Source organism: Gimesia sp. (assembly GCF_040219335.1).
GTDB lineage: Bacteria > Planctomycetota > Planctomycetia > Planctomycetales > Planctomycetaceae > Gimesia.
In genome coordinates, this window is the sequence record NZ_JAVJSQ010000020.1 from 1 (window position 1) to 57,671 (window position 57,671).

Here is a 57,671-nt window from a genome sequence, read left to right on the forward strand (position 1 = left end):
TTCATGCCGCCGTACTGATTCCGCCAGCGCAGGTAGGTCGATTCACTGACTTCCAGGGTCTGTAGCACGGATGCCAGATCTTTACCGGCATTCAGCATCGCATCTGCATCACGCAGCTTGCGGACAATCTGCTCGGGGTTGTGACGTTTTCTTCGCTTGTTCATCAAAAGTTCTCCTCGTCAAAGGGACGCTAAGAACCTTCATAACAATTGGATCAGTTTTTGAAAAGCAGACCAGTTATATGTGAAGATGAGTGTTTTCTTCTATTTCCTCAGACATAAAGAGCATGCTGTTGATGACAGATATAAATAGGGTGACCTTGCCCCCAACTCTGTACCAGTTGGAATGAGAGTGAACAAGTTTTTTTCAGACCAGGCATGCCTGGTTTGAAAACTTCGCAAACTCCTGAGGCGTCCTGTTGCCGATTGCACTGTGGGGACGCCGCTCGTTGTAATCCTTCCGCTAGGTCAATTGGTACAAAAGAATTCAGTGCACCATAGAAACGCAATTAAGGTTTACAAAACGCTTTCTGAAGAGAACCGCCTCCATACCTTCATTGCGTAATATTACAGTAAGCCCTTATTTTTCAGCTGCTTACGGGAACACTAATCGGCGGATAATATTGTGAAAAGACTTTTATTTTACGAATCAGAACTATTAATTGGATAGCCTAGGTAGCGTTACTTAATTCGAATTGGTCTTTATAAACGAAAAAACATCAGCTACATCCTCGTTGTCAAAAACAGCAACAAGGCTACAAGGAGGCAGCTGATGTCGCGACATGATCTCACAATTACCAAGTGGAATGCAATACGGAATTACCTTCGTTTAGAGTTACTGTCCTGCATTCTATGAGTAAGACGAACAAAATACGGCGCATTTCTCGTGTGTTTATTTCTGGATCTATTTTGCTGTCGAATTGCCCAATCTTCTCAGCTTAATCTGGGCGAAAGTGAAATGAGTGGTATTAAGTCACATACCGGAAAACGTACGAGTTTGTGGAAAATATTTCAGCCGAGAACAGAGAATCAGTTCAGCTGAGTTTTTTGACCAATCGGGTTCTGCACATAAAAGTCTGCTGATTTTTCTACCTTAAGGGCGTGGACCTTGAAGCAGTTCATTGGATCATTCAATGCAAATGCTGGAATCCAAAACGCAAGGTGTCTCCATCGGTAGTTCGGGAACTCGCCGGAACGCTCACGCGCTATCCTAGCGGTACTCGCGGGATGATCGTTACAACAAGCGGATTCACTGCTGGAGCGGTTCAGGAAGCCAACGACCACGAAATACGTTTAATGGACGGAGAGGAGTTTTCACAACGAGTCCTGAGAAATCAAGAGAAGATCGAAGAAAATAGTTAGCCTGTAGGCTGTAGGGTAAAATAACGATCTTTGCGAGGTTGATACAAACTACTCATTGCCAGGCTACTTTCTGAAAGATATCGGCCATCCATACCAAGGCCGTGGTTTCCTAGGAGCAGTGACCTGGTCCATGTAAATCGTCTGCGAAATCTGCGAACTAGTCGATCGCTTTATAAACTCCTCATATCTCTCGCGTAATCGATTCCGCACCTCCGGTGGAATGGAATCTAGTTTGGCTTCAGCTTTTTGAACAGCTTCCTTGAACCGTTCCAGGGACAACTGAAATTCAGGAGACCATGTCATTTCAAACGCCGCCTTAATTTACGCTTACGCATCATCCAGTGAAAATGCAACCGAGGATAAAAGTGAACTTGAGTTTTAATCCGCCTTTGACCAACCCGTCTCTCATCAGCGTTTAGGTTAAAATCGATTCCACATTCAATTACACCTTGGATCACTTGGCCATCGATAGAGGTCGGAAATTTCATTCTGAATGATCCTGGTGATACTTGTTACCCGGTCATTTTAGTGTGCTTCACCACCAAGCGGTGGGCGATCTGGGTATGACTCTCGATATTGCTTTGAGAGTGAAGAAAACCAGTTTTCAAACTCACAAAAAACGTTGCTATCTTCTGGACTAACAACGCTGCTGTTACCCATTGTTGAAAGTCGAAACCTCAACACTTCTTGTTCGACTCTGGTCATAAGATCTGCTATTGCAGGGTCCGTTAAATCAAAATGAAGTTTCTTTTCCGGATGAACTTGGAACATTTCAACAACTTTTGATACGCCCCCCAACGAAGGGACACAGGCTTCGGTGATGTTTTTTTCGTATTTAATGAAAAGCTCCGAATACTCTTTTGGAAACACAACATCTATCAGATTGAATTCTTCCATTGAACTTTTCACTTTCATGATTTTATTGAAATTTATGAAAACTCAGTCATTCTTAGCTTAAGTCGACGTTCTCACCAAAACACCTGCGGTTTCGACGTCCTATTTTCTGAAACACTACCGTACCCTTTGTTGGTCACTAATTCGCAGATTGGTAATTTCCCATCCCAAATTTTCAATTTCTTGGATGAATTCGTCGTATATGTTTAACGGATTGTCTCTGTCTGGGTCATTGTCACGTATAGTGATCAGCAGGTAAACTTGATGCTCACCATTTACAATTTTCAAAGCAGCTCTACGAAGTAATTTTAAACGAAGCTCCCAACTCATGCCTCCTAGTTTATTTTTTCTAGAGGCAGAGAAAGAACGACGGTAAAGTTTCAATGGGGACCATTTGAAACCATGCTTTATTAGTTGGTCTTCCCAACCTTCTTCTTTCATTTTTGGGTAAGGATGAATTTGAGTCTTAAAATTATTTGATATTGGATCAACAGTTCCTAATAAAGCATCAACATTAGTTTGACACAATTCAAATCCTGCTTCAGGATCCATTGGTGGTGAGTATGCAAGAGTCATAAGGAACTCCCCTCCAACTGAACCATCTTTTATGAGACATGGTGGAATTGGAAAATGTTTTTTCACGACAATGGGGTCTCTTCCTAGATCAGCTCGCAAAACAACAGTTGCTGAGTCATGAAAACAGTGTAATATTTCATCTAAATCTCCGGGACGACCGGCTCCTAAATGATTGAATTGAGATGGGTCTATCACACTATTTCTCAGAAATGCATTATGTACGAGCATAGCTCTACCCAAAGTCGCTGGATCATCCTCATGCGAAACCGAGTCTGTAATATTTGCGACCAACGTCGAAATAATAGGTGTTGCGAAGCTTGTCCCAATGTCTTCAGCCAAATTTCCATTTCCGTCTATTGAGACAACACCGGTTTGAGTATAAGTCAGGTCTTCTTTGCAATTACCTCCATAGTGCATTAAATGAGGAGCCATCAAGTACGCTGATCCTGGTCCTCTTCGGCTAAATGATGATGGTTCTTCAGACTTCACACATGTTGAAGCATTATCCGAATGAGCTAATGAACCAACAACCAAACAGGTAGGAGAATCTGCAGGAGCACAAATTCGGTCTTGATCATTAGATAAAGTTTCTCTAGGCCATCCAGGAGACGGAGTATCAAGTCTATTTCCTGCGGACACCACAAAAGTTTTACCATATTTATGTGCAAGTTCAGCAAGAACACAACCAAACAGAGAAAACTCTTCGTCCTTACAAAAATGATCTGTGATTGCAAATGACAAATTCCAAACGTCAACCATTGGATACTTTATAACAGCCTCTCGTGTTATCCGAATAAGATCTTGTTCATTAACTGTGCCTTCATTTCCAAATGCTACTACATCAACAATTTTTGAAACAGCTGAAGGAAATCTAACATCATTATGATTTAGGATTCGGCCACCACAGATCATACCTGCTACAAAACTACCATGATCATTATCCTGCAGTTCTCGCGGAACGACATCCCACCGATCTTGAATCCACTTTTGTAATGATTTATTCAGTGGATCAGTCCCTGAGTCGATAATCCCAACCAATGGATATTTTATATCTTCTCGAGGACTAGGTAGTAAATGACTTGGAAGTGACTGCATTACTCTTGAAGCAGTCCGAGCGATACCAAATTCGGGAAAGCCAGAAATTGTGTGCGTACCAGGAAAACTAGCTAGCAAAGCGATGCCATTTACATCTCGCACTTTCACTTCAAGTACACTTAATCCATCCGTGTAATGAAGCGGCTTGACATTTAATAGATCTAGTGAATTCAGTTCTTTCTGGATAGAGATATTTTGAGCGTGTCTAAAATGTTGGAATAATCGAATTCTGAGTGGGAGACCCTCATCTACAACTTTCGATAATTCCTGAAAAGTTTTTCCTCCCATTGCATCATCAATGCTATATGGTTCAATCGATTCGATAGTAGAAATGTGTGATATTTCAGGATCTTTATCACCATACCCAATTTTTTTTTCCAAAGCATCTAGAGACTCTGGGGTGATGCTTATGTGAAACTGTCCAAGACCAGCTCCTCCTATTATCGGGCAGGTCTTTGTATTAAACACTCTAAAAGGACGTTTGGATTTAGAACAAGCTTTTTCTCTTAGTGTCACCTTTGCCACAGCAGGAACACCGGTCCATTTTTTAAACGGCGCCGAAAAATATGACCTAACGTTACCTACCTGGTTTACTAAAGTACGTCGTAACTCAGATGTCACCTTAACTAACGGGTCAAAACCTGTACTCTTTGGAATTGGATTTGGATGATAATCTCTATCAAGTGCAACAAATAGTTTTATCGGCAGCAAAGGCTTATCGTTCATATTTTCACTCCGCGCATCTTAATATCCGAGATACTTGTGATTGTGACAACTCAAACATTTCACCGAGTCTTGCTTGCGTAATTGACTTTCCTAAAGCATCTCGAACTGCTCGAAGTGCATCTGAAGTAGTTAATGCCCCACCATCAGTTATTCTCTCAGCAGCAACGCGAAAAGCTGTGGAAGGCATGACGTGGCTACCACCTGACAAAATTGTTTCACGAATGGCATCTTGTGCTAGATCTTTGAGTTGAGCTCCACTCATCCCCTCTGTTAAATCAGCTAGTGTAAATATCACTTCCTCGTCAACAAGACCACAAAAATAATTTACTAGCATTGACTTTCTTACTTGAACTGAAGGAAGAGGTATCTGAATGGTAGTTGAAAATCTTCGCCATACTGCTGGATCTAAGAGATGCTCATGGTTTGTCGCAGCGAGAAGTATCGTGTTGCCAGCTAGAGTATCGATATTTTGAAGCAAGCTTATAACGACTCTCTTTAACTCTCCCATTTCACGTTGATCATCACGCATCTTCGCAATTGCATCAAACTCATCTAAGAAAAGTATGCACGGCCTATTTTGAACGTGATCAAATAACGACCGTACATTTTTGGATGTACTTCCCAAAAAAGAAGATATCAATGCATCTGATCTGGCAGTCAAAAGTGGTAAATCCAACTCAGCAGCGAGATAACGAGCCAATAAAGACTTTCCGCAACCGGGTGGCCCGTGCATTAACAAAGTACTCGGAACCTCAATACCATGCTCCAATAATCGATCCGCCTGACGAATTGAATCGATCCAACGGTTAATCGTAAATTGAATATTCTCTGGAAATACTATACCAACGGGGCTGGTTATTATTTCTTCATCAGCTAAAGGAAATCGGGAGTCATGATCGACGGGAATGGGTTTAGGAACTGACTGAATTGCTCTCGATATAGAAGCCTTCGACGCTCGGTTCCCGTTAACAGAAGAACGGATCCGCGAGGCTGCTTCTGCCTCTCCCAATTCATCCAGATAATCAACGAGTTGCCGAGCGTACGCCTTAACCTTTTTAGGATTTCCGGTTAGAGCTGAATCAATGATATTTCCAAGAGAAAGAAAAAGTGTAGTATCCATCTTTTATTATATCCGCCTGCTAGGGTTAATAACTCTCACATGAGGGTATTATCGAAATATCAGTGCATCATCCAAGCACAAATATGAATATTTTAATCTTTTTCTGAATATCTCGCTCGATTACATGAATATTTTGGCAATATAAGGAGATTTGCAGAAGTATTCGCTAAGTATTTTGCTCTTCTGTTTTTTAGATTATTTGTCGGAAGGCAATTAACAGTAACTAACATCCAAGAAACAACATACAAACATGATCAGTTTATATCCCCCCCAATTCATAGCTGTTTACTTAACAGCCCATATCCGTTCAGCACACAAACAAAGACCGGGTAAATGATGTTACCCGGTCTTTGTTTGATATCCAGATCATAGAATGCTCAGGAAACTGATGTAACTCATCCCAAATGAAGTCGGAGAATCAAAACAAGATGACCGAAACAGAAAAGGCCTGGGCAAGTATTCGTACTTGGTACGAAGCCAATGTCAAAGAGCCCCCCTATGCAGACTTCTTTGATTGGGGATCTCCTGCTAGTGATGAAGCCTTCGAAACGGTGGAGGATGCAATCATGTACAGGCTACCCAGCGATCTTCGTGATACCTATCTGATGTACAACGGTGACAACAAGATGTGGGTATTGCCAGGAGGTTACCTCATGGATCTAGATGAAGTACTCACGACTTGGAATATGTTCAAGGAACCAGTCGACAATGGTCTGTTCGACGACTCAGATGCCAGTCCGGATGGACCGATCAAACAGATATGGTGGAATCCATTTTGGATTCCAGTTCTTCATAACGGCGGTGGTGACTACCATTGCGTAGACATGGACCCAGCTGTCGACGGTGTAGTAGGACAATTTATCAAGTTCCAGCATGAGACAGGGCCATCACACGTTCTTGCTCCGAGTTTTGGGGACTTTGTAATCACGTTTGCCAATGACCTGGCGAGTGGCAAATATGAATTTGATTTGGAGGAGGGGGCAGTACGGTCAGTTGCAAAATGAAGGAGTTTGTTTCGGGGAACCTTTCTGATGTCTCAGAATGTCCGGGTAATCACCATTACCCAGACATACTTAATCCAAATGAACTAACTCCCTTCCTTCAGCCGGCATGTTTTGTGATATTCGAACAAAGCACCATCGGCCAGATTCTTGTCTAATCGCCAGCTGGGGAACTCATGATTCGTTCCGAGCAATTCAACCTCGTGACCAGTGATCAAGGTCACTTTTTCTCCGACTTTGCAATCACCTAGCGTTCTTGGTTCCTGCACCTCAACTCCCTTCAAACGTAAGTGAATTCAATCCGAGTGACCGGCGTCGCCGGGACGACTTTTCAACTTCTTGCAGAAACAGTTCACAAACTCAGTCCCGGATAGTTGCGGTCATCCCTCGAGCTCCACTTCCCGTCGGCCGTAATCGGGATCGTGTTCCATTTTGCTCAAAAGCCTCCCGGCGAACTGAGACGACGCGAATCACCCGGGTTGTAACGCCCAGGTCGCCCTGGATCCGGACGGCCGCCTTCATGAGCGCACCAGGCTGCACATCCCGATGACCGAAAGTACGTCGCACGTGATTCGTGATCTCTTTCCCTGGAAGAACTGAAACCGTGTAATGGATCCCGATCATGGGGAGCTTCCAGGATTTCTCAATGGATTCGACGCCAGCTTCGTCCAGGAACATCGCCCCTTCGGCGATCGCAGGGGCGCGTTGCCGTTGATTCAACAGGTAATGCGGGATCGTGATTCCCTTGACCTTGTACACAGATCCGGGCAGACCAATCTCCGTCGTGAATTCGTGTAGGTCATCGCGCGAGGTTTCGGGATCACCAACATGCCAACAACGCTCCCCGTATGTTCCAACTGCTTACAGAGATTATCCGAAGGGACATAAAGTGGCTTAAAGAGCTAAATCCAACCGCAAAATGTGGCATATAAGGTGAGTCCTCTGGCATAACCATCGGAGCTCTGTTTTTTCCTCTCTCCAGCCCGCTATTGACCAATGATTTCCGGTCCTCAGCGGGCTGTTTTCGTATCAGGCCCCAGCCTGTATTTCTTTTTTCCTTACCTCATCTACAAAGGAGATCAGCGTGTCACACATCGTACAGATTCAAACAGAAATCAGAGATCCGACTGCGATTAGTGCTGCCTGCCAGCGACTGAAACTGCCACCGCCTGTCCAGGGAAAGACCCGACTCTTCAGCAGCACGGCGACAGGCTGGGCAGTCCAATTACACAACTGGCGGTATCCGGTCGTCTGCGACGTCAAAACGGCCCAGCTGAGCTTTGACAATTTCGAAGGCCGCTGGGGAGATCGCCGGGAGCTGGACCATTTTCTCCAGGGGTATGCCGTAGAGAAAGCTAAACTCGAGGCCAGAAAGCAGGGGCACACGGTCCGCGAGCAACCACTGGAAGATGGCTCAATCAAGCTCACGGTTCAGGTTGGAGGTGCGGCATGAGCCAAACGATCGAAATCATCATTGCCCCGGACGGTCAGTCCCGCATCGAAACACAGGGTTTCACTGGAACCGGCTGTCGCACCGCCAGTCGGTTTCTGGAACAGGCCCTAGGAAAAGCAACATCAGAACAACTTAAACCGGAATTCCATCAGCATGCTTCGGAAGATGAACACCTGCAGGAAGGCCGTTGAACTGGTTCTTATTTACCGATTCTTTATGACTGGAGACCGCTTATGACACTGAAAACAACATTTAGCGAATATGTCCGTGCCTGCTTCACCGGCATCTGGATCGAAAGCCACGAACAGCAGGAAGCCCTGGCCGAACTGGCCCAGCTCTGCCGGGAGGAAGCCTGGCAACTGGCCATCTGGGACATCGACCAGGGACTGCAGGGTACCGACGACACGAGTATCGTGGGGAGTACCGATCCCCTGTCCGCCATTAAGGCGATCAACGCGTTTGCCACACCTGACGGTACCGCGGTCCTGGTGCTGCAGAACTTCCACCGCTTCATCCAGTCCGCCGAAATCGTGCAGGCCCTGGCGCAGCAGATCCTGACCGGCAAACAAAACCGGACCTTCATTGTGATCCTGGCTCCGGTTGTTTCGCTAACTGCCGAACTGGAAAAACTGTTCGTGGTTCTGGAACATGCCCTCCCGGACCGGGAGCAGCTGTTGGAAATCGCCCGGGAGATCGCGACCGAGCCGGGTGAACTTCCCGAGGGCCAGGAACTGGAGTCCGTCTTGGATGCGGCCAGCGGGCTCAGTCGGTTTGAAGCAGAAGGGGCCTTTTCTCTCTCCCTGGTACGGGAGGGACGCATCAGTCCCGTAGCGATCTGGGAACTCAAAACCCAGACTCTCAAAAAATCAGGACTGTTGACACTGCATCGGGGGAAGGAACGATTCGACAGTCTGGGCGGCCTGGAATCCCTCAAGGAATTCACCCGCTCTGCACTACTCTCACCTCAACGCCAAAACCAGCACTTGCGACCGCGGGGCGTGCTACTCCTTTCTCCTCCCGGCTGTGGAAAATCTGCCTTCTGCAAAAGCCTGGGAAAAGAAGTTGGCCGCCCGGTGCTTATGCTGGACGTGGGTGCCCTGCTAGGTTCCCTGGTCGGAGAATCAGAGAAACGAACGCGTCAGGCACTGCAGATTGTCGATGCCATTGCACCGTGCGTGCTGATGATCGATGAGATTGAAAAAGCATTTGCCGGTGCCGGTAAGTCGGGTCAGACCGACAGCGGCGTTGCGTCCCGCCTGTTCGGCCAGTTTCTGACCTGGCTGAATGACCATACTTCGGATGTATTCGTCGTGGCCACCAGCAACGACATCTCCAGACTGCCACCCGAATTCGGCCGTTCGGAACGCTTCGACGGTCTGTTCTTTGTCGATCTGCCGAGACGGGAACAGAAAGACCGGATCTGGGCTCAGTACATCCATTTGTTTGACCTCGAGCCGAAACAGCCTCGCCCCGACGATACTGACTGGACCGGGGCAGAGATCCGCAGCTGCTGTCGACTGGCAGGACTGCTGCAGATTTCTCTGGTCGAGGCCCAGCAGAATGTGGTTCCAGTCGCGGTCACGGCTGCTGAGTCCATCCATCGTTTGCGTGAATGGGCCAGCGGCCGCTGTCTGGATGCCGATCGTCCGGGCATTTATCATGCACAGGATCTGAGAAAACCGTCCCGTCGGAACCTAAAACACCTGGCTTCAGTCAACTGAATCGAATGTCCCGGAAAGGAGCAATATGCTGAACCAAGCAGATATTACGCTCATCATCGCGGCATTGCAGTTCTGGGCAGAAGAAATGGATCCTGAGGACGAACAGTGTTTGAGGATCTATGCTGAGGCTACAGAGGCTGGGCAGGCCTGGACAACAGCGGAGATCCAGCAACTGCGATCGCGTCTGAAAACGGCCCACCTTAAGTACGTTGTTTCCAACGAATCGAGAACCGCGTTGCGAGACAGAGAATTACACTCCACATTCCAGAGAGCTTTCGAGGCCTGCAACAATCCTACCGATCTGGTCGGCACACTGCTGTTGCCAGAGGCCCCGCCCGAGATCTGATCAGACCCCGTCCATCAGCTCAGCCACGCTGATTCCCAGCGTATCGGCAATCCGCTCAATGTTCCGCAGGGCGACGTTCCGTTCGCCCCGCTCAATCCCACCCACGTAGGTCCGGTCCAGCTCGCAGGCATAGGCAAAATTCTCCTGGGAATAGCCCTGTTCCTTGCGGAGTTCCCGCACCCGTTCGCCGAATCGCTTCAAAATGTCTTTGCGTTTTGCCATGCAGACATTTAACACTTGACAGCGACGATAAAACCACGGACTATAAGTATCATTCAGGTAGTCCACAATTGACTATGACAGCTGCGTTTTGGATACAGAACTGCAGCCCAGACAGGAGACAAATATGGAAAAAGTCACTCTGAGTGCGATCATTTTCCTGGTGATTCTGATCGCCATACTGTTTATTGCTCCCGAGGACGAGCCAGGCGTCGGTCCCCAGGGGAGTTCCGTTGAGATCAAACGCCATGCGTCTGACCTGCAGAACGTACACGATGTGAAAATCACTCCGGAAGGGGTGTTGCAGATGTCCTACCTTGATGAGACAGGTTTTCTGACCTCTCACCATTTCATCAACCTCAAGTCCGGTAACGTGATTCTCGTGGAAGACGAAGAATTCACACCAGAGCGGGTCATGCTGACTGACACCCTGCATGGGGGCTTGAAAGTCACGGTGGCCAAGTCATTGAACCTGAACCTGCCCCCGTCCACAGCGAAAACCCCGCTCAGCCCTCCCCCACGCTGACATTCGATCATTTAAAGAGACTCTGCTTCTCCTGTTGATGCCGTTCAGTCCTTTGGGGCTGGGCGGCATTTTTCATTTCCCACTTTCAAAAAAGGAGCATTATGAATCACTCTATTCTCGATGAACCACAGCCTGCCGCCTCCAGCGGCAGACCAGCCGAGCGACTTCGTACCACGATGGCGGCGGCCCGACTCAGTTTTACCTGGCTGGGCGTACGTAAGTCCCTCACGGCCGTCCAGAAAAACCAGGTCGCGGATTCCTTCGGTGCCGAGGGGAAATTTCTCTCGGCCGGAAAAAAACTACTGGATACGACGCATCCCGCCTTCAAAGCTGTCACGGCAGTCCGGGGACGGGCGGTCGCCTATTGGAAAGGAGTTTCGCTGCCTTATCCTGAAGCGGGTATTCGCCTGATCAGACAGTCAGAGATCACTGACTTTGATCAGCGGATGAGCGAATTCCAGGTGGAACTGGAAACAGCGGTACGCGAACTGGACCGGCATTTCGAAGAGCTCAGGTCGGCCGCCCGCATCCGCCTGGGTGATCTGTATGATCCCGCCGACTATCCCCACTCGCTGTCAGGCCTGTTTGCCATCGAGCATGATTTTCCGGCAGTGGAGCCGCCGAACTATCTCAAACAGCTGAACCCGGAAGTCTATGCCCAGGAATGCCAGCGGGTGCAGCAGCGATTTGATGAGGCCGTGCAACTGGCCGAACAGGCCTTCTTGGAAGAATTGGGACGCCTGGTCGAACATTTGACCGAGCGTTTGAGTGGTCAATCCGATGGCAAACCCAAGGTGTTCCGCGATACCGCGGTTTCCAACCTGACCGACTTCTTTGAACGCTTTCAGCAACTCAATGTCCGCTCCAATGCTCAGCTCGACGCACTCGTGGAACGCGCGCAGCAGATTGTGACTGGCGTTGCTCCACAGCAGTTGCGGGATAACGGGAATCTGCGGCAGCAGGTCGCCTCGCAACTCTCGGGAGTGCAGTCTTCCCTGGAGGGGCTGCTGCTGGATCGCCCCCGCCGCAATATCCTGCGGCGTGCGCAGTGAGGTGACCGCATGGAGCTGCTGATTACCCCGGAAGCAACCATCCGTTGCCTCTATGACGAGACACTGGAACTGACCGCGCTGGGGCAACTACAAATCCAACGGGGCTCCCACGTGGAGCCAACGGCAGACGGAAACTGGACGGCTGACCTTAGTCCGGTGAGTGGTCCCTCGCTGGGGCCTTTTCCCCGGAGATCAGAGGCCCTGGCAGCCGAGGTCGCCTGGCTTGAGCAGCACTGGCTGCTCAAGCACACGTAAACCGTACTGCCCTGTGAGCGCGGGGTGGTTGTGTAATTTCCCACGACCACCCGCGTGCGGTGGTCGTATTCTCTTTTCTTAAGGAGTGAACGATGACTCAACAGGACCTGGACCAGGCGGTGGCCGCAGCCACCGGTGAAGATGTGCGATCCATTCGGCAGCGGGGCTTCAGCCTCGCCAATCCGTTCAAGGTGAACTTTGATCCCGAGCCAGACCTGCGGCCGCCTCAGTCCGTGGACTGGGATGAGCTCAGTCTGCAGCAGAATGTAGCGTTGTTTGCCCAACGCTGTGGCCGAGTACCGGGGTTGATTTAGACCGTGGACTATCATCCTAAAGATACCCGAGAAGCCCAATTACTGGAGCACACTCTCCGTTCGATCAGTTTCTGGACTCTGGCCTGTCTGATTGCCGGCTGTTTTCTGGGCTGGCCGCTCTTGCTGGCTTTACCCGTCACGCTCTGGGGGATGTGGCAGTTTTACTTTCAGACCAACGAAGACTGATCTGGTCATTAACCATCTACTATTTGACAGGGAGTGCCTATGGTTCGAGCCAATCGTCCCCGGTTTTCGCCCGGCATGATTCTGGCGACACGCAACGCACTGGAACGATTACCACAGCATGAGATGCAGCGCGCCCTGGCCCGTCATCTTGCCGGTGACTGGGGCGACTGCTGTCCTGCGGATGCGGAAGCCAATGATGCCGCTTTACTGAACGGTGATCGACTGCTGTCGGTTTATCACACGGCGGACCAGATCAAGTTCTGGATCATCACCGTCGCAGACCGGTCCGCGACCAACATTCTGTTACCCGAAGACTACTGACCTCTTCACTGACCACAGCGAATGAATTCTTACTCAAACATCCAGGAGAAAAGTATGCAAATTCTATTTATCAACAATGACGGTTCCGGGTTTGCTGACCAGATTGAAATCAGTGCCGGCCTGAGTGTGGCGGCGCTGTTTCAGCAGCGACTGCCTCATGGACGTCCACAAGACTACCTGATCCGTGTCAATCGTCAGCCAACGACTGCCAACTACATCCTGCAGGAAGGTGATCGTGTTTCGATCACTCCCACGAAGATTGAGGGGGCGGCACGATTGCCCCTGTTACCGCTCGTCTGTTTTCTCTTGTCCCGGTTGAAAGGAGCCCTATGGGAGCCCGACAACGACTCAACAGTCTCTATTTCTACATTATCGTGATCGTCTCAGCGTCGATCGGCGGGGCCACCGATTCATGGCTTGTCTTCTGGATCAGTGTCGGCGTCATGGCAGCAAGTATGCTGCATGGGGGTGAGATTCGTCCCCACAGTCGATCCAGCAAACCGTTTCGCCGACGTCGCTGAGTCATCACTGTCGTTTCGAATTTAATTCCATCAAAGAGACCACCTGTGAAATCGGGTGGTCTCTTCAGTTTAAGGAGTCTGTTATGCACCAAGATCAGGAGTCGCGGCATTGGCTCCGCGTGGCTCGGGAGGTCGCGGCACGGTATGTCGTAGTCGCATCCCGGCAGGAACGACTGCCACCGGTTCCACAGGATGCCTGGCTCAGAGTGAATCGCTGGGAGCGTCTCTATCAGAAAGCCTGTTTGAAACAGTATCCGGTTGCCAGCCAACGCTGTCGTGAAAGGTTCCAGCTGGCACTGACTTCGGCTATCCGTGAGTGGGCGACTTACCGCGACGGACTGCTGCAAAATCAGGTTACCACGACCGTACCCTCGCTACGCGAGATTGATGCTGAACTCCGTGCACTCTCCTCCGAGTTTGAAGCAGTGTGGATCGACTGGGATGAACGGGAGATTGTCGTTCAGACGCCGTCCATCATCTTGGAAGGCATCGATCTGGGTTGCTTTGAGATCCGGCTCCGCTGGAGTGAGCTCGGAGAGCCGCAACCCTTCCGGGTCGTCTCCCTGGCGGAAACCGGAGACGACGATGTCCATCATCCGCACGTGCAGGCGGATACCCTTTGTGAGGGGGAAGGTAAGGTCCCCATCAGCAGGGCTCTGGCCGAGGGGCGGATCGGTGATTTCTTTCTGTTGGTCCAGCAGATCCTGCACACGTACAACTCGGGTTCAGCTTACGTCCCGCTGAGTCGCTGGTACAGTCTCGAGTGTGCCGACTGCGGTGACTCTGTTTCGCGCAATGAGAGTCACACCTGCTCGATCTGTGAGCAGACCACCTGCGGTTATTGCAGGCGGGGCTGTGCCCGTTGTGGGAACGCCCTCTGTTCCAGTTGCGCTGATCGCTGCGAATCGTGTAACGAAATCTTTTGTCGCAGCTGCCTGTCGACCTGTGCTTCCTGCAGTGAATGCTGCTGTCACTCCTGTCTCTGTTCTGAAACCTGTCCTGCCTGTCTCGAAGAAAGTGAGGAAGATTCCCATGCCCCATCCGAAGACTCATCCACTAACCCATCGCCTGCTGCATCGTCCGCGTCGGAAGCGTCCCCAGCGCAGGAAACGTCGCCTGTTGAAATTCAGCCCGTATGCCTGGGCCAAGCTGATCTACCTACGTGATCGCGGAACCACCGAAGTGGGCGGGTTCGGGATTACCGATCCCGGGCAGCCCCGGTTCGTCAAAGACATCGTCCTGGTCAGCCAGTCCTGCACCGAAGTCACCGTCGCTTTCGACGATACGGCAGTTGCCGATTACTTTGACGATCAGATCGACGCTGGTCGGCATCCCGAGCAGTTTGCCCGGATCTGGATTCACACGCACCCTGGAAATTCTGCGGAGCCGAGCGGCGTCGATCACGAAACCTTTGCCCGCGTGTTTGGCAACTGTGACTGGGCTGTGATGATGATCCTGGCCCGAAATGGAGCAACCTATGCCGAGCTGAAACGGACAGGTCACCCCCAGCCAGAGCCGCTTTCCGTGGGGATTGATTTCCGGGATGAATTTACGGGCAGCAACCAGGCGGCCTGGGAGGGGGAATACCTGCGGTGTGTGCAGGCAGCCCCCATGCCCCCCATCTGGGACATGGATTTCCTGCCCGGTGACGAACCTTATCTGTCCGAACAATGGCCCTGGCTCCCCATCTGAGGGGCCAGGTGCCGAATGTTGTTTATATAACACTTTTTAAAAGGAAAGCAAAACTGATGAATAAAACTCTGGATCGTTTTGAACGTCAGTCGGAACTCGTCCCCGCTGAAAAACTTCGCTCCTTAACGGTGACCATCATCGGTGTAGGGGCCATCGGCAGGCAGGTGGCCCTGCAGTTGGCGTCTCTGGGAGTGCGTCGGCTGCAGCTGGTGGATTTCGACCTGGTCGAACCCACGAATATCACCACGCAGGGATACTGCATCGCAGATCTGGAACAGTCGAAAGTCGAGGCCACGGCCCGGGCGGTGCGGGCGATCGATGCTGACATGAATGTTGAAACCATAAATGATCGTTTTCGGCCGGGGTGGGCAACGGGAGAAGTCGTCTTCTGCTGCGTCGACTCAATCAGCAGCCGGTCTGCCATCTGGAGGACGCTCCGTGATCAGTGCGCGTTCTGGTGTGACGGACGCATGAGAGGCGAGGTTCTGCGTGTTCTGACAGCCGTGGACTCACCATCCCGCACACACTACGACACTGCGCTGTTTCCCCAGGCGGAAGCACAGACCGGGGCCTGCACATCCCGCAGTACGATCTATACCGCCGGTATCGCCGCAGGGCTCATGCTGCATCAGCTGACGCGCTGGTTGCGGCAACTACCTGTGGACCGCGATCTGTCGCTGAATTTACTGGCTGGTGAAATATATCTTCAAGGTGATCAGTAACCACAATATAATACCCTCAACAACGGCGTTATTCTGAACTTTTGGTGTTTCCGAACACATCATCTCTTTTATAACCCAGAGATTAAGCAACCGTTATCGAGATGATTATCTCTCAATAAAAATACTTAAATTCATGTCAGAGGACTTTCTGTGAGTGGAAATCATTTTGAAAATTCTGATTCAGCGTTTGCACCATTACCCAGGCCTCAATTCCAGTTACGCTCACTTCCGCCAGGCATGCGATGGGAAGTGACAAGGCGTCATCCCATTTATCAGAACTTCTGGAATGATGCCTCTCTCACACAAATAACTGATCCACAAGAGCTAAGTTTAAGACAGTTAGTGAACGAGGGCAGGCTTGCAATGCTGGCAATGATTGGATTTAGCGGCGATCCCATCTCGCCGGAAACTGAATTCACTGAACTAGATTCAGAGACACTCCCATCCTGGATGAGTGGTGCTATTCAGCCCATTAGTTTCAGAGGACTGACTGGCTTACTTCTCGCCTACCTTCCAGAGGATGTTATCCAACAGATTGCTGAGCTCTTTCAATCAGATTCGGGTGCAGAAGAAGATCACCGTATTGAATCATTGTTACGATTACATGAAATTCCCGCTCCATTTCTCGATCAGTACCCCGATGAATTAATATTATCAGTCTCGCCAACCGCATCAGTCAGAAACCTGACTGATGACATGAGCGCTGTGCTTGAATCTTTTCGCCGGGAACGGAATATTTCAGCCAGAAGAAATAGAGAGGATTTATACTCTTCTTATCTTCAGGTGTGGGATCTGCGTGAAGGTTGGGAGAGTGGCACGTATGTATCTGGGCGTGAAAGAAGGCTGACTGACATTGCTGCTGAACTGCAGGAAAGTCTTACTACCATTCACAATTGGTATAAGCGTGCTTTTGAGTTGATTACAGGTCACCGCTATAGCCCCGAACATTGGTTCCGTGTATTTGGACCACTGAAATTCATCGACTTTGAAGGTGTACTGGAGCTTGGCGAAATATTGCTGAGACGTCCCCGTCGATCCCCAACTCCGCGAGCGATAACTGATACTGCGTCATCTTCTGAAGAACGTGATGGTATCCTGTCTCAGCAATCAACGGAGGATGATTTCGAAGTTCTCGATATGCGGATGGATTTGAGAGAACTGTTAGCTATGGACCTGACTGATGAAGAACTCGCCGAGCGATTTGGTGCTGATAAGATTAACTTGATCAGGGAATATCGACGGCGTTTTGGAGACCGGCCGGGCAGCTAAAAAATAACGTATGCACTATTTGGTAACAGGGAAAAATTAGAGAGCTTTTAATTTCCCTTAATATGCACCAGGTGTATACATGGCCAACTCAGATACATCCGATCTCCTGAGTATCGAAGAACTTAGCACTATCATTTCACTGTCAATCAGCACCATCCGCCGCCGGATCCGCGACGGTAGCATCCCGGCCATCCAGCCAGGCGGTAAGGGAACGAAGCTGCTTATCCCCAAGGAGTGGGTTAACCAGCAAGCCACTATTTCGAAATCCTCTCGCCTGGAACCGTCAAGTTCCGGGCGACACCAGCGTATATGCATCTCTGGTCCGACACCCCGCTGGAAGAAATAAGCACATACTACTATCAATAAACACGGAGATTATATGCCAAAACCACGACAAAATGAGATACACGATTGCAAGTACTTCCGATGGAAGATTCTGCAACGAAACGAAATCTACTATGCCGACGGTCGCTCCAATACTCAGAATCTGGGCCGGCACTCGCTGGGAACACGTGACCGTGATGAAGCTCTGGAGAACCTCGACCAACTCGACCTGATTAAGGCCATTGATCTGGGGCTTGCCGACCGCACTCTGTTGGAGCAACACACTTCCCTGTTAACAATCGCCGAGGGCAGGGCAGTCTATGAAGAACATTGCAAGCGTCCGGTGATTTCTGGCGGTCCCCGGCCAGCGACCCGCAAACGCTATCGAGCAGTCCTCGATAAGTTTGATGAGTTTTGCAAAGCCAAAGGGAAGAACTATTGGAATGAGCTTAATCGACGCGTGATGGATGAATATGCAACCTGGCTGCATGAGAAACAGGACTACGCATATCAGACCTTGTATCTGGAACTGACAACGCTCAAGCAAATACACAAATACCTGATCGAGGACAACCGGCTTCCAGCGGAGTTGCGTTTTCAGTATCCGATACAAAAAGAAACGGATTCTTCAACTTACTGTTGGACAAAGCAAGAGGTGGAAGCCATGTTGAAGCTCTGTAGCAAGAAAAAGCTGTTCTGGCTACGACACGTGTTGATCGGTTTGGTTACGACCGGGATGCGAATCAGTGAACTGGCAGGCCTGATGTGGAAAGACATTGATCTGCAACGACAGATCATCCTGCTGGCCGACGAGAGCCGTCGTCGAGATGCAGCAACTAAGAATCGGAGAACTACAAAAAGCGGTAAGAGTCGTAGCTTCCCGATTCATCCGGACCTGATGGATGTGCTGATTGCGATTGACAAACATCAAGATGGACTGGTCTTTCATGGCCCACTTGGTGGTAAGATCAAGCCGGACACCATTCGTAACATATTAATTCGGGAAGTGCTTGAGCCGTTATCCGAAACGTTTCCTGCTGAACCAGGGAAGGCCAGATTTCAAGACGGACGGTTGCATTCCTTTCGGCATTACTTCTGCTCTGTCTGTGCCAATAATGGGACACCGGAACGGGTGCTGATGAACTGGCTGGGGCACAGCAGTAGCAGGATGGTGAAACGCTATTACCACCTACACGATGAAGAGTCGTTGAAGCAGATGCAGAAGATTACATTCGTTTGAGTAGTTTTAACGGGCAGCAGTGAGCTGCCCAGTATTAACCCTTTTTATGAAACAGGGACAGTCAGTTCCTGACCAGAATTGTGAGACCTGATACCTCTTCTCAACAGTATCTGATTGACACAGTCTTGGCACAGTTGACTGTGTCAATGAAAATGGTCGTTGTAAGCTACTATAATTCAAGTGCTTACAACGACCATCTAATTGGATACGGAGAGAACGGGATTCGAACCCGTGGAACCGTTTGCACGGCTCACCGGTTTAGCAAACCGGCGCATTCGGCCACTCTGCCATCTCTCCTGACTGTACCGGCTGCTGAAAACAGAGCCGATTCAGCACTCTTTATGCTGTTTTTCCCGTGGAATGTCAACGTTTGAAGCTCTGAATATGCAGAGACTTCCGTAAATTAACATCGCGGGAAGAGGGAGTGTATCAAACCAAATTCTCAGCTGCAATAGTTTCGGCCCCCTGGAGATGCGAAAGCAGGGGATCTTGAACTGAGAAACTGGTATCCCAGCCATAATCGCGAGAACCGGATTGGACACTCACAGGACAGCCCGGGTTCGCGCAGGGAAGCTAACCCTGAAACTGATCACAATTACACATCCTGCTATTTAAGACCGAATGTAATTCTCCAGCGCGGTCTGCCAGTCCGGAATCTCAAACCGGGTCACCTGCTCGAGGTGGGAGCAGTCGAGGACACTAAATCGGGGGCGGTCGGCTGCGGCGTTATATTGTTTGGTGGTAATGGGCTGTGTTTCGACTTCGATCCCGGCGATCTCGAACAGGGTCCGTGCCAGTTCATACCAGGTCGTCTGTCCGCGGTTGGTCACGTGGTATAAGCCGTACTGCTCAGTCGCGATCAGTCGGGCGAGTGCTTCGGACAGATCGCGCGTGCTGGTGGGTGTGCAGTGCTGATCGTTAATGATGGAAAGGGAATCGCGTTCCTGTCCCAGCCTGAGCATGGTTTCGACAAAGTTGCCATTTCCGGTTTTGCCAGCTTTCCCATACAGGCCACAGGTTCGAATGACATAGTGCTGAGGGCAGAGTGCACGGACAAAATACTCTCCTGCCAGTTTACTCAAACCGTAGGCACTGACGGGGCCGGGGGCATCCTGTTCCCGGTAAGCCTGCTCCCGCGACAGATCCAGCCCGAAGACATAATCGGAACTGATCTGCATCAGGGCGATCTGGTGCTGCTGACAGTAGAGAGCCAGATTGCGGGGTCCGAGTGCATTCACTGCGTAAGCGACTTCCGGTTCCGATTCCGCGAGGTCCACCTTGTTATAGGCGGCGGTGTTGATCACCAGTTCGGGAGCTGTCTGAGCGAGGGCATCAGCGATACTGGCAGCATTTTCAATCGAAATCTGCTGATGTGTCAAACCGGAGACCTGGTGACCTTCTCCCGCCAGACGGGTAGTGAGGTCCTGTCCCAGCTGTCCCCGTGAACCAATGACTGTAATTTTCATCTTGAATCGCGTCCTTTGCTGAATCAGGCAGATGACTGGGAATCAGAGGAATTGAGCGGAGCCACAAAGTGAATCTGCCTGGCGACCTCCTGAAAACCGAGTGAAGTATAGAGATGATTGCCTACGGCGTTCTGTTCCAATGTTTCAATTTTTGCCAGGGAGAGCCCCAACTCTCTAAAATGTGACAGGGCGTATTCGAGGAGTTTGCGTCCCATCCCCTGTCCGCGGCATTCCGGGACAAAGGCCATGTTAGGAATGTAGCCGATGCCTGCTTCCGGATCATGCCAGGTGGAAATGTAGCCGACGATTTTGTCATCCAGTTCGGCGACAAAAATCCCTGTGGGTTCCCGTTCGGCGTCAGCAGCCACGTGTCCGGCTTTGCGCCATTTCCAGTCGTGCCCCTGAATCAAACCGTATCTCTGCTCGATCCCCTGATCAATGGAGACTCCCTGAAATGCTTCGACGGTAATTGCTTTCAGCGTGTCCAGATCGGTGGGCTGATAGGGACGGATTTTCATATCTCTCGATCAAACTCATGAGGGGTTGGCGAAACTGTGAATCGTGACTGACGTCGAGCTTCCGTGTATGCTATGATGTAGCTGTGAAAATTGAAAGGTGAGTGGAAAAACTGTTTTTCCCATCCCTTCTCAACGACAAAACCATGCGGCCTGACAGGAAATGTTGAATGTCCGATACGGCGATTTATACCGCTGAACAATTTATGGATGCCCGAATCGAGCTCCCCGATTCCGGACGCTGGACCGAACTGGACCAGGGGCAGATCATTAATCTGGATGCTCCTGATATCGAGCACGGTACGATTGTGCTCAACATCTCGAAGGTACTCTCCCGCTACCTGCATGAGCGGCGGGAAGGATCCGCGACATTCGAACTGGGACTGATCGTCAAACGCGATCCTGATACGGTGCGGTTTCCTGCTGTAAGCATTTATAAGAGTGGCGGGCAATTTGATGAGACAGACAAGGCGATGACAGAACGCCGCCCGGATGCCATCATTGAAATTGCCTCGACTAACCCGCGCCGCTCGGGGATGAAAGCGCATGTCGACGACTATGTCTCCTGGGGAGTGCCGCTGATCTGGGTCATCGATCCCCCGGAAAAAGAAGTGCTGGAATATCGAACTGCGAGCGGCAGCGAAGTGATTGACATCAATGGTAAAATCACGGGGGGCGACTCCTTACCGGAATTCGCGATGAGTGTGCGAGACTTGTTTGCCGAACCGGATTGGTGGTAAGTTAACGACTGAGAGACCGTAAGTATTCGTTTTATTTCGACTTCTGCTGAAACCCGGATGCTCGTTTCAGCGAACAGTCATCAACAGTCAAGGATAATTCAGGGATGCCTAAGGCACATTATGACGTGGCAGTGATTGGTACCGGCCCCGGTGGAGAAGGGGCTGCAATGCAGGCCATTAAACAGGGGAAATCGGTGATCTCGATCGAAAAGTTTGTCGAGATCGGCGGAAACTGCACGCACAAGGGTACGATCCCCAGTAAAGCCTTACGGTATTCCATCCTGCGGATGTCGGAGATCAACGGCTACATGCGGCAGATGGGACGGGCCGGGATGGTCTTTGACCTGGAATTCCCTGAGCTCCGCAAGACGGCTGCCTCCGTGATTCAGAAGCAGGTCGGTATGCGACGGATGTTTTATGAACGAAATGGCGTCGACCTGGTAGAGGGAGAGGCCCGGTTCCTGGACCCACACCACATTCATATCGAAACGCCCAACGGGCTGACCGAAGAAATTTCGTTCGACTATGCCGTGATCGCAACCGGATCGCGCCCCTACAGACCTGACGATATTGATTTCAGCCATCCCCATATTTTCTGCAGCGATACAATTCTGGATCTCGATTTTACCCCTCGCTCGATCAGTGTCTACGGAGCAGGGGTGATTGGTTGCGAATACGCGTCCATGCTGCGGTCGATGGGGATGAAGGTCAACCTGGTCAATACACGCAGCTCGCTGCTGGACTTCCTGGATGACGAAATCAGCGATGCCCTGAGTTATCACATGCGCGAGAGTGGGGTACTGCTGCGTCACTGTGAGCATTACGAATCGATAGAAGGAACCGATGACGGAGTGATCATCAATCTGCAGTCGGGAAAAAAACTGAAAACCGACATCATGCTGTTTGCAGCAGGACGTACAGGGAACTCGGAACACCTTGGTCTGGAAACCCTGGAGATCGAGCCTGACTCCCGCGGACAGATTGCTGTCAACGATGACTTCCAGACAACGCAATCCCACATTTACGCCGTCGGTGATATCATCGGTTATCCGTCACTGGCGAGTGCCGCTTATGTACAGGGTAGGTATGCCGCCAGCCATCTGGATAACGGCGAATGCGAGCGGGCCCTGATCCGGGATATTCCGACCGGGATTTATACCAGCCCGGAAATCAGCTCCCTGGGCAAGACCGAACGGGAACTGACTGAAGCCAAAATCCCTTATGAAGTCGGGCACTCGATGTTCAAACACCTGGCACGCGCCCAGATCATGAACTGTCCGACCGGAATGCTGAAGTTGCTGTTCCATCGCGAGACCCTGGAAATCCTGGGGATCCACTGCTTCGGGCCGAATGCTTCGGAAATTATTCACATTGGCCAGGCCATCATGTCACAGCCCGGTGAGGCTAATACGCTGCTATACTTCATAAATACGACCTTCAACTACCCCACGATGGCGGAAGCGTATCGAGTGGCTGCATTGAATGGGTATAACCGCCTGTTCTGATACTGGTCGGAATCGACTGCAAACATCTCCGTGCCTGAATACAGGAGGGCGAGATATGGACGGGAAACAAAGTCAGACGGGACGTCGAATCCTGAAAGTGGCTTTGTTCCTGCTCCTGGTCTGCGGTGCGGTCTTCCTGTTACTGCAAGTGCGAGATGCGCAACAGGCGGCTTTTAATTCGACTGTTAAATGCCAGTTGGGACAGGTCGCTTTGGGAGAGGATAATTATCAAGACCTTAACGGGAGTTCGGTCTTTGAAGCGGCCTTAGAACAGGATATCAGCTGGCGGGAGTTGATGGCGAACAGCTTCGAGGAATGGCAGGAGACCATCAAGGGAACGGGATCTGACCGTACGGTCCCCAGCTACCTCCGCACCAGAAAGCCTCCCAGTCTGGCCTGGTTTGATGCGGAGAATGCGGTTCCCTCCGATTACCTGACCTGCCTGCATGCTATCAGGCTTTCCGAGAAGTCCGAGAAAAATGAACCGGTCTGGCTCATCGCCTATGTACCACAGCGGCCCATTCAATGGTTGTCAAAGGATGATCTCTCGCTGGAGGCGTTTGAGAGTGTCGTTCATTCGGATACGAAACAACGAATCTCCTGTCTGATTCCCCAGGAAGGCCGCACGGTTCAACGCGACCGTTTATTCAAAATAATCGAGGCAGCCAGAGCGGGCGAAACGGTGGAAATCATCTCCAGGAAACGTTAGTCGGTTCAGGCTCCTGTCTTATTTCCTTTCCTTGAGTGACCTGCGGCGGCTATAATCGGCGTTCGATCATATCATTCATGACTTTCTACAAGGGGAAACTAATGGGTCGCGCGCTCCTCGGTTTGATGTTGCTGTTGTCTTTGATTTTGTGCGGTGAAACACACGTCGAGGCTGCGGAGACGGAACGGCCGAATGTGCTGTTTATCGCCGTGGATGACCTGAATGACTGGATCAGCTGCCTGGGCGGACATCCGGACTGTAAGACACCGAACATCGACCGGCTTGCGTCCCGGGGACTGCTGTTTACGAATTCGCATTGTGCCGCACCTGCCTGCAATCCTTCGCGTGCTGCGTTACTGACGGGGATCCGCCCATCCAGTTCGGGCGTTTATCTGAATTCTCAGCCCTGGCGTCCCGTGATGCAGGACGCCGTGACGCTGCCTCAACATTTTCGCAATCATGGCTACCAGTCGATTGGTTCAGGCAAAATCTTTCATGGACGATATAACGACTACGGATCGTGGGATGACTATCTGAAACAGACCAGTGATCCCCAACCGACGCAGGCCGTGCTCAAGGATCCACACTCTCGGGCCGGTACGATTATCTGGGGTATGCTGGAGGCACAGGACCAGGAGATGAGCGATTATAAGATGGCGAATTACGCCATTGATTTTCTGAGCAAGCCTGACCAGAAACCTTTCTTCCTGGCGTGCGGCATTTATCGGCCGCATATGCCCTGGCAGGTACCACGGAAGTATTACGACATGTATCCCCTGGACAAGATTCAGCTTCCCAATGTTCCAGAACACGATCTGGATGACATTCCGCCAGCCGGCGTGCGGATGGCGAAACCAGGCGGAGATCATGCCAAGATTCTGAAGACCGATAACTGGCGGTATGCCGTGCAGGCTTACCTGGCCAGTATTGCCTTTGCGGACGTGCAGGTGGGCCGAGTGCTGGACGCACTGGATGCGAGCCCGTATGCAAAAAATACGATCGTCATTCTCTGGGGTGATCACGGTTGGCACCTGGGAGAAAAGAAACACTGGCGGAAATTCTCCCTGTGGGAAGAAGCGACCCGGGCTCCATTAATGATGGTTGTTCCGGGAGTGACTCAGGCAGGCACCAAATGTGATCAGGCAGTAGATTTTATGAATATCTACCCGACACTGTGCGAACTGTGTGAGCTCCCGCGCGGCGATCATCTGGATGGCATCAGCATGGTTTCATTGCTGAAAGATCCCGCGCATACGTGGGAACGTCCGGCGCTAACCACACATGGGCGATTGAACCATGCAGTGCGGGACAACCGGTATCGGTTGATTCGCTACCAGACTGGCGATGAAGAGTTGTACGATCACAGCCAGGATCCCATGGAATGGAAGAACCTGGCTGACGATCCCCAGTATGCGGAAACCAAACAACGGCTGGCAAAATGGTTCCCGGAGAAAAATGCTCCCGATGCACCGCATGATGCATCACTGGGACAGGGAAAGAAGAAGAAACAGCAGCAGGGTAAGGGCAAGTCGAAAAAGAAACCGGCCCAACCCTGAGCATTGCTGTTATTCTTCTTTTTTACCGCGTGTTTTTTCCAGCATGTCCGCGAGTTCGTCGACGGTCACGACATCATCTTTGTTCTGGTCAGCCCGGAAGAAGACGGGAAGTTCCACCAGGGGAACTTCTGATTTTTCCAGCTGACCGTTCTTATTTTTGTCGCGTTTTAAAACCAGACGGAAAGCAACTGCCTGGGCACGGTTTTCCGCTTTGGCTTCCTCCCGGGGAACCGCGACATTGAAATAGCCGATCATCATTTCATTCCAGGTCTGATCACCCCAGTAAACCGGTTTATCGGGATCCGGGTTGGATAGATTACTGTCCGAATTATTAAAGTGCGCGACACAATGGATGTAGTCGCCGGGCTGAAGTGGAATCGGCTTTTCAATCTTGTAGGCAGTCTGCCAGTTGAAATCAAAGGCAGGCACGTCGAGTAAAACCTCGCCCGGTCCATCCGGAGTTTTCCGCAATTCATAGCGGAACGATTTGCCGCGAAGGTGCATGTGAGGCATGAAGCCCAGCAGGAGCATATTGCGGTCGCTGGGAGGGGAAGTGCCTTCAATTTTAAAATTGTCGTCGTTGGCATTGATGGGGAATTTGCGTCGGGTGAACTCATGATTGAGCACATGCGCGGTCATGACCTGATGCGTGACTTTGGATTCATCGGTAAAGACCAGGCCGACTTTGCTACGATCTTCCTGTTCGGTGCCGATGGGAGTGTAGTGCATTTGAAAGACCAGCTTGGAACCGGCGGGAACTTTCTTGGCCATCCCCTCGGGCAACATGACTTCCCGTGAACCGGGTACATAACCGACGAGGAACTGATCGCCTTCACCAAACACGCGAACCCGTTTTCCCTGAGGGGGTCGCGCGAAGACGAGAATATGATGCACGACCGCCCGGTTGCCGGGCAGGGCTTCTGCACCGGTGAGCCATTTGTCTTCCTTAAAGCCGGGATCGACGGTGAAATACTGATATTTGACGCCCCGTTTGCCTGCCTGTGCCGGGACCTTAAATGGTTTCTCATCCATGTAGAAAACGGCATCCGGCCTCTGAGGCAGTTTCCAGCCGGTCACGTATGTGCGTGGTTCGGGCAGCTCTTTGGGATTCCCCTCGGGAGCACCGTTTTCCACCCACTGGTAGATGAGCTCTTTTTCCTCTTTGGTCAGGCTGCGATCGTTGGCGAATTTTCCGTGAGCGGGGTCGGCGTGCCAGGGGGGCATCCGCTGATCGCGAACGACCTCAGCAATGGTTTCGGCCCAGCCAGCCACTTCTTCGTATTCGGTCAGTTCGAACGGCGCGATTTCACCTTGTCGATGGCACTCGACACAATGCTTCTGCAACAGGCGTGCGATCTGATTAGAATACGTGACGCTGCTGTTGGAATCCGGTTCCCGGATGCGTCCAATAAAACAACCCAGCGGTTTCGTGGAAGCGACACTGACAGGTTTCCCGGCGAGCAGTTCCGTGATCGCAATTTTCAGGTCCTGGCGTTTGGGTTCGTCGCGAATGTAACCAACGCCATACTGATCGTCGACACGACCGTGGTAGCGAACTGTTCTCGACTGATCGAGCAGAAAGATTTCCGGGGTCCGCACTGCACCGATCTGATCAGCCACGTGGTTGCCCGGATCTTTGAGCACGGGGAACTTGATTCCATGCTTGCGGGCATACGCGGCGATTTCGGTTAGCGAGTCCTGCTGGTTGGACATAATGGCATAAAAGGTTACGCCCTGGATCTCGTATTCGTCAGCCAGTTTCTGCAGACGATCGCCGTAGAGTTTGGCCAGCGGACATTCGGTTCCCAGAAACGCCAGGACGACCAGTTTCTGGTCGCGGGCGTCTTCCAGTTGCACCTGTTTGCCTCGAAAATCCTGCAATTTGAAGTTGTCGACCGATTTGCCCACCAGCGACTCTGTGGGCTCGGCCAGAAGAGTAGAAGTGAACAGCAAGCAGGACAGGAAACCCGGTATTAGACGATAGAAGCCTCTCATTCGACCTTGAACTCCCCTCTCGACTCAGATTTAATGATGGGCGCTGGTTAAGTCTGCGAAATGGTTCGACGCGAATTGAACCCTCAAGATACACCAGAGTAGTGGCCTTCGTAGATAGAAATACTGTCAAAATACGAAGAAGCACTAATATTAATTCTCCCTTGCCCGGTAATACCCATGTGCGGCCGATTCTGTTTCAGAAATCCAGGGAAAGAATTTTGTTTTCCATTATACAATAGATCAGTATCGGGGTAAATATCAGTGATAGTCGGGCTGGGAACAGACATCGTCGAAATTTCACGCATCGGTCAAATGATTGAGCGGCATGGAGATACCTTTCTCAAGCGTGTCTTCACGGAGAGTGAAAACGAGTACTGCGGCACCAAGAAGAACAAGGAGCAGCATTACGCGGGACGATGGGCAGCCAAGGAAGCAGTCATGAAGACGCTGGGTACTGGCTTTGTGAAAGGCATCGGCTGGAAAGAGATTGAAGTGGTTAACCTGAAGAGTGGGAAGCCGACCATTGTGATCTCCGGAGGCGTAGAACAATACGCGGGAGAACTGGGAATCGAGGAGATTCTGATCACGATCTCCCACAGCCGGGAATTTGCGACAGCCACGGCAATCGCTGTCGGAAAAATGCCGCTCGCCTGAAGTGCTGAGATCAGCTCTGCTTAAGACTCAGAATTTTTTCGATGTGCGGCAGCTGGTGTTTCTCGAGATGATCGACGAGCGTGGCCGGTGTTTCATCGGAAATGATCAGATCGCGGTATTTCGGTTTAATGAATTCGGTTTCGATACAATGCTCGACCAGATTCAGAAGCGGATCATAGAAACCTGAGGTGTTGAGCAGTCCGATCGGCTTGAGATAGATGCCGAGTTGAACCCAGGAGACAACTTCGAAGAGTTCTTCGAGAGTGCCGAAGCCGCCCGGCATCGCGATGAACGCGTCGGAACATTCAGCCATTTTCGCTTTGCGGGTATGCATGTCTTCCACGACGTGCATTTCTTCCACTCCCGGATGGAGCAGTTCCCGGGTAGCCAGTTGTCTCGGAATAACGCCGATCACTTTACCGCCGGCTGCGAGTACGGCGTCTGCAATGATGCCCATCAGTCCTACGCTGCCGCCGCCGTAAACCAGCGTGATGTTTCGTTCGGCCAGCAGACGTCCCAGTTCCTGAGCTGACGCATGATATTGAGGATCACTGCCTGACTTCGAACCGCAGAATACGCAGATGCTGTTGATCTTACTCATGTCCCGGTTCCATCAGCTGACTGATCGTTGTCTGAGACAGGCTCTTCCTTGTCTTTTTCGGCGGTTTTATTTTCCGCACTGTTATCAACGAACGTTCCCGGTTTGATCTGCGGGCCACGCTGATGCTGCTTGAGAATCGACTGAAGCTGATCCATATCCATGACTTCGCATTCAAGCAGTTCCTGGGTCAGGTGCTCGAGCAGTTCCCGGCGTTCATCCAGAACCTCGTAGGCGATCTTCGCGCATTGATCGATGATCCGCCGGATTTCCAGATCGATTTCCCGCAGTGTGTTTTCGCTGTGAACGCTTTCGGAACCTGAGGAGGTATCACCGAGGAAGGGAGACCGACGGGTTTCGCTGTAATGTACGCGTCCCAGTTTGGCGCTCATACCAAACTCCGTCACCATACGGCGGGCGAGGTCGGTGGCCCGCTGCAGGTCGTTTTGAGCACCGGTGGATGTTTCCTGATAGATAATTTCTTCGGCAGCGATGCCTCCGAGGAGCACGCAGATGCGGTTTTCCAGTTCGCTCTGGGTGACCAGCTGTTTTTCTTCTTCGGGTCGTTGCAATGTATAACCGAGGGCACCGAGACCACGGGGTACGATCGAAATCTTGTGCACCGGATCCACATTGGGCAGCGAACAGGCTACCAAGGCATGACCACATTCGTGGTAAGCGACCCGGTTCTTTTCGTCTTCGTGAATCAGGCGGGTTGATTTTTCCAGACCGGCGACCACGCGTTCTACGCCTTCTTCGCATTCCCGCATCGTCACTGCTTCTTTGTTATTACGGGCAGCGAGCAGGGCAGCTTCATTGATCAGGTTGGCCAGATCCGCACCGACGAAGCCGGGGGTAATTTTGGCGATGTGCTGCAGGTTGACCGACTCATCCATTTTGACTTTGGCACTGTGGACTTTGAGGATGGCTTCGCGGCCGCGAACATCGGGACGGTCGACCAGGACGTGTCGGTCAAAACGACCGGGACGCATCAAGGCGGGGTCCAGAGTTTCGGGACGATTGGTCGCTCCCATGACGATCACACTCTGATCGGAGCCGAACCCGTCCATTTCGACGAGCAGGGCGTTGAGTGTCTGTTCGCGTTCATCATGACCGCCGGGCATGCCGCTGCCACGCGTTTTACCCAGGGCATCGAGCTCATCTATAAAGATGATGGCCGGTGAGCGCTGAGCTGCCTGCTGGAACATATCCCGCACGCGGGCGGCACCGACGCCGACAAACATTTCGACGAAGTCGGACCCGGAAAGTCCGTAGAAGGGAACTCCCGCTTCGCCAGCAACGGCTTTGGCGAGCATGGTTTTACCGGTTCCCGGAGGTCCGACAAGCAGCACCCCTTTAGGGATCCGGCCTCCGAGAGCCTGATACTTGGCAGGCGTTTTCAGGAACTCGACGACCTCACGGAGTTCTTCGACGGCTTCTTCGATCCCGGCCACATCGTTGAATGTGACTTCGATATCATCCTGGGCGTACATCCGTCCGCGACTACGACCGAAGGACATCGGCGACCCTGCGCCTCCCATCCTCCGGAAGAGATAGATGACGAAGATGAGCAGAACGACCGGAAAGAAGAGTACCGCAATCAGCGATTCCCACTCGGAAGGCCGACTCTCAGAGTCGACGATAATGCTTTTGTTTTCGAGCTTGGTCTGCAGTTGTGCGCGGGCTTCCTGCGGAATCCCCCAGACCGGGATGTAATAATTTTTAGTTGTGTTGGCGAGTGTCCCTTTTTCGGAGCCTTCCTGTTTCGGCTGATCCTGGAACACGATGTAGTCAGTGCCGAACTTCAACTCATGGACGTTGGTTTTGTTGTATTTGCCGTCATCGAGTCCTTTGACGAAATCGCCGAACTTGATTTTTTCGCCACGCTTGTTGTTGGAGACCACTGAGAGTGTGATGAACAGGATCAGCCCGCCAACCACGAGATACCAGAGTGCATTACTTTTGGGACCTTTGGGTTCGGGGCGACGGCCATCGCCTTTGGGATTGCGTTCAGGGGGAGTGGGACGTTCTCTGCGGTTCGACTGTTTCGGATCCAAGTTAGGCATGGGATTATATATCTCTGTCAGAGGAGTGTGCTGAGCTGGTCACGGGAAGCGGAAGGCCGAACTGAACATTATGCCAGACGCAGCAATTCCTGGATTTCTATCAGTATCATGAGTTGAAAGGATCTTAACACAGAATGCATCTATGTTTTATTGTAAATGTATGTCCTTTCGACAAGGGGGTCAATCAAAGCTTTGCCTAGAAATGCGTGTTCCTGGCATTGGTCCCTGCTGAAAAGGCTCCGGTAGGGACTGAATGCCTCTTGCCATGTTTAATTATTACGCCTAAAATGCGGTTTCGTTGGTGGTTAGGGCAAAAAAACAGAACCAAGGCATGTCTTTTTTCCACTCTGCTTTAAGAATTGAAACAACAGTCAACCTGTCCGACTGAGGATGAAATAACAGGGTCGAATGAAGCAAATAGCCGTTCTCGGGTCTACGGGGTCCATTGGCACGAGTACACTGGATGTGATTGCCGCCCATGCAGAAGAGATGCAGTTGACGGCTATCACTGCGCACAGCAGCTGGCAACAGCTGGCAGAACAGGCTCAGCAGTTCCGCCCGCGCTGGGCTGTGCTGAGCAATGCCGACCTGAAATCGGCCGTTGATCTGAGTGCTTTCCCTCAGGAAACCGAAGTCCTGTTCGGCGATGAGCAGATTGAGCGGGTCGCTGCAGCAGACGAGATCGACACTGTGATTTGTGGCATTGTCGGAGCGGCGGGACTGAAGGGTGCCTGGGCGGCAATTGAGTCCGGTAAGACGATTGGCATCGCGAACAAAGAGACGTTAGTCGTTGCTGGGCCACTGATTATGGATCTGGCAGAGCGGAGCGGGGCGATCCTGCTACCTGTCGACAGTGAACACAGCGCCATCTACCAGGCATTACAGGCGGGATCCGCGTCCGAAGTGAAGCGGGTCATTCTGACCGCCAGTGGAGGACCGTTTCGGGGAGCAAGTCTCGCAGATCTGGAAGACGTCACCCCGGAGAAAGCCCTGGCTCATCCGACCTGGGACATGGGACCGAAAATTACCATCGATTCTGCTACGATGATGAATAAAGCGTTGGAGCTGATTGAAGCCAAATGGCTGTTTCAGCTGACCGTGGATCAGATTTCCGTGGTCGTGCATCCTCAGTCGATCGTGCATTCGATGGTGGAATTTGTGGACGGATCTGTAATAGCCCAGCTTTCGCCTCCCGATATGAGGCTTCCCATTCAGTACGCACTTACGTATCCTGTCAGGATGGAAGGTCTCAACCCTCCGATGGACTGGAGCCGTGCTTTTGAACTCAGCTTTGAGCCACCTGATCTGGAAGCGTTTCCCGCCTTGCGACTCGGAATTGAAGTCGCGGAGCAGGGAGGGACTTGTGGTGCCGTCCTGAATGCAGCTAACGAAGCTGCCGTAGAACGTTTTTTAGCGGGTGGATTGCGTTTCAGTGATATCGCGACCTCCTGTGAACAAGTATTAAAATCACATCAATACGAACCCCACCCCAGTCTGGATAAACTGTTTGAACTGGATCACTGGGCCCGTGAGGAGATTAAAAGGTGGAAGTCATGTTGACCAGTCTGTTAATTGGAGCAACTTTACTCGGCAAAGTGACGAACATTGCCATGGTGGCCATCGGTCTGGGGCTGGTCATTTTCTTTCACGAACTGGGCCACTTCGCGGTCGCCAAGTGGTGTGATGTGAAAGTGGAGCGGTTCAGTATCGGCTTTGGCCCGATCATCAAAAGTTTTAAACACGGGGAAACCGAATACGCGCTGTCGTGGATTCCCTTTGGTGGTTACGTGAAGATGCTGGGACAGGACGACGTCGACCCCAGCCAGTTAACGAGCGAGGAGATCGCCCTCGATCCGCGCTCCTATTCCGCCAAGCCCGTTTACCAGCGAATGGGCATCATCTCTGCCGGCGTGATCATGAACATCATTACCGGGATGCTGTTCTTTGCCTTCGCGTTTCGCCTCGGAGTCGCTTCGACTCCCTGCGTTGTCGGTGCTGCCATTCCAGGCATGCCTGCGTGGGAAGCAGGGATTCAACCGGGTGATGTGATCACCAAAATCAACGGCGAAAAAACCAATTCCTTCATGGATATCATCCGCAGCAGTGCATTCAGCGATGGAGATATCAAGATGGAAGGCATCCACCCGGACGGGAAGAAATTCGAAGTGGACATTACACCGGACCGGACGGGGACCCGTCCCCAGATTGGTCTGCTGCAGTCACAAAGCCTGCAGATTCCTGTCTATGAAGATCCTGGCATGAGCGTCACTGCGAAGGGAACGGCCGCTTCAAAAGCGGAACCCGCTTATCAGCCAGGAGACACGTTTGTTACCATCGACGGACAACCGGTCGAAAACTATGCCCAACTGCAACGGCTGTTTGCCGCCCGCAGTTCCGAAACTCTGAAAACAGGCGTCACACGCAAGGGTGCTTCCGAGTCCGAAGTTGTGGAGATCACGGTCGGTAACAACCCGTTCCACACCCTGGGACTGTGGATGGATATCGGGCCGATTGAATCCATTCAAAAAGGCTCACCCGCCGATCGTGCCGGTTTGAAAGCCGGTGACAAGATAACTCATATCGATGGTCAGGATGTTGGCAAGGTGATCAATCCGCTGCGTCTGCCCAACTATTTTTCTTCGCGTGCCGGCGAGACCGTTCCGATTGTCGTGAGCCGTGCCCAGGATGGGGCGCAGCCTGCTGAGGTCAATCTGAACGTTGTGCCTCTGGACAATCCTGCCTGGCTGGAGCATCCGATTTTTTCCAATACACCTCTGTCGGTGGGCTCACTGGGAATCGCCTTCCACGTGATTCCGACCACACTCAAGGTCGAAGAAGGCAGCCCGGCACACAAAGCGGGCATCGAAGCTGATGCCCACATTAAAAAAATCAGAATCATGCCTCCGGAAAGTGAACCGTTGAGTGAGTGGCAGGGTCTGGAAGAAGTCAGCTATGAATTTGACGACAAGAATATGAACTGGGCGAATGCGTTCTGGGAAATGCAGGTACGACCAGGCTGGCCCGTTGAATTGACTTACAGTCATAAAGGACAAATCAAACAGGCCAAGCTGACTCCCTGGGTCAATCCGAATCAGGAAGAAGGTCAGCAATGGTCCCTGCCGGTCCGGGGGATCAAGTTGCAGACACTGCGGGAAACCCAGCAGGCACAAAGCATGGGGCAGGCGCTGGGAATGGGTGTGCAATACACGACGAATTCCGCAAAGGACATTTACCTTACCCTGCGAAGCCTGTTTACCGGTCGCGTGTCTCCGCTGGAACTGAGCGGCCCGGTTACCATCGCCAAGGTGGCATACGAAGTTTCAAACGACGGCTATTCGCAACTGTTGCTGTTTCTCGGTTTTCTAAGCGTCAACCTGGCGGTGCTGAACTTCCTGCCGATCCCGGTTCTGGATGGCGGGCACATGGTCTTTTTGTGCTGGGAAGGCATCACCCGCAAACGTCCCAACGAGCAGGTTCTGGCTGCAGCAACCTACGTCGGCATGATCTTTGTGCTGGGGCTGATGATCTTCGTCCTCTATCTGGATATTTTCCTGTAAGCCGAAATGAAATTTATTTGGGCACGGCAGCTTCTTCTGTTAAGCTGAAATGAGAGTCAGCGACCTCGAGCGGGGTCTCTGGCTCATTGCTCAGATAGTAACGTTGCAGGATGTGGGAGAAAGAAACGATGGCGGCAGGTCGCTCCCCTCGTGGTTCAGGAGATCAGGCAGCAGCCTGGCTGGCGACAGTCTTCACACTCATGGGTGGATTGTTCGCTTGTGTGTTCGTGGTCGTCACCAGTGGCGAACCGCCGGGCAGGCCGATGATGATTGCCATCGGTGTGATTACCGTCCTGCTGCTGTTATCGTGGCTGCTGCGTGATAAACCACCGGAAGCGCGCCAGGAATCGCTTAAGCTCTGGCACTGGTGGAAGAAAGAAGAAAACGATACTTACGAGTATACGCCCCGTCCCCGCAAGCGAAACAGCCAGACGCAGTACGGGAGTAATCAGCCGCCGACACTTGAATCGATTCGGGAAGCGGTCGATGAACAGCGAACCTGGGTTCCCTCAATTCGGAACATGAAACAGTCTGATGACTCAGCGGCTGGCCAGGGCGATTCCACTGACCAGCCGGGTTAGTTTCTGCAGCGGCTTAGCGGAAGCGAGAGAAGAGTCCGCGACGACGAGCCTGTGAGGAGTAGTCCCGGGACTGATTATTGTTCTGCTGATACTGTGGCTGCTGATGGTGCTGTGTCGGATTCTGCTGACGGAAGCGTTCTGAGTATCCAACGATCGGATCAGCGGCAACAGGTTCTTTGAACTCTTTCGACTTCGCCAGTTCTTCGAGGTACTGGGCATACTCGGGGCGAGTGCGTTCCCGGTAGATGACCAGCGAATCGATGGCGTGATACATTCCGCCCGGTTCCAGGGGCTGTTTTTTGTATTCAATCAGATCGGTGGCGATACGATAGACGGCACTGCGAACCCATGGTTCATTCAACCGGTTTTGAGGCAGGGCTTCCATGATGAACTCAAGCGTGTGCCCGGTGGTGGAAACACGTTTGTTGACATCGCTGGCGTATTCAGGACCTTCGAAATATTTGGATGAGAATGAACCGTCGCGGTTCTGCATGGAGCGGGCGTATTCGACGTATTGACGCACTCGCATGCTGGCTTCCAGCCAGGTACCCCGCAGATGCTTCTGATCGCGGGAGTAGCAGTTGACGGCACTGGCCAGAGCGAATAGTCCGTGAGTTCCACCACAGGCGGAGCGAGTCGGTTCGGACTGCATCTGAACCCGAACCAGTTTCTCCATGCTCCACTCTTCATTCCGCTCGCTGACCCATTCGGTATCCCAGGGGAGGTAGCGTGAGAATGCCCACAGTGTCCAGGTGATTTCTTCGTCGGTATTCACCTCTGCTTTGGCGTTGCGGATCATGTCTTCAATGGTGACGATCTTTTCGCCGGTGTTGAATTTATGATCGAGGGGCACGCCGGCCATGGCATAGAAAGCCAGGAACTGGTTGGGGTGACCTTCAAAAGCGTAAGGTTCAGTGAAGGGGTGTCCCTTCGCGCCATTTTCGGTAGTGATGAACCAGGGACGACCGCGGAAGCTGGGACCGGTGGAGACCCAGTCGAGAGCCCGTACTTTTTCATTATTCTGATACAGCGTGTATTCCCAGCGGAGTGCCAGAATCCCGTGAGCAATCTGCCAGGGTGTGTGCACTTCGGTGGAAAGCATACGACGATGTGAAACTTCGATGGCTTCATCGACGAGCTTGTCCAGGGGATCCACAATTTCGGGAACCGGCGGAGGCTCGGGTTTCTTCATCGAAGGTTTCGAATCCTGGGCAATTCCCGGGAAAGGTTTCGGTTCGGGTACCGAAGCCTTCTTTGTTTTTTTGTCAGCTTCTGATTTATCAGTGGCATCGTCTGCAATCAGCTCGGGTTTACGGGCTTCGATACTGAATTCCGGCTTCTGGGCGACCAGCGGTTCTTCATTGTCAGCGTCAGTAGTGGTCACCTGTCTGATTTCGCCCTGATCCTGCTCCAGATCGGGTACGAGCAGTTGCGGACCTGAATCACCCCACAGGTTACAGGTCAGTTGAAATACGGTGGCGAAAACAATGAGAGTTGAACATTTCATCCAAAGGTCGGGGGTCAGCCTTGAATTCATTTCCGTCTGCTTTCCAAATCTTCTGTATGTATTCTGAATGTTCCGGGAACTACAGTGAGCCTGTGTGTTTCCCGTTCTGATTCTGGGTGGATTCGTAGTTGTTTGCAGGATGCAATCTACAGTTCAGGTCCGCCCGAGAACCCGATGGGAACTGTCTGACTGCGATACATAGACTCAGTCTGATACGAAATTCAGGTGAGTAGAGAGAGTTGATTCGTATCCGAAGGAGTAGTGGCCCGGATTTTTGGAAACCGGAATGTAACAATTATCGGTTCAACTAATTCGATCTGTTGACCGGGGTTTTTGAGAAAGCGCGGTCCAGCGCGACTTTCGAAAAAATCAAGTATCAATTACGTAAGATGGTGTATGTATTTTTGCCAGGGATCTATTTATGATGTTGGGAATCAACCACTTTCTCTTTTTGCAACGATTATTCCATTCCTGATGGATTGGGGAAATTCTGCAAAATATGATTTTCTCTCGATTTTTAATCAAGCCAGAACCGTCCCGAATTCCGGTAGCGGGGATCAGATTGTCACCTGTTTGAGACAGCTGCATCCTGGTTTGCCGGCAGGATCGCCCGCTGACGGGCGCAACCAGAGACAGACAGATAATGACACCACTGTTGACAGCGATGAGTTGGAGTCCCTCCTACTGGCTTTTGGAGGTTTTTACTGCCGTCTGGTGCTTTGTAATGGGCTCGGTCATCGGCAGTTTTCTGAACGTGGTGATCTACCGGATACCACTGGGTCTGAATATTTCCAAACCGAAGTCCCGCTGTCCCTTTTGTGAAACCCCCATCCGCACGCGTGATAACCTTCCGATCCTGGGCTGGTTGCTGCTGCGAGGTAAATGCCGCGACTGCCAGGCTCCTATTCCGACACGTTACCCGATTGTGGAAGCCCTGGTGGGTGTCGTTTTCCTGTTGCTTTATCTCGCGATTGTCCATTCGGGAGGGGCTCTGCTGCCTTACCGACCTCCGAACCGATTTTCGGGTGGTTACCAGATTCTGGAGGGGCGGACCTGGGACCTGATCGCGCTGGCCGTCTATTACAGTTACCTGTTTATCGTTGTGGTAGCTGCGGCCTATATTCAATATGACCGCCAGTTGATCCCCCGCCGCCTGTTGTTCTGGTGCCTGGGGATTGGCCTGGTTGCGGGGTGCCTGATTCCAGAACTGCATCCGGTACCCGCCCAGATCTCCGTTCAGACGAATGTGTCTTCGACAGAAAGCATGTTAAGTGAACTGCGCTACCATGGCGCGCTGCATGCTAGCTTTGAACTCAGTTCGGTGCTGACTGTCTGCTGGGGACTGCTGTATGGTGTGATCGTGGGAATTTTATTCTGCTGGCGAAACCTGTTTCAACCGGGAGCGCAACCGACGCTGTTCCCGCCACGGACGCTCTGGCTGCTGGTTCTGATGGGAGTTTACCTGGGCTGGCAGCAGGTGGTCAGCGTAGGATTTCTGTCTGCTTTGATCCTGTGTGTGGTTCAACTGGTTTTCTGGAAGCGGGACTCATTCTGTGCCAAATTACCGGCTGCGGCTTTTCTTTGCGGCGCATTGACGCTACAACTGTTACTGGGTGGATATTTGACAATCCTGCCCAACCAAACCGGTTACCTGACTTATCTATTCGTAACTGGTGGCCAGATCGTGGCAATTCCGCTGCTGACTGGCCTCTCTGAAGCTGCATATCGAAACCGAGAAAACATCAACTCAGCGCAGGATCAGATACCATTCGATGAATCCTCAACCCTCACATCCTGAATCGGGTTTACCTTCCCTGGTAATAAAAGCATTACAGGAGGGAAACTGTATTCAAATGGTGTTGAGCAAGCCGATCAAAAAAAAGGCGGCGGCACGAAGGAAGGTTTCGATCAGGCCGGTGTTGATTCGGGAAAAGCAGCATTATCAACTCTCGTTCACACGGGGTCAGCAGGAAGTTCATGAAAACCTGCTGCCCGGAGAGACGATTCAACGAGTGGAGCAACTGTGGGAAGATCTGTTTCTGGAAGGTTATCTGTTTACGAATGAAGCAGACTTTCACTTACAGAAAACGAAACAGGGGCCTGTGCAGTTGAAGAAACACGCCCCGACCAAAGCGCAACCCGAGCAGGTGAAGTCACACAACCGGGCGAAACAGTACCTGATCCCGGAGGGAGTGCATTGCCCCTTCCTGGAAGAGATCGGCGTAATGTCGCGCAATGGAAAAGTGAAGGCTGCACAATACCGCAAGTTTCGCCAGATCAACCGTTATCTTGAGTTCATCAACGATATCGTTGCGGCACTACCCGAAGACAGGACACTCCAAATTACAGACTTTGGCTGTGGTAAAAGTTATCTCACGTTTGCCACCCATCATTTTTTCACCTCGATCCTGCAGCGTGATGTGAACATCACGGGACTCGACCTGAAGCGATCGGTAGTCGAACACTGCCAGCAGATTGCCGAGAACCTGGATTGTCGGGGACTCTCCTTTATAACGGGTGACATCGCCGCCTTTCAGAATGAGCAGGGCCACTGCGATCTCTCCATCTCCTTACATGCCTGCGATACCGCCACCGATGCCGCCCTGGCTGCTGCCATACAGGCGGATGCGAGTGTGATCCTCGCGGTTCCCTGCTGCCAGAATGAAATTTACCAACAGATCACAAGTCAGTCTGCAGAGGGTCTGCTCAAACACGGGATTCTCAAAGAAAAGACAGCGGCCCTACTGACGGATGCACTCCGTTCACAAGTGCTGGAGATCTGTGGATATCGCACACAGGTCATCGAGTTCATTGATACACAACATACGCCCAAGAATCTGCTCATCAAAGCGGTCAAGCGTACTGCGCCCCTGACAGACTCCGATCTCCAACAGGCGGTGGAGGAGTATGAATCATTAAAAACCCAGTTCGGGATTCCTGCCTTTGCGCTGGAGCGCTCGCTGGGAGATCACTTTAAGCAACTGTGTGAATCTGCTGTGAAAGACAGTGCCGGATAAGTTATGCACGAGGATTTTGAGTCAACACCACCCAAAACCAGACGCGTCAAACCGGGCCTGATCCTGTTTCTATGCATCGTGCTGGTTTCCGGGCTGTTCATTTATCGCATTCAGAGTCGACATCAGCTGCCCGAACAGACCACCGTAGAGAAGCAGACGGTGGAACCACAGTTGACCGCAGAGGATTCGACAGAGGAAGAGGCTGAAGAAAAACCGACTTCGAATGAGGATCCCGTGACTCCCTCAGCGGAGACCGTACTCACGCAGACCGCGCATCGCCAGCCGTTGCTGCCTGATGAGGAGACAGTAAAACAGGGAGAGCTCGATTCAACCAGCTGGCAGAATCCGTTCTATCGTCTGCTCTGGAAAAACTCAGGCTGGAAATTTACCGATGACGGGATGGAGTCGCCGGCGGACCAGTTCTGTATCGCGACGTTTATCCGTCCTTACAAAAAGGTCAGCGTCAGTTTTCGCGTCGATGTCAAACAGGCGTTCCCGGATTTTGAACTGCAGCTGCTGACACGGGATCCCGCGCAGCCGAACCAGGTCCTGGTCGCCAGCCGGATTCATTTTCAGAATACCGGTGTCACAGTCACCGCTTCCGGACAGAAGACGAAAACCGAACTTAAGAGTGTGAAAGTGGATCTGCAACAGGCTCAACCCGGCAGCGTGCCTGTGCGGCTGGTGGGAACCGGAAACCGGTTTGTGATCAGCATTGGTCGGCGGCGGATCCTCACATGCGCCCAGCCTGCGACACAATCCGGGAAAGAGTGCTATCTCTGCTTCATGGCAGACAAACAGCCAGTGCGGATTACTGCATTGCGTCTGGAAGGTGAGTAGAGCTCTCCTGTTGCCGGGCATTTCGGGCACAATAAACCCTGATTTCCACTGAGCATCTGACAAAAACTTGCATTTCGGTAATTCCGCTGGTAATCTGATATTTAAGATACTTTACGATCGGGCGACCTTCCCCGCTTCTCCAGCAGACCAGATTTTTGCCTCGTCATCCGCGTTGTTCTGATGTTACTCCCGGCTCGCGAAAATCAGGCTCATTTTTTGTATCAGGTTCTTTCATGCGGAATTTGTCAGGAGTTGTGACCACCGCTGCCTGTATCCTGCTGATCGCAGTACAGACGGCTCCCGCTGCAGACCAGAAGTCTCAGGTCGATTTTGAAAAACAGATCCGACCGTTGCTCAAGCAGCACTGCTATGACTGCCACTCTCAGGGGGCAGAGGAATCCGGCTTACGCGTGGACTACGGCGCCAACCTGATCAAAGGAGGCGATCGTGGACCAGCGGTTGTTCCCGGTAAACGGGATGAAAGCCTGTTGTATCTGAGCCTGAAAGGGGAGGGTAAAATCCCACGGATGCCCCACGATCTACCGCCACTCAAACCAGCTGAGATCGAGCTGATCGGTCGCTGGATTGATGCCGGGGGCGCCATCCCTGCCAGCGAACAAAATCTGCAAACCGTTGATGCTTCAACAGATCATTGGTCATTCCAGCCGATTGAGCGGCCCGAGCTTCCTCAAGTCAAAGAGAAAGGCTGGGTACGGAATCCGATCGATGCGTTTATTCTGCATCGTCTGGAGGCACAACAACTCAAGCCGTCCCCCGAGGCGGAACGCACGACTCTCATCCGTCGCCTGAGCCTGGATCTGACGGGGCTGCCTCCGTCAGTGGAACAGGTACAGGAATTCCTGGCTGATACGAAACCTGGTGCTTACGAGCGCCTGGTGGATCGCCTGCTCGCCTCTCCGCATTACGGGGAACGCTGGGCCCGGCACTGGCTGGACGTCGCCCGCTACGCCGATTCCAACGGCTTCACCATTGATGGTCCCCGATCGATCTGGAAGTACCGGGACTGGGTCATCGATGCGATTAATGAGAACATGCTTTTCGATCAGTTTGTTACCGAACAACTGGCGGGCGACCTGCTCCCCAAACCGACTACCGAGCAGTTGATCGCGACCGGATTTCATCGCAATACACTCATCAACCAGGAAGGGGGCACCAACCCGGAACAGTTTCGCGTGGAAGCAGTGGTGGATCGTGTGAATACCACGGGAGCTGCCTTCCTCGGACTGACGGTGGGTTGTGCCCAATGCCACAAACATAAGTACGATCCCATTACCCAGCGGGACTTCTACCAGTTGTATGCGATTTTCAACAGCACGGCTGACATCAACAGCGCGCCCCCCACACTGCCACTGCCTACTGAGCAACAGCAGACCAAACAGAAAGCGTTGAAGCAGGAAATCACGAAACTCACCAAACAGTTGGAAGAACGCAAACAAGCACTGGAACCGAAGTTCGCTGCCTGGAAAGAACGTCTGCAGCAGGACCTGCAACAGTCAGAGCAGCAGTGGAGCGTTCTTACACCCGGATCGATCCAATCCAAGAATGGAGCTACGCTCACCGTTCTTGAAGACAATTCACTGCTGGCAGGGGGTAAGATTCCTGCATTTGATACGTATGTCGTCGAAACCGCAGCGATCCCTCAAGGAACCTCCGGTCTGCGGCTGGAGGTACTGACTCACGAGAGCCTGCCTCGCAAGGGGCCGGGCTGGGCCGGAAATGGAAACTTTGTGCTGGATGAAGTGACGGTGGAAATGGCAGAGCAGACCGAAGCAGGCTGGTCTGAATTTCAGCCGGTCAAGCTGATCCAGGCAACCGCCGATCATTCGCAGGATAAATTCCCCGCCAGCAACCTGGTGGACGGGGATCCCAAAACGGGCTGGGCCATCAATACTCGCAAGGGAAGTATGAACGTCAACCGGCGGGCGATACTCAAACTCAAAGAACCGATCGAGGTCAAACAATCGGTCAAACTGCGGGTGACCCTGACGCACACACGGAATGCAAAATACAATGTCGGTCGCTTCCGACTGGCGGCAACCACAGTGGCCCCGGAAGTCTTGAACATTAAACCCGAAATTCTGGCGATCCTGAAACAGCCAGAGGACAAATGGGACGCGAAACAGAAAACGACCGTGGAAGAGGCCTTTCACCAGTCGGATTCGCAATGGCTGGTTCTGAATCAGCGGCTCACTAAACAGAAGACGGCACAGACCAAAGTCAACAAAGCGATTGTGACCACGATGATCATGCGGGAACTTCCCAAGCCGCGGGAAACCTTCATCCTGCTGCGAGGGAATTTCCTGGATCCGGGTGCGAAGGTCAGTCCGGGTGTCCCCGCAGTGTTGCCGGCGCTTCCGGAGGATGTTTCCCGACCGACGCGACTGGACCTGGCCCGGTGGCTGACCAGCGAAGAGCAACCGCTGACAGCGCGTGTGACTGTGAACCGATACTGGCAACGATTCTTCGGCAGGGGCATTGTGGAAACCGAAAATGACTTCGGGACACAGGGTTCAGAGCCCACGCATCCGGAACTGCTGGACTGGCTGGCTTCGGAATTCATGCGGCTTCACTGGAATGTGAAACAACTTCATAAACTGATCGTGACTTCTGCAACCTATCGGCAGGCATCCGACTTCAACCCGGATCATCAGGAAAAAGATCCACGGAATCTGCTGTTATCTCGACAGAACCGGTTCCGGATGGAAGCGGAGTCGATTCGCGATCTCTTCCTGGCCAGCAGCGGTCTGTTAAGTCGCAAGATCGGTGGGCCGAGTGTCTATCCGCCTCAGCCCGAGGGGATTTATGTGCTCACACAAAATAAGAAGAGCTGGCCTGAGGAGCAGGACGAAGACCGTTATCGGCGGGGCATGTATACGTATTTCTGGCGTTCGAGTCCGTATCCGATGCTGCCGACCTTCGATGCACCAAACAGTAATACCACTTGTACGCGACGGGTGCGTTCCAATACGCCCCTCCAGGCACTCACACTGGCCAATGATCATTCGCTGTTCGAACTGACTCAAGGGTTTGCGCTCCGCATCCTGCAGGAAGGTCCTCAATACGATGAAGGTCGCATCCGCGCCGCATTTGAAATCTGCCTGTCCCGTGCCCCCTCTGATCGGGAACTGGATGTGATGACCGGCTATCTGCAGGAACAGCGTGCTCAGTTTAAACAGTCACCAGAGGCAGCGGCCCAGGTCGCGGCTGACGATTTACCCAAACAGATTGATGTGATTGAAGCGGCGAGCTGGACGGCGGTCGCCCGCGTGTTGATGAATCTGGATGAATTTATTACCAGGGAATAGTTCCCCCCTCAAACGGATGCCGGCAGCATGACCTGACCGGTGGACCGGGAGAATCAGATGAATTTCGATGACCTGATGTTACGCGATCAGACACGACGTCACTTTTTCGAGAATTGCGCGATGGGAGCCGGGGCCATCGGTCTGGCTTCACTGATGCAGTCGGAACAACGGGCACAGGCCGGCACAGGCAAGTTGAATGGTACCCATCATCCGCCCAAAGCCAAGAATGTGATTTACATGTTTATGGCGGGTGGCCCCAGTCAGCTGGAGATGTTTGATTTCAAACCGAAGCTGCAGGAGCTGGAGGGGAAAGTCATCCCCGAATCGTACGTGGAGGGCAAACAGTTTGCGTTTCTGAAAAAAGACGCCAAGCTGCTGGGCACGCGACGGAAATTCAAGAAGCACGGCGAATCGGGCATGGAACTCTCGGAAGTTGTTCCACACCTGGCTGAGGTCGCGGACGACATAACCGTGCTGAAGAGTATGAAGACAGACGTCTTTAACCATGGTCCGGCCAAACTCTTCATGAATACCGGGACACAACAGTTTGGTCGTCCCAGCATGGGCGCCTGGGTAACTTACGGTATTGGCAGCGAGTCACAGAATCTGCCTGGCTTCGTCGTGCTACAATCCGGCCCGCGGGGACCACGTGGTGGAGCGCCGCTGTGGGGCAGTGGTTTTCTGCCGACCACGTACCAGGGAGTCCCGTTCCTGAACGGAGCAGATCCGATATTGAATCTCTCCAGCCCTTCCGGGATCAACTCGGAGAGACAGTCGGAATTCATTGATACGGTCAATCAGCTGAATTCGCTTCGCCTGGAGAAGACGCGCGATCCGGAGATCGCCACCCGTATCTCTGCCTATGAAATGGCTTACCGCATGCAGTCCAGCGCCCCTGAATTGATGGATCTCTCGGGCGAGACGAAAGAGACACTCGATCTGTACGGCGTCGATCCCGCGAAACCCTCGTTTGCCCGTAACTGTCTGCTGGCGCGGCGGTTAGTGGAAAAAGGCTCTCGCTTCGTGCAGCTCTATCATACGGACTGGGATCATCATGGAAACAAGGGAACCGATTTGGAAGAATCGCTGGATGCCCGCTGTCTGGAAACTGATCAGGCGTCGGCTGCACTTGTGAAAGACCTGAAGCAACGGGGGCTGCTGGATGACACGCTGGTCATCTGGGGAGGTGAATTTGGGCGGACTCCACAAGGTGAGCCCCGTGATCTGATTGGTCGCGATCATCATATCGATGCGTTTTCCATCTGGGTCGCCGGGGGTGGATCCAAGCCGGGCGTCACAATAGGAGAGACTGACGAGCTAGGCTACTATTCTGTCGAAGACACGATTCATGTACGCGACTTCCATGCGACGGTGCTACACCTTCTCGGCATCGATCACCATGAGCTTTCCTATTTTTACCAGGGTCTCGATTTCCGTTTAACGGGTGTGGAAGAAGCCCATGTCGTCGAGAAAATGCTGGCCTGAAACAGGGCTGTCGGCCCGGTCTGAAAAAAACTTGAGCGAAATATGAAGAAATCCTCTGGACAGATTTTTGCGTTTCCATTATCACTCGCCTCTCTCTCATCCATCTCAAAAACTTAATAGTTCACATCACACTAAATCTGTCGTTCTGACACTTAAAACCAACCCTAACCCCCAACGAATGCGGAGGCATGGATGCCACCGGAGTCTAAGACCGGTCTATCCGGAGCGATAATGCGCAATTCGGGTCTGATCTTCCCACTAGTCATAGTGAGTTCAGTCCTGGTGATCATTGCGCCTCTGCCTCCGATGATGATGGACCTGCTCTTGTCATGCAATATCACTGTTTCCGTAGTGATTTTGATGACCACGATTTACGTGACACGCCCGCTGGAATTCAGCGTGTTCCCGGCAATCCTGCTGGGGACCACACTGGCGCGGCTGGTGTTGAACGTAGCGACCACGCGTCTGATCTTAACCCGCGGAGCCGATGATGGGACCGCAGCGGCAGGTGGCGTGATTGAAGCCTTTGGTCAGTTCGTGGCAGGCGGTCATCTGGTTGTGGGTCTGATTATCTTCGTGATCCTGGTCACGATTCAGTTTATGGTGATTACCAAGGGTGCCACACGTATCAGTGAAGTGGCCGCCCGGTTCTCACTCGACAGTATGCCGGGTAAGCAGATGGCCATTGATGCCGACCTGAATGCCGGGTTGATCTCCTCGGAAGAAGCGAAAACCCGTCGCCAGGAAATCACCGAACAGGCTGACTTCTACGGTTCAATGGACGGTGCCAGTAAGTTTGTCCGTGGTGACTCGATTGCCAGTATCATCATCACGCTGATCAACGTGGTCGGCGGTCTGTATGTGGGTATGGTAGACCACGGCATGGAGCTGTCGAAAGCAGCAACCGTGTTTACCACCCTGACGATCGGCGATGGTCTCGTGACACAGGTTCCGGGCTTTTTGATCTCACTCGCAGCTGGTTTGATCGTTACCCGAACTTCAGTCGACAGTAACCTCCCCCGGGACGTCGTCAAACAGTTTTCCGGGCATCCGGAAGCCCTGTTCCTCGCTTCAACCTTCCTGTTCGCTCTGGCGTTCACAGGACTGCCCGCCGGCCCGATGCTGGCTCTGGCCATCGGTTGTGCGGTTACCGGGATGATGCGACGCAAAGGCCAGCAGGCCACCGCAGTACAAAAACAGAAAGCGGAAACACAACAGCAGGAACAGCAACAACAGCCTGCCGAACCCAAACCGGAAGATCACCTGTTTGTCGATCCTCTCGAACTGGAACTGGGTGTCGGTCTGTTGAGACTGGCTGACCCGGCAACCGGCGGCGATCTGCTGGATCGTGTGACCCGCATCCGACACAAAATTGCCCAGGAACTGGGAATCATTCTTCCCAAGGTTCGGATTCGCGACAACATCCGCCTGGGTCAACGCGATTACCAGATCAAGATTCGCGATGTCGCTGTGGCCTGGGGAACGATCTATCCCGATGGTCTATTGGCGATCGACACGGGAGCTACGAACGGCGACATCCCGGGTATCGATACCATCGAGCCGGCTTTCGGACGTCCCGCCAAGTGGATTGAACTGGGACAGAAAGAACGTGCTGAGTTGATGGGCTTCAATGTCGTCGAACCCTCGGCCGTTGCGATTACTCACCTGACCGAAGTCGTCCGCGAACACAGCAGCGAGTTGCTCACCCGGGAACAGGTTCACGGACTGGTTGAAAACCTGAAGGAATCGTCTCCCAAGGTTGTCGAAGAACTGATTCCCGACGTCCTCAAGATTTCTCAAGTCCAGCATGTGCTTTCCAATCTGCTCCGCGAACGGGTTCCGATTCGCGACCTGGAAACCATCCTGCAGACGCTGGGCGACTATGCAGACCGAACCAAAGAGCCGATGTTGCTCACCGAATACGTGCGGAACGGACTGGCCCGTTCCATCTGCCAGCAGTACCGCGACAGCAATCGCCTGCTGCGGGTCGTGACGCTCGATCCGGAACTGGAAGATGTACTGATGTCGGGCATTGATTACAACGAGCATGGACTGGCAATCAAGCTGGCACCGCGGACGGGTGAGATCATCACCCAGGCGATCGCCGACCAGGTAGAACCGCTGGTTGCCTTGGGCGGACACCCGATCGTGCTCTGTAATCCCCAGATCCGCGCCGGCCTGAAACAGATTACATCCCCATTATTACCACGACTGGTCGTGTTAAGTCTGAATGAGATCACCCGTGACACCGATGTGGAAGCGATTGGACAGGTTTCAGCAGATCGTCTGAAATCGAATGCGGTTGCGGGGGCAGCGTAGAGATAAACACGATTAACGGCAGTCAAACACGACACTTAATTGAAACAAATACGATCCACCGAGATCAAACGTAAATAACCAAACAGGAACTGAAAACCATGTCAGATGTTCGCACTTTTAAAGCCGCTTCAATGCAGGAAGCATTGAAACTGGTTCGCGAAGAAATGGGCAGCGATGCTGTGATCCTGCAGACAAAACAGGTGCCGGGCCGCAGAGGACTCCTGCCCTGGACCCGCACCAGAGAAGAATTTGAAATCACGGCTGGTCTGGGTATCAAAGTCCGCACACCTGCCGCCGTGCAGAATAACAGACGCCCCGCCAGTTCCCCGTTACAACATCGTGCTTCCAATCTCCAACCGGCGGGCGCCCGCAATGAATCCGTTTCTTACGCTGAACCACCGTCGCGTGAGTTACCCTCCGAACATCGCTCCGCACCGATCCAACGAACACCTGCTCCAGAAAGAAGCGTCGAGGAAGACAACAGACCGCCGGTTCACAATCGTCTTGAACAGCGTCTGCAGGATTCCCGCCCCCGACCAAGCCATGCATCGCAGCCGGCCTACGATCCCACTGAGGAATTTGCAGAAAAGCTGAATGCCATCCAGGAAATGCTGGAATCACTGGATCGCCGTACTCGCACACAGCGTTCGACCGATGTACCCTCAGAACTGTTTCACATTTACACCGATCTGATTGACGCTGAAGTAGACGAAACCATTGCTCACGACCTCGTCAGCCAACTCAAAGAGCATGCCACTCCCGAACAACTCAAAGATACACAGGCAAGCCAGTCCCTGTTGGCGGCACTGATTGAGGCGCAACTGGACTGTGCCTCACCCATTCGTCCGGTGCCTGGTCAACGCAAAGTGGTGGCCCTGGTCGGTCCCACGGGCGTCGGTAAAACAACGACCATCGCCAAGCTGGCTGCGAACTTCCGTCTGCGTGATAACATTAAAATGGGCCTGATCACTGTCGACACTTACCGGATTGCCGCTGTCGAACAGTTACGAACCTATGCGGAAATCATCGACCTGCCCATGAAAGTCGTAAGCACGCCACGAGAAATGCAGATGGCACTCGACGAGATGGTCGGACTGGACCTGGTCCTGATCGACACCGCGGGTCGCAGCCCGAGCGATGATCTGAAAATCCAGGAACTGGAAAGCCTGTTCCGCGATATCGCCATCGATGAAATCGCCCTGGTAATGAGCATGACTTCCAGTGTCCGCACTCTCGAAGCGATTGCCGAACGATTCAAAGTAGCCCGTCCAACGTCAATGATATTGACCAAACTGGACGAAGCCCCCGTCATGGGCAGTCTGCTGACTCTAAGTCAGAAAGTAAAACTGCCGATGCAGTATCTGACTACGGGACAGGATGTACCCGACGATATCGAGCCGGCGAATGCTGCCCGGATTTCACGCCTGGTTCTGGGCGAAGACAAACTGCACTAATCTCACATCACCTCACTCACTTCCTTTCCTGTCATTTCGATCACTTTAAACTAACCCTGTTTTTGAAGGTCAGCCGATGGCTTCCGCTGTCAATGATTTCAATTTCGATCACGTCGAACTGCATACCGAAGTGTCTGCAGAACCGCAGTCCCTTTCTACCGCTTCGTCTCACGGCGATCAGGCGAAGGTACTGCGTGGACTGATGGAGCAGCGACAGCCGGGTGTGATTGAGAAATCAAAATCGACACGCTGCCGCACCCTGGCGATCTGCAGTGGTAAAGGGGGCGTGGGGAAATCGGTGATCTCACTGAACCTGGCACTGGCACTGGCCAAAACCGGTGCCTCGGTCTGCCTGATGGACATCAACCTGGCGTTAGGTAACATCGACTTACTCTGTCGACTGAACGGTTACTGGAATCTTTCGCATGTGGTAAGTGGTGCCCGATCTCTCAAGGAAATTCAACTGAAAGGACCGCTGGGCATTAACGTAATTACCGGCGCCAGCGGCCTGACTGATCTCGCGGACTGTTCAGAAGCAGTTCGCCGCGATGTACTGGGTCAGATGCAGGAACTGGAAGCGACCCACGATTATCTGATTCTGGATAACGGTACCGGCATTCATCGCAGTATCCGCCAGTTCGTCACATCTGCAGACGATGTATTGATCGTGACGACTCCCGAACCAACAGCGATTGCGGATGCTTATGCGACGATCAAGTCCCTCTCAACAATTCAATCACTGGAAATCCAAGCCCTGGTCAATCAATGCACTTCTCTCGACCAGGGCGACAAGGTATTTCAGCAACTCCAAAAAACTACCGAACTGTTTTTGCACACCGGTCTGAGTCAGGCAGGGAAGATCCCCCATGATCTGCAGGTCGTTCAGTCGGTTTACGATCGGGATCCGCTGGTGCTCAGTCATCCGCAGAGCCCGGCAGCCGAGGCGATTTTCCGCCTGGCCCGTCATGTGATCGATGTGCGTAAAACGAAGGAACAAAACAAACAAGAGTCTTACTTTCCGCGACTTTGGCAGCGTCTGCTGGGTGAAGCCGCATAAACTTGAAAATCAGGATGGAAACACCGGGAACATACTCTCTCATCTCTCTCATTCCCGTTCTTTCCTGGCCTTCAGGTCACGTCTAACTTGTAACCCCTGACAATTGATTCCATTCGCGTGCGTGCAGACGCTGGTCTGTTACTGCGCTATCCAACCAGTGTTCAAACCCAAACTTAGGGCCTGAACTCAGCGATCGCGTTACGCACCGGGAACGGGCTGAAATGTTAGGTTTTAACGATTAATCAAATTGTAGGAGAAAGGTTAATTTTTCTAAGGCAGGACACCGATATTAAAAGACAGAGGTGTGAAGTTCTCTCCTGAAAGTGAAGAGAGTTTCATCCCGACGTTTTTCGAACTCTATCCGGGAATATTCTGTGGCCCTGCATTATGCATTTCGATTATCGCTGATCGCTTTTGCGACTGAATCAGTACGAGGAATCTTTTCTCATGCTGATTTCCTTGGAGCGATCCAATCCGCACTCATAGCTGCAGTCATATTTTTTGGTCTTGGCCTGGTGTTCGGTGAAGTTGCCTCCCGTCTGGTTGAAGAATCAGTACGGGCGAGTTTTGAAAAATGGAAAACAAATCCTGAATAAGAATAAAAAGTAACCGCAGTCATTCATTTTATATCGTGCCTATTTGAAACGACTGTAAGTTGATCACGGAGGAGTAAATGGCCATCAAAGCCAGTGAAGAAATCGCAGAGATCTGGAAGGAATTCAAGCAGGATCAATCCAACCAGTCACTCCGCAATAAATTGATTGAGCAATATGTTCCCCTGGTTCGTTATAATGCAGAACGAGTCTGGGCGAAGCTCCCTGAAGGGGTCGATCTAAACGACTTGATCTCAGCTGGTGTATTCGGGTTAATGGATGCCATCAATGCATTCGATCTGGAACGGGGCGTTAAGTTTGAAACTTACTGCGTTCCCCGTATCCGTGGCGCCATGCTGGACGAACTGCGTACCATGGACTGGGTTCCCCGTCTGGTACGGAGCAAGGCCAGTAAGCTGGAAGCTGCCCGCAAGGCAGCGGAAGCAGAACATGGTCGCCCGCCGGCGGACGAGGAAATCGCCCGGAAGATGCAGTTGTCTCGCAAAGAGTTCGAAAAACTCAAAAGCGAAGCCAACGCTGTCGGCCTGGTCAGCCTCAATAAGAAGTGGTATGAAACCGACAGCTACAAAGACGTACGGGAAGTCGATATTCTCGAGGATGCCAAGGGTGAAGATCCTACAAAGAGCATCCAGAAGCGGGATCTGATGCGACTGGTCACCAAGGGCCTGAACCGCAACGAACGCCTGATTATCATCCTGTATTACTACGAAGAACTGACCATGAAAGAAATCGGCAGTACCCTGGGTCTGTCCGAGTCGCGTGTCAGTCAGATGCATTCCAGTATTGTCAACCGCCTGAAAGAACAACTGGGCCGTCGACGACCCGAATTTGCATAATACATTTGTCTTACTCCTCTAAGACACAAAAGGCCTCCAGCGGTATGGAGGCCTTTTTTTACGTCTGGACATTACCGGACAATTTGTAAATTCCTGTGAGTTCTCGCGCGGTGTACTCGAAATTGGTGCACGATTCGATTTAGAATAGGCCCACAGGGAACATAAGTTCCGGCTCGTCGATTTGCGACCACTTGGGATTCCACTTACTTCAGACAGATAATCGGGGTGACAGGTCATTCATGGAAGTTTCTCAGATTGAAGATTACTATCAGCGCTCACTGACAGAGGTGGGAAAAGTTCTCATGGGTCAGGAAGATCTGGTAGAAGGGGTGCTGATCGCCCTGTTTTGTGAGGGAAATGTGCTGATCGAAGGGGTTCCCGGCCTGGGCAAAACTTTGCTGGTCAATACCCTCAGCCACGTCCTCTCCAGCAGGTTCCGGCGGATTCAGTTCACCCCCGACCTGATGCCCTCCGACATCACCGGGCACACCGTGTATGACATGCACGAAAAGGTCTTCACGTTCAATGAAGGCCCCCTGTTCACCAACCTGCTGCTCGCGGATGAAGTCAACCGCGCCCCGGCTAAGACTCAGTCCGCACTGCTGGAAGCGATGCAGGAACGTCAGGTTTCGGTGGATGGCAAAACCTATCCGCTGGAGCGTCCCTTCCTGACGATTGCCACTCAGAACCCGCTGGAGCAGGAAGGAACCTATCCGCTGCCCGAGGCGCAGCTGGATCGGTTCATGTTCAAACTGCTGGTTGACTATCCAACACAGGACCAGGAAAACGCGATCCTCGATCTGTACGCGGCCGGTAAAGACAATCGCGATCTGGGCACCTTTGGTATCGAGCCGGTTCTGAATACGGAAACCATTCTGGAGATTCAGAAACGGGCCGCTGAAATCATCGTGGAACCCTCGATCATCAATTACATCACATCGATTGTCTCCCGCACCCGAGGCTGGCACACCATTGAAGTTGGTGCCAGTCCACGTGCCAGCGTGAACCTGTTGATCGGTTCGCGGGTGATGGCCGCCTGCCAGGGCCGCGACTTCGTCGTTCCCGATGATGTGAAGGAACTGGCCCTACCTGTGCTGCGGCATCGTATCCGCCTGCATCCGGAAGCCGAGATTGAAGGCGTAAACGTGGACGACGTGATTCGAGAAATCCTGGAAAGTGTTGAGGCGCCCCGCCAATGATGCCCCGTCTCTCCCTGCTGTTTCTGTTCGCTGCCGCGATGGTTCCCTTTGCGCTGGGAACGGTCTGGCCCGAAGCGGGACAGCTGGGAATTCTGGTCTGCCTGGGTGTGTTTCTGCTGTCGTTGGTCGATTTGGTGGTCACCCCTTCACTGCTGGCGATCGAAGTCAATCGGGATGTGAATGAAGTCCTGAGCGTCGGTACCCCGAATAGCGTCAAACTCTGGTTTATCAACCGCGGTTCGGTGCCTCTCAAGATTCATGTGCATGACGAACCGCCGATGCCATGCAGCTATACTGACTTGCCTTTCGACATTGAACTGTTTCCGAACAAGCACCAGTACAGCATTTATCATGTCGAACCACATCACCGGGGCAAAAACCGGTTCCGCCGCGTCTTTCTGCAGATGAAAAGCAGGCTCGGTCTATGGACGGTTTACGATGAACGGGACATTCACCAGGTGGTCCGTATCTATCCGGATATTAAAGCAGTACATGGCGTAGAACTGATGGCCCGTCGGAACCGACTGGCAGAAACCGGCATCAAGATGTCCCGCCTGCGGGGACGCGGGACTGAGTTCGATCGACTGCGCGAGTATCGTCGTGGCGATGAATTTCGCAGCATTGACTGGAAGGCGACCTCCCGGCACCAGGAGCTGATCAGTCGCGAATACGTGGTGGAGAAGAATCAGAATATCATCTTCCTGCTCGACTGCGGTCGTTCGATGTGTAATGCCGATGAAGGCGTGACTCATTTTGACCGGGCATTGAACGCGGCGATCCTGTTAAGTTATGTGGCGTTACGGCAGGGAGACACGGTCTCACTGATGGCCTGTTCGAACAAGGTCGAGCGTTGGGTTCCCCCGGTGCGCGGTGCCGGTTCGATTCAGAAACTGATCCGCCAGGTCTATGATCTGGATCCGGTCTATGAAGCCTCAGACTACCGACTGATGTCGGAACAGCTCCAGCTGCGCTACCGTAAACGCTCGCTGGTCGTTGTACTCACACACGCGCTGGACGAAGTGCATCTCTCGCATTTGAGCGATGCCCTGCGGATGATGCGCTGGCCCCATCTGGTTCTCTCCGCGTTCCTGCGAAACGTTCCCCTGCAGGAGCGGATGAACGCGATCCCGGAAACAGACCGCGAAGCCTTCCAGATCGCCGCAGCCGCAGACATCATGGCTACCCAGACCACACAGATCGCCGCGCTACAGAAATCAGGTCTGCTGATTCTGGACACGCTGCCGGAGAATCTGTCGGTCAATCTCATCAGTCGCTACCTGGACATCAAAGCCCGGCAACTGCTGTGATAGCAGAGTTGAAATCCCCATTTGCTTCCTGCTGCGCACAGGGTTATAGTTGTATCCATGCGTGCAATTCTCAATTTAAGTTCTAGATCCCGTTGAGCCAGGAATCAATACATGCGTTTTAAGCTGCCTTTTGTCGTCTTCGTCATTTTGTTGGGTGGGCTGATTTCGGCCCCGCGGGAAGCTATAGCTGAGCTCACCCGTGAGCAGGCAATTCAGAAAATACGACATCTTGGCGGGAAATTCGAATTTGTCTTTTCTGGTCCAGAAAAGAGAATCGACTCGATCGAGATTAACAGTTTCAGAATCACAGACGATGATCTGGCCCCACTGAATCAATTCACAGAATTGAAGAACCTGGTATTTGCGGGTGGTAGAATTAATGGCTCAGGACTGAAATCTCTCAAGCAATTAAAGGAACTGCAGAGCCTGAGGTTTTACGCCTGTCCTCTCAATGACCGCCATTTGGAACACCTGGAGCAATTTCCGAATCTGACACAGTTGTTTATCGAACAAGCTCCGCTGACGAATCAGGCTCTGGCCCATATTCAAAAAATACCAAAGCTGAAGACTTTGGTATTAGTGCGTACTCAAATCTCTGATGCGGAACTTGGCAGACTGCGCGAACTTAAATCATTGAACTTTCTGAACCTGTCCCACTCACAGATTACGGATGCAGGCTTGAAGCATCTCGAAGGGATGAACCAACTGAAATTTCTGGGTTTAAAAAACACTCAGGTCAGCTCGCAGGCAGCACGCAAATTACAGAAAGAAATACCCGGCTGCAGAATCAGATTTGACAGTCCTGTGGCACCCAGCGATCTGAAACTGGCTGAAGAGATTAACAAACTGGAAGGTAGTGTCAGCTACCGCGATTCAGGCCAACAGAGACAGATCATTCAGATCATTCTCAAAGGTAAAGAGGTTAACAACTCTTTTTTGAAGCAGCTCAAAGGGAAATCAAAACTGAGCGTCCTGAGCCTCGATTCCACCAGTATCAATGATGCAGGCCTCGAAAACCTGAAAGAACTCACGGGGCTGTATACTCTGCGACTGATGGCGAGCAACATTACGGATAAAGGGCTGGCACATCTCTCGAGTTTGCATAACCTGCGTTTCCTGAGTTTGCGGGAGAATCCGATCAGTGATGCGGGTCTGCAGCATTTATACTCCTTGAAAAAACTCGCCTCTCTCGATTTAAATCAGACCGGAGTTACAGCAGAGGGGATCAAGCAAATCCAACTGAAGCTTCCCGGATGTAAGATACTATCGAATCACGACTGGGACCAGATACCAGGGAGCAAAGCAATTGCTGCTTTAAAGTCACTGGGAGCTCATCCCTACTTCTCAAGTCGAACCCGGGATGGTCTTCCACTACCTGGTGCAGAGTGCTTCCTCACATTGCGGGGAGACCGCATCAGGAATGAGCATTTGAAATTACTCAGAGAGATTCCTCAGCTTAAATCGCTGGAGATTACCCAAACGGGAATTACAGATATTGGTCTGGCACAGCTCTCCGGCTTGAGTGAACTGAAAAAACTCAGTATTTCTGAATGCAGCATTTCCGGTTTAGGTCTGGGCAGACTTCAGGGGCTCAAGAATCTGGAAGAACTGAATTTCAGACTTATTTCGATCAAGGACGAGGGACTGACTTATCTCAAACAGTTCCCCAATCTGAAGTCATTAGAGTTGCTGGATTGCGGGTTGACCGATGCTGGACTGAGCCACCTTAATTCTGTTCCAGATCTGCAGTCATTAAGCCTCAGGGCTCTCAGAATCAGGGGGGCTGGACTTCGTGAATTGAAACATTTGAAATCTCTGAAGTCACTCAATCTGCATAATATCCCGTTTAAGGATACGGGTCTGGATGTATTGAGCGAATGTACTCAACTGAAATCACTCACTCTCAGAAAATGTAAATTCCGCAGTGAGGAACTTTCGCATCTATCCGGTTTGAAACACCTCGAGACCTTAATACTGGTAGATACCAAAGCTGAAGATAAAGATCTGGCAGTGATCGCTGAACTTGACCAACTACAGAAACTGAACCTGGCCCGTACACAACTAACTGACGCAGGACTGGTACATTTAGCAAATCTGGATCGGCTGGAAACGTTAGATTTATCCGGAACGAAAATAACCAGCCAGGGAACGGCACATTTAAAAAAGTTAAAGCAGCTCAAAACACTCGATCTGAATGATACCCAGGTTGATGATGCGGCTCTTGAATGGATTTGTTCCAACCCCGATTTATATTCACTGAATCTCTGGAATACTCAGGTCACGGATCGACTTTTTCAGGTCTTAAGAGATCAACATATTCAACTGAGAAAACTGGAGCTCATCAGTACCAGGGTGACCCCGGCGGGGGTCGCGCAATTCAAGGAACAGAATCCAGGTTGCGCAATTCGGGCTGTGCCTGCCCTGAGTAAGGCTACAGAGCTCGGCATGCAAAAACTAAGAGAGTCTGGTGCACATGCTTCCAAGATGAATGTGAATAATACTTTCTCTGTAGCTGTCCATCTCTCCAAGGTCGTCAACCACAGATCGCCTGCGGCTCCCCTGCATTTACAGTTTGAACTCCTGAAAGATGTTACCCCGCTATCTCATCTGGTTGTGACCAGCGACCAGCTGACAGACAGAGAAATCAAACAACTGCCACAGTTTACGGATCTGCATAGCCTGTCTTTGATTGGTTCGGAACTCTCAGACTCAGCACTCAAACTGATCTCACAATTGAAACATCTGAAAAAGCTCAAACTTTCCAATTCAAAGCTCACGGATCAGAAACTGATTCATCTGAAAAACATGACGAATCTGGAACTTCTGGAGCTTTCCCAGAACCAGATCACTGGTGAGGGTCTGAAACATCTCGCGGGGTTGACCAAGCTGCAAGATCTGGATTTAAGTAACAATCACATTTCCAGCGAAGGCATTCATCATCTGCAGTCACTGCAAAAACTTACGAATCTTGATCTTAATGGTACAAGAATGACTGACCAGGGAATCGAAAAACTGGTTGATCTGAAAGCACTGACTACTCTGAATTTACGGAAGACCAGAATGACTGATGCCAGTATCTACAGCATCAGAAAGATGACGCAACTCACCCATCTGAATCTGGAAGATACCGATGTGACTGACCGAGGGTTGAACGAACTTACCAGCCTGCAGAAGTTACGTACTTTGAATTTGAAAGAAACCAGGGTTTCCGCCGCTGCAATTAACAAATTTCAACAGCAACATCCGCAATGTCACCTCGTGTACCAGATTTCCATACCGAAAAGCTTTGCAGAGCTTCTGATCAAGTTAGGCAGGGCTCAGATTTCAGCCAGAAAGAAACAATTGGGTTCAGAGAATATTATATATTCTGTCTCCGTTCCCGACCGACTCATTCTCAGATATGATCCGCTCGATGAACTGCTCGCTATCCTCAAGGAATTCAAATATATTGAATCCCTTGATATCCTCTACAAAAAGCTGACAGACTCCAACCTAAAACATCTCGAATCCCTGACGAGTCTCAAAACCCTGAAACTGGATTGTCCGCAAATTACCAGCCAGGGACTGGAGTCACTTCAAGGGCTCCAGAATCTTTATCACCTGACCTTAAAATCACCGGATATCAAGGATGCAGGACTCGGACATCTTCATAAGATGCAGTATCTCTCACATCTGGACCTCACCGGTACACGAGTTGGGAACGACAGCCTGCAAACACTGCCGGATTTCAGTCGCCTGAGAACTCTGATTTTGAAGCAGACTCACGTCGATGATGAAGGTTTGCAACAGGTAGCCAAACTGACTTCGCTAAAAGAATTATCGCTCGAAGAAACT

General features: G+C 51.9%; 52 protein-coding genes, 1 tRNA gene and 1 pseudogene (1 of these 54 running past the window's edge). 40 read left to right on the forward strand and 14 right to left on the reverse strand.

Going from position 1 to position 57,671, the window contains the following annotated elements:
* Window positions 1–164: transposase (locus RID21_RS17300; protein WP_350191329.1), on the reverse strand; the 164-nt coding region annotated here is incomplete at its 3' end.
* A gap of 202 nt (window positions 165–366) precedes the next feature.
* Window positions 367–462, reverse strand: a pseudogene (locus RID21_RS17305) (integrase core domain-containing protein); the annotation flags it as partial.
* A gap of 638 nt (window positions 463–1,100) precedes the next feature.
* Between RID21_RS17305 and RID21_RS17310 the strand changes: the two are divergent.
* Complete coding sequence (locus RID21_RS17310) at window positions 1,101–1,361, forward strand: restriction endonuclease (RefSeq protein ID WP_350190973.1); 261 nt, start codon at window positions 1,101–1,103, stop codon at window positions 1,359–1,361.
* Window positions 1,362–1,886: 525 nt separating this feature from the next.
* Here the strand turns inward: RID21_RS17310 and RID21_RS17315 are convergent.
* From RID21_RS17315 to RID21_RS17325, 3 genes are all read right to left on the reverse strand, one after another.
* Window positions 1,887–2,258 (reverse strand): hypothetical protein, encoded by a 372-nt coding sequence (locus RID21_RS17315; protein WP_350190975.1) that lies wholly within the window; start codon window positions 2,256–2,258, stop codon window positions 1,887–1,889.
* Window positions 2,259–2,372: 114 nt separating this feature from the next.
* Window positions 2,373–4,652: a S8 family serine peptidase gene (locus tag RID21_RS17320; RefSeq protein ID WP_350190977.1), complete on the reverse strand. Its 2,280-nt coding sequence runs from the start codon at window positions 4,650–4,652 to the stop codon at window positions 2,373–2,375.
* A 4-nt stretch (window positions 4,653–4,656) separates the two neighbouring features.
* On the reverse strand, window positions 4,657–5,772 hold the full coding sequence (locus RID21_RS17325) for an AAA family ATPase (RefSeq protein ID WP_350190979.1): 1,116 nt from the start codon (window positions 5,770–5,772) through the stop codon (window positions 4,657–4,659).
* A gap of 428 nt (window positions 5,773–6,200) precedes the next feature.
* Here RID21_RS17325 and RID21_RS17330 point away from each other — a divergent pair, with 428 nt between their 5' ends.
* Window positions 6,201–6,776 (forward strand): SMI1/KNR4 family protein, encoded by a 576-nt coding sequence (locus tag RID21_RS17330; protein ID WP_350190981.1) that lies wholly within the window; start codon window positions 6,201–6,203, stop codon window positions 6,774–6,776.
* 357 nt (window positions 6,777–7,133) lie between these two features.
* Here RID21_RS17330 and RID21_RS17335 read toward each other — a convergent pair whose 3' ends face one another.
* Complete coding sequence (locus RID21_RS17335; RefSeq protein WP_350190983.1) at window positions 7,134–7,532, reverse strand: hypothetical protein; 399 nt, start codon at window positions 7,530–7,532, stop codon at window positions 7,134–7,136.
* Window positions 7,533–7,857: 325 nt separating this feature from the next.
* Between RID21_RS17335 and RID21_RS17340 the strand changes: the two genes are divergently transcribed.
* The 4 genes from RID21_RS17340 to RID21_RS17355 are packed head-to-tail and all read left to right on the forward strand — an operon-like array spanning window position 7,858 to window position 10,293.
* Window positions 7,858–8,226: a DUF1257 domain-containing protein gene (locus tag RID21_RS17340; RefSeq protein ID WP_350190985.1), complete on the forward strand. Its 369-nt coding sequence runs from the start codon at window positions 7,858–7,860 to the stop codon at window positions 8,224–8,226.
* Window positions 8,223–8,417 carry a DUF2997 domain-containing protein gene (locus tag RID21_RS17345; protein WP_350190987.1) on the forward strand — a complete coding sequence of 65 codons (195 nt, stop codon included), beginning with the start codon at window positions 8,223–8,225 and terminating at the stop codon, window positions 8,415–8,417. Before RID21_RS17340 ends, RID21_RS17345 begins: the two co-directional genes overlap by 4 nt.
* Window positions 8,418–8,459: 42 nt before the next feature.
* Window positions 8,460–9,947, forward strand: a complete 1,488-nt coding sequence (locus tag RID21_RS17350; protein WP_350190989.1) for a Ycf46 family AAA ATPase — start codon at window positions 8,460–8,462, stop codon at window positions 9,945–9,947.
* Between the two features lie 25 nt (window positions 9,948–9,972).
* On the forward strand, window positions 9,973–10,293 hold the full coding sequence (locus RID21_RS17355) for a hypothetical protein (RefSeq protein WP_350190991.1): 321 nt from the start codon (window positions 9,973–9,975) through the stop codon (window positions 10,291–10,293).
* Here the strand turns inward: RID21_RS17355 and RID21_RS17360 are convergent, their stop codons facing one another.
* On the reverse strand, window positions 10,294–10,515 hold the full coding sequence (locus RID21_RS17360; RefSeq protein ID WP_145043754.1) for a helix-turn-helix domain-containing protein: 222 nt from the start codon (window positions 10,513–10,515) through the stop codon (window positions 10,294–10,296).
* A 124-nt stretch (window positions 10,516–10,639) separates the two neighbouring features.
* On the opposite strand from RID21_RS17360, the gene RID21_RS17365 reads away from it, so the two are divergent.
* The 13 genes from RID21_RS17365 to RID21_RS17425 all read left to right on the forward strand — a co-directional run bounded on the left by RID21_RS17365 (window position 10,640) and on the right by RID21_RS17425 (window position 18,934).
* Complete coding sequence (locus RID21_RS17365; RefSeq protein WP_350190993.1) at window positions 10,640–11,038, forward strand: hypothetical protein; 399 nt, start codon at window positions 10,640–10,642, stop codon at window positions 11,036–11,038.
* A 101-nt stretch (window positions 11,039–11,139) separates the two neighbouring features.
* Complete coding sequence (locus tag RID21_RS17370; RefSeq protein ID WP_350190995.1) at window positions 11,140–12,090, forward strand: hypothetical protein; 951 nt, start codon at window positions 11,140–11,142, stop codon at window positions 12,088–12,090.
* Between the two features lie 9 nt (window positions 12,091–12,099).
* A complete protein-coding gene (locus RID21_RS17375; protein WP_350190997.1) occupies window positions 12,100–12,345 on the forward strand; it encodes a hypothetical protein in 246 nt (81 codons plus the stop codon).
* A gap of 92 nt (window positions 12,346–12,437) precedes the next feature.
* Window positions 12,438–12,659: a hypothetical protein gene (locus RID21_RS17380; RefSeq protein WP_350190999.1), complete on the forward strand. Its 222-nt coding sequence runs from the start codon at window positions 12,438–12,440 to the stop codon at window positions 12,657–12,659.
* A gap of 3 nt (window positions 12,660–12,662) precedes the next feature.
* Window positions 12,663–12,845, forward strand: a complete 183-nt coding sequence (locus RID21_RS17385) for a hypothetical protein (RefSeq protein WP_350191001.1) — start codon at window positions 12,663–12,665, stop codon at window positions 12,843–12,845.
* A 39-nt stretch (window positions 12,846–12,884) separates the two neighbouring features.
* Window positions 12,885–13,166: a hypothetical protein gene (locus RID21_RS17390; protein WP_350191003.1), complete on the forward strand. Its 282-nt coding sequence runs from the start codon at window positions 12,885–12,887 to the stop codon at window positions 13,164–13,166.
* A gap of 54 nt (window positions 13,167–13,220) precedes the next feature.
* Entirely contained in the window at window positions 13,221–13,544 is a 324-nt protein-coding gene (locus RID21_RS17395) for a hypothetical protein (RefSeq protein WP_145043766.1), read from the forward strand.
* Between the two features lie 226 nt (window positions 13,545–13,770).
* Window positions 13,771–14,853 carry a hypothetical protein gene (locus RID21_RS17400; RefSeq protein WP_350191005.1) on the forward strand — a complete coding sequence of 361 codons (1,083 nt, stop codon included), beginning with the start codon at window positions 13,771–13,773 and terminating at the stop codon, window positions 14,851–14,853.
* The gene (locus tag RID21_RS17405; RefSeq protein ID WP_350191007.1) at window positions 14,807–15,379 is read left to right on the forward strand and encodes an MPN domain-containing protein; all 573 of its coding nucleotides are present in this window, start codon (window positions 14,807–14,809) and stop codon (window positions 15,377–15,379) included. The genes RID21_RS17400 and RID21_RS17405 overlap by 47 nt, the downstream gene beginning before the upstream one ends.
* Before the next feature lie 56 nt (window positions 15,380–15,435).
* The gene (locus tag RID21_RS17410) at window positions 15,436–16,101 is read left to right on the forward strand and encodes a ThiF family adenylyltransferase (RefSeq protein WP_350191009.1); all 666 of its coding nucleotides are present in this window, start codon (window positions 15,436–15,438) and stop codon (window positions 16,099–16,101) included.
* A gap of 150 nt (window positions 16,102–16,251) precedes the next feature.
* Window positions 16,252–17,370 carry a hypothetical protein gene (locus RID21_RS17415; RefSeq protein WP_350191011.1) on the forward strand — a complete coding sequence of 373 codons (1,119 nt, stop codon included), beginning with the start codon at window positions 16,252–16,254 and terminating at the stop codon, window positions 17,368–17,370.
* A gap of 79 nt (window positions 17,371–17,449) precedes the next feature.
* On the forward strand, window positions 17,450–17,716 hold the full coding sequence (locus RID21_RS17420; protein ID WP_350191013.1) for an excisionase family DNA-binding protein: 267 nt from the start codon (window positions 17,450–17,452) through the stop codon (window positions 17,714–17,716).
* A gap of 33 nt (window positions 17,717–17,749) precedes the next feature.
* Window positions 17,750–18,934: a tyrosine-type recombinase/integrase gene (locus tag RID21_RS17425; protein WP_350191015.1), complete on the forward strand. Its 1,185-nt coding sequence runs from the start codon at window positions 17,750–17,752 to the stop codon at window positions 18,932–18,934.
* 208 nt (window positions 18,935–19,142) lie between these two features.
* Here the strand turns inward: RID21_RS17425 and RID21_RS17430 are convergent.
* The 3 genes from RID21_RS17430 to RID21_RS17440 form a co-directional block, all read right to left on the reverse strand.
* Window positions 19,143–19,231: transfer RNA gene (locus tag RID21_RS17430), tRNA-Ser, on the reverse strand.
* Between the two features lie 314 nt (window positions 19,232–19,545).
* A complete protein-coding gene (gene rfbD, locus RID21_RS17435; RefSeq protein ID WP_350191017.1) occupies window positions 19,546–20,400 on the reverse strand; it encodes a dTDP-4-dehydrorhamnose reductase in 855 nt (284 codons plus the stop codon).
* A gap of 23 nt (window positions 20,401–20,423) precedes the next feature.
* A complete protein-coding gene (locus RID21_RS17440) occupies window positions 20,424–20,918 on the reverse strand; it encodes a GNAT family N-acetyltransferase (protein ID WP_350191019.1) in 495 nt (164 codons plus the stop codon).
* A gap of 167 nt (window positions 20,919–21,085) precedes the next feature.
* On the opposite strand from RID21_RS17440, the gene RID21_RS17445 reads away from it, so the two are divergent.
* The 4 genes from RID21_RS17445 (at window position 21,086) to RID21_RS17460 (ending at window position 25,425) form a co-directional block, all read left to right on the forward strand.
* The gene (locus tag RID21_RS17445; protein WP_350191021.1) at window positions 21,086–21,655 is read left to right on the forward strand and encodes a Uma2 family endonuclease; all 570 of its coding nucleotides are present in this window, start codon (window positions 21,086–21,088) and stop codon (window positions 21,653–21,655) included.
* A 104-nt stretch (window positions 21,656–21,759) separates the two neighbouring features.
* A complete protein-coding gene (sthA, locus tag RID21_RS17450; protein ID WP_145044264.1) occupies window positions 21,760–23,160 on the forward strand; it encodes a Si-specific NAD(P)(+) transhydrogenase in 1,401 nt (466 codons plus the stop codon).
* A 55-nt stretch (window positions 23,161–23,215) separates the two neighbouring features.
* Window positions 23,216–23,869 carry a hypothetical protein gene (locus tag RID21_RS17455; protein ID WP_350191023.1) on the forward strand — a complete coding sequence of 218 codons (654 nt, stop codon included), beginning with the start codon at window positions 23,216–23,218 and terminating at the stop codon, window positions 23,867–23,869.
* 101 nt (window positions 23,870–23,970) lie between these two features.
* Window positions 23,971–25,425, forward strand: a complete 1,455-nt coding sequence (locus tag RID21_RS17460; protein WP_350191025.1) for a sulfatase — start codon at window positions 23,971–23,973, stop codon at window positions 25,423–25,425.
* A 9-nt stretch (window positions 25,426–25,434) separates the two neighbouring features.
* On the opposite strand, the gene RID21_RS17465 is transcribed toward RID21_RS17460, so the two are convergent.
* Window positions 25,435–27,378 carry a redoxin domain-containing protein gene (locus RID21_RS17465; protein WP_350191027.1) on the reverse strand — a complete coding sequence of 648 codons (1,944 nt, stop codon included), beginning with the start codon at window positions 27,376–27,378 and terminating at the stop codon, window positions 25,435–25,437.
* A 303-nt stretch (window positions 27,379–27,681) separates the two neighbouring features.
* Between RID21_RS17465 and acpS the strand changes: the two genes are divergently transcribed.
* A complete protein-coding gene (acpS, locus tag RID21_RS17470; protein ID WP_145044266.1) occupies window positions 27,682–28,074 on the forward strand; it encodes a holo-ACP synthase in 393 nt (130 codons plus the stop codon).
* A 10-nt stretch (window positions 28,075–28,084) separates the two neighbouring features.
* On the opposite strand, the gene RID21_RS17475 is transcribed toward acpS, so the two are convergent.
* A complete protein-coding gene (locus tag RID21_RS17475) occupies window positions 28,085–28,675 on the reverse strand; it encodes an LOG family protein (RefSeq protein WP_350191029.1) in 591 nt (196 codons plus the stop codon).
* A complete protein-coding gene (ftsH, locus tag RID21_RS17480; RefSeq protein WP_350191031.1) occupies window positions 28,672–30,738 on the reverse strand; it encodes an ATP-dependent zinc metalloprotease FtsH in 2,067 nt (688 codons plus the stop codon). Before ftsH ends, RID21_RS17475 begins: the two co-directional genes overlap by 4 nt.
* A 408-nt stretch (window positions 30,739–31,146) precedes the next feature.
* Between ftsH and dxr the strand changes: the two genes are divergently transcribed.
* The 3 genes from dxr (at window position 31,147) to RID21_RS17495 (ending at window position 34,876) form a co-directional block, all read left to right on the forward strand.
* Entirely contained in the window at window positions 31,147–32,298 is a 1,152-nt protein-coding gene (gene dxr / locus RID21_RS17485) for a 1-deoxy-D-xylulose-5-phosphate reductoisomerase (protein ID WP_350191033.1), read from the forward strand.
* The gene (gene rseP, locus RID21_RS17490) at window positions 32,292–34,295 is read left to right on the forward strand and encodes an RIP metalloprotease RseP (protein ID WP_350191035.1); all 2,004 of its coding nucleotides are present in this window, start codon (window positions 32,292–32,294) and stop codon (window positions 34,293–34,295) included. Before dxr ends, rseP begins: the two co-directional genes overlap by 7 nt.
* Window positions 34,296–34,423: 128 nt before the next feature.
* The gene (locus RID21_RS17495; protein ID WP_350191037.1) at window positions 34,424–34,876 is read left to right on the forward strand and encodes a hypothetical protein; all 453 of its coding nucleotides are present in this window, start codon (window positions 34,424–34,426) and stop codon (window positions 34,874–34,876) included.
* Window positions 34,877–34,889: 13 nt separating this feature from the next.
* Here the strand turns inward: RID21_RS17495 and RID21_RS17500 are convergent, their stop codons facing one another.
* On the reverse strand, window positions 34,890–36,383 hold the full coding sequence (locus tag RID21_RS17500; RefSeq protein ID WP_350191039.1) for a hypothetical protein: 1,494 nt from the start codon (window positions 36,381–36,383) through the stop codon (window positions 34,890–34,892).
* A 724-nt stretch (window positions 36,384–37,107) separates the two neighbouring features.
* On the opposite strand from RID21_RS17500, the gene RID21_RS17505 reads away from it, so the two are divergent.
* The 13 genes from RID21_RS17505 to RID21_RS17565 all read left to right on the forward strand — a co-directional run.
* Window positions 37,108–38,181: a prepilin peptidase gene (locus RID21_RS17505; protein ID WP_350191041.1), complete on the forward strand. Its 1,074-nt coding sequence runs from the start codon at window positions 37,108–37,110 to the stop codon at window positions 38,179–38,181.
* A 55-nt stretch (window positions 38,182–38,236) separates the two neighbouring features.
* Window positions 38,237–39,400, forward strand: a complete 1,164-nt coding sequence (locus tag RID21_RS17510; RefSeq protein ID WP_350191043.1) for a methyltransferase — start codon at window positions 38,237–38,239, stop codon at window positions 39,398–39,400.
* 3 nt (window positions 39,401–39,403) lie between these two features.
* Entirely contained in the window at window positions 39,404–40,240 is an 837-nt protein-coding gene (locus RID21_RS17515) for a hypothetical protein (RefSeq protein ID WP_350191045.1), read from the forward strand.
* Between the two features lie 233 nt (window positions 40,241–40,473).
* The gene (locus tag RID21_RS17520) at window positions 40,474–43,566 is read left to right on the forward strand and encodes a PSD1 and planctomycete cytochrome C domain-containing protein (RefSeq protein WP_350191047.1); all 3,093 of its coding nucleotides are present in this window, start codon (window positions 40,474–40,476) and stop codon (window positions 43,564–43,566) included.
* A 57-nt stretch (window positions 43,567–43,623) separates the two neighbouring features.
* On the forward strand, window positions 43,624–45,051 hold the full coding sequence (locus tag RID21_RS17525; protein ID WP_149344004.1) for a DUF1501 domain-containing protein: 1,428 nt from the start codon (window positions 43,624–43,626) through the stop codon (window positions 45,049–45,051).
* Window positions 45,052–45,282: 231 nt separating this feature from the next.
* The gene (gene flhA / locus RID21_RS17530) at window positions 45,283–47,370 is read left to right on the forward strand and encodes a flagellar biosynthesis protein FlhA (RefSeq protein WP_155365312.1); all 2,088 of its coding nucleotides are present in this window, start codon (window positions 45,283–45,285) and stop codon (window positions 47,368–47,370) included.
* A gap of 98 nt (window positions 47,371–47,468) precedes the next feature.
* The gene (flhF, locus tag RID21_RS17535) at window positions 47,469–48,824 is read left to right on the forward strand and encodes a flagellar biosynthesis GTPase FlhF (protein ID WP_350191049.1); all 1,356 of its coding nucleotides are present in this window, start codon (window positions 47,469–47,471) and stop codon (window positions 48,822–48,824) included.
* Between the two features lie 76 nt (window positions 48,825–48,900).
* Entirely contained in the window at window positions 48,901–49,881 is a 981-nt protein-coding gene (locus RID21_RS17540; RefSeq protein ID WP_350191051.1) for a P-loop NTPase, read from the forward strand.
* Between the two features lie 374 nt (window positions 49,882–50,255).
* Entirely contained in the window at window positions 50,256–50,477 is a 222-nt protein-coding gene (locus RID21_RS17545; RefSeq protein ID WP_350191053.1) for a hypothetical protein, read from the forward strand.
* 77 nt (window positions 50,478–50,554) lie between these two features.
* Window positions 50,555–51,331 carry a FliA/WhiG family RNA polymerase sigma factor gene (locus RID21_RS17550; RefSeq protein ID WP_350191055.1) on the forward strand — a complete coding sequence of 259 codons (777 nt, stop codon included), beginning with the start codon at window positions 50,555–50,557 and terminating at the stop codon, window positions 51,329–51,331.
* A 239-nt stretch (window positions 51,332–51,570) separates the two neighbouring features.
* Window positions 51,571–52,530, forward strand: a complete 960-nt coding sequence (locus tag RID21_RS17555; protein ID WP_350191057.1) for an AAA family ATPase — start codon at window positions 51,571–51,573, stop codon at window positions 52,528–52,530.
* Complete coding sequence (locus RID21_RS17560; protein WP_350191059.1) at window positions 52,527–53,837, forward strand: DUF58 domain-containing protein; 1,311 nt, start codon at window positions 52,527–52,529, stop codon at window positions 53,835–53,837. The genes RID21_RS17555 and RID21_RS17560 overlap by 4 nt, the downstream gene beginning before the upstream one ends.
* 804 nt (window positions 53,838–54,641) lie before the next feature.
* Window positions 54,642–57,671: the 5' portion of a leucine-rich repeat domain-containing protein gene (locus RID21_RS17565; RefSeq protein WP_350191061.1), read on the forward strand. Its footprint extends 855 nt past the window's final position; only the first 3,030 of its 3,885 coding nucleotides appear in the window; its start codon is at window positions 54,642–54,644; its stop codon lies beyond the right edge, outside the window.

Coding starts and splice junctions, on each gene's coding strand:
- RID21_RS17315 (WP_350190975.1), bottom strand. CDS start 2,258: ATGGAAGAATTCAATCTGATAGATGTTGTGTTTCCAAAAGAGTATTCG.
- RID21_RS17320 (WP_350190977.1), bottom strand. CDS start 4,652: ATGAACGATAAGCCTTTGCTGCCGATAAAACTATTTGTTGCACTTGAT.
- RID21_RS17325 (WP_350190979.1), bottom strand. CDS start 5,772: ATGGATACTACACTTTTTCTTTCTCTTGGAAATATCATTGATTCAGCT.
- RID21_RS17330 (WP_350190981.1), top strand. CDS start 6,201: ATGACCGAAACAGAAAAGGCCTGGGCAAGTATTCGTACTTGGTACGAA.
- RID21_RS17345 (WP_350190987.1), top strand. CDS start 8,223: ATGAGCCAAACGATCGAAATCATCATTGCCCCGGACGGTCAGTCCCGC.
- RID21_RS17350 (WP_350190989.1), top strand. CDS start 8,460: ATGACACTGAAAACAACATTTAGCGAATATGTCCGTGCCTGCTTCACC.
- RID21_RS17355 (WP_350190991.1), top strand. CDS start 9,973: ATGCTGAACCAAGCAGATATTACGCTCATCATCGCGGCATTGCAGTTC.
- RID21_RS17360 (WP_145043754.1), bottom strand. CDS start 10,515: ATGGCAAAACGCAAAGACATTTTGAAGCGATTCGGCGAACGGGTGCGG.
- RID21_RS17365 (WP_350190993.1), top strand. CDS start 10,640: ATGGAAAAAGTCACTCTGAGTGCGATCATTTTCCTGGTGATTCTGATC.
- RID21_RS17370 (WP_350190995.1), top strand. CDS start 11,140: ATGAATCACTCTATTCTCGATGAACCACAGCCTGCCGCCTCCAGCGGC.
- RID21_RS17375 (WP_350190997.1), top strand. CDS start 12,100: ATGGAGCTGCTGATTACCCCGGAAGCAACCATCCGTTGCCTCTATGAC.
- RID21_RS17380 (WP_350190999.1), top strand. CDS start 12,438: ATGACTCAACAGGACCTGGACCAGGCGGTGGCCGCAGCCACCGGTGAA.
- RID21_RS17390 (WP_350191003.1), top strand. CDS start 12,885: ATGGTTCGAGCCAATCGTCCCCGGTTTTCGCCCGGCATGATTCTGGCG.
- RID21_RS17395 (WP_145043766.1), top strand. CDS start 13,221: ATGCAAATTCTATTTATCAACAATGACGGTTCCGGGTTTGCTGACCAG.
- RID21_RS17400 (WP_350191005.1), top strand. CDS start 13,771: ATGCACCAAGATCAGGAGTCGCGGCATTGGCTCCGCGTGGCTCGGGAG.
- RID21_RS17410 (WP_350191009.1), top strand. CDS start 15,436: ATGAATAAAACTCTGGATCGTTTTGAACGTCAGTCGGAACTCGTCCCC.
- RID21_RS17420 (WP_350191013.1), top strand. CDS start 17,450: ATGGCCAACTCAGATACATCCGATCTCCTGAGTATCGAAGAACTTAGC.
- RID21_RS17425 (WP_350191015.1), top strand. CDS start 17,750: ATGCCAAAACCACGACAAAATGAGATACACGATTGCAAGTACTTCCGA.
- rfbD (WP_350191017.1), bottom strand. CDS start 20,400: ATGAAAATTACAGTCATTGGTTCACGGGGACAGCTGGGACAGGACCTC.
- RID21_RS17440 (WP_350191019.1), bottom strand. CDS start 20,918: ATGAAAATCCGTCCCTATCAGCCCACCGATCTGGACACGCTGAAAGCA.
- RID21_RS17445 (WP_350191021.1), top strand. CDS start 21,086: ATGTCCGATACGGCGATTTATACCGCTGAACAATTTATGGATGCCCGA.
- sthA (WP_145044264.1), top strand. CDS start 21,760: ATGCCTAAGGCACATTATGACGTGGCAGTGATTGGTACCGGCCCCGGT.
- RID21_RS17455 (WP_350191023.1), top strand. CDS start 23,216: ATGGACGGGAAACAAAGTCAGACGGGACGTCGAATCCTGAAAGTGGCT.
- RID21_RS17460 (WP_350191025.1), top strand. CDS start 23,971: ATGGGTCGCGCGCTCCTCGGTTTGATGTTGCTGTTGTCTTTGATTTTG.
- RID21_RS17475 (WP_350191029.1), bottom strand. CDS start 28,675: ATGAGTAAGATCAACAGCATCTGCGTATTCTGCGGTTCGAAGTCAGGC.
- ftsH (WP_350191031.1), bottom strand. CDS start 30,738: ATGCCTAACTTGGATCCGAAACAGTCGAACCGCAGAGAACGTCCCACT.
- dxr (WP_350191033.1), top strand. CDS start 31,147: ATGAAGCAAATAGCCGTTCTCGGGTCTACGGGGTCCATTGGCACGAGT.
- rseP (WP_350191035.1), top strand. CDS start 32,292: ATGTTGACCAGTCTGTTAATTGGAGCAACTTTACTCGGCAAAGTGACG.
- RID21_RS17495 (WP_350191037.1), top strand. CDS start 34,424: ATGGCGGCAGGTCGCTCCCCTCGTGGTTCAGGAGATCAGGCAGCAGCC.
- RID21_RS17500 (WP_350191039.1), bottom strand. CDS start 36,383: ATGAAATGTTCAACTCTCATTGTTTTCGCCACCGTATTTCAACTGACC.
- RID21_RS17505 (WP_350191041.1), top strand. CDS start 37,108: ATGGGCTCGGTCATCGGCAGTTTTCTGAACGTGGTGATCTACCGGATA.
- RID21_RS17510 (WP_350191043.1), top strand. CDS start 38,237: ATGGTGTTGAGCAAGCCGATCAAAAAAAAGGCGGCGGCACGAAGGAAG.
- RID21_RS17515 (WP_350191045.1), top strand. CDS start 39,404: ATGCACGAGGATTTTGAGTCAACACCACCCAAAACCAGACGCGTCAAA.
- RID21_RS17520 (WP_350191047.1), top strand. CDS start 40,474: ATGCGGAATTTGTCAGGAGTTGTGACCACCGCTGCCTGTATCCTGCTG.
- RID21_RS17525 (WP_149344004.1), top strand. CDS start 43,624: ATGAATTTCGATGACCTGATGTTACGCGATCAGACACGACGTCACTTT.
- flhA (WP_155365312.1), top strand. CDS start 45,283: ATGCGCAATTCGGGTCTGATCTTCCCACTAGTCATAGTGAGTTCAGTC.
- flhF (WP_350191049.1), top strand. CDS start 47,469: ATGTCAGATGTTCGCACTTTTAAAGCCGCTTCAATGCAGGAAGCATTG.
- RID21_RS17540 (WP_350191051.1), top strand. CDS start 48,901: ATGGCTTCCGCTGTCAATGATTTCAATTTCGATCACGTCGAACTGCAT.
- RID21_RS17550 (WP_350191055.1), top strand. CDS start 50,555: ATGGCCATCAAAGCCAGTGAAGAAATCGCAGAGATCTGGAAGGAATTC.
- RID21_RS17555 (WP_350191057.1), top strand. CDS start 51,571: ATGGAAGTTTCTCAGATTGAAGATTACTATCAGCGCTCACTGACAGAG.
- RID21_RS17560 (WP_350191059.1), top strand. CDS start 52,527: ATGATGCCCCGTCTCTCCCTGCTGTTTCTGTTCGCTGCCGCGATGGTT.